Annotated in this window: 48 protein-coding genes, 6 tRNA genes, 1 pseudogene and 1 riboswitch (2 of these 56 running past the window's edge); of the genes and pseudogenes, 23 read left to right on the top strand and 32 right to left on the bottom strand. The window is 71.1% G+C overall.

From position 1 onward, the window contains the following. Together OO67_RS03065 and OO67_RS03060 are read right to left on the bottom strand one after the other, a co-directional pair. A protein-coding gene (locus OO67_RS03065) for an ATP-binding protein (RefSeq protein ID WP_033296970.1) crosses the window boundary here: on the bottom strand, positions 1–1427 show its 5' portion. Its footprint begins 1846 nt before the window's first position; only the first 1427 of its 3273 coding nucleotides appear in the window; its start codon is at positions 1425–1427; its stop codon lies beyond the left edge, outside the window. Between the two features lie 152 nt (positions 1428–1579). Continuing rightward, on the bottom strand, positions 1580–3691 hold the full coding sequence (locus tag OO67_RS03060) for an asparagine synthase-related protein (RefSeq protein ID WP_106972691.1): 2112 nt from the start codon (positions 3689–3691) through the stop codon (positions 1580–1582). A 941-nt stretch (positions 3692–4632) separates the two neighbouring features. Between OO67_RS03060 and OO67_RS03055 the strand changes: the two genes are divergently transcribed. From OO67_RS03055 to OO67_RS03040, 4 genes are all read left to right on the top strand, one after another. Next, positions 4633–6129: an NsdA family TPR-like regulatory protein gene (locus tag OO67_RS03055; RefSeq protein WP_033296968.1), complete on the top strand. Its 1497-nt coding sequence runs from the start codon at positions 4633–4635 to the stop codon at positions 6127–6129. Between the two features lie 123 nt (positions 6130–6252). Then, positions 6253–7509 carry an L-2-hydroxyglutarate oxidase gene (gene lhgO, locus OO67_RS03050; RefSeq protein WP_033296967.1) on the top strand — a complete coding sequence of 419 codons (1257 nt, stop codon included), beginning with the start codon at positions 6253–6255 and terminating at the stop codon, positions 7507–7509. After that, complete coding sequence (gene trmB / locus OO67_RS03045) at positions 7502–8416, top strand: tRNA (guanosine(46)-N7)-methyltransferase TrmB (protein WP_033296966.1); 915 nt, start codon at positions 7502–7504, stop codon at positions 8414–8416. The genes lhgO and trmB overlap by 8 nt, the downstream gene beginning before the upstream one ends. A gap of 70 nt (positions 8417–8486) precedes the next feature. After that, positions 8487–9935, top strand: a complete 1449-nt coding sequence (locus OO67_RS03040) for a PrsW family intramembrane metalloprotease (protein WP_033296965.1) — start codon at positions 8487–8489, stop codon at positions 9933–9935. A gap of 5 nt (positions 9936–9940) precedes the next feature. On the opposite strand, the gene OO67_RS03035 is transcribed toward OO67_RS03040, so the two are convergent. The 4 genes from OO67_RS03035 to OO67_RS03020 form a co-directional block, all read right to left on the bottom strand. After that, the gene (locus OO67_RS03035) at positions 9941–10885 is read right to left on the bottom strand and encodes an aldo/keto reductase (RefSeq protein WP_033296964.1); all 945 of its coding nucleotides are present in this window, start codon (positions 10883–10885) and stop codon (positions 9941–9943) included. 249 nt (positions 10886–11134) lie between these two features. Further along, positions 11135–12175 (bottom strand): M23 family metallopeptidase, encoded by a 1041-nt coding sequence (locus OO67_RS03030; RefSeq protein WP_033296963.1) that lies wholly within the window; start codon positions 12173–12175, stop codon positions 11135–11137. A gap of 11 nt (positions 12176–12186) precedes the next feature. Continuing rightward, positions 12187–12339: riboswitch (cyclic di-AMP (ydaO/yuaA leader) on the bottom strand. Between the two features lie 233 nt (positions 12340–12572). Beyond that, on the bottom strand, positions 12573–13730 hold the full coding sequence (locus OO67_RS03025) for a PP2C family protein-serine/threonine phosphatase (RefSeq protein WP_033296962.1): 1158 nt from the start codon (positions 13728–13730) through the stop codon (positions 12573–12575). Between the two features lie 370 nt (positions 13731–14100). Next, positions 14101–14174, bottom strand: a tRNA-Met gene (locus tag OO67_RS03020). A 167-nt stretch (positions 14175–14341) separates the two neighbouring features. Between OO67_RS03020 and OO67_RS03015 the strand changes: the two genes are divergently transcribed. From OO67_RS03015 to OO67_RS03005, 4 genes are all read left to right on the top strand, one after another. Further along, a complete protein-coding gene (locus tag OO67_RS03015) occupies positions 14342–14584 on the top strand; it encodes a hypothetical protein (protein ID WP_244300011.1) in 243 nt (80 codons plus the stop codon). A 323-nt stretch (positions 14585–14907) separates the two neighbouring features. Beyond that, entirely contained in the window at positions 14908–16293 is a 1386-nt protein-coding gene (locus tag OO67_RS03010) for an FAD-binding oxidoreductase (protein ID WP_033296961.1), read from the top strand. A 205-nt stretch (positions 16294–16498) separates the two neighbouring features. Further along, on the top strand, positions 16499–16657 hold the full coding sequence (locus tag OO67_RS38890) for a hypothetical protein (protein WP_167748628.1): 159 nt from the start codon (positions 16499–16501) through the stop codon (positions 16655–16657). A 61-nt stretch (positions 16658–16718) separates the two neighbouring features. Then, on the top strand, positions 16719–16940 hold the full coding sequence (locus OO67_RS03005; RefSeq protein WP_033296960.1) for a hypothetical protein: 222 nt from the start codon (positions 16719–16721) through the stop codon (positions 16938–16940). Positions 16941–17165: 225 nt separating this feature from the next. Here the strand turns inward: OO67_RS03005 and OO67_RS03000 are convergent, their stop codons facing one another. After that, positions 17166–18506 (bottom strand): ABC transporter substrate-binding protein, encoded by a 1341-nt coding sequence (locus tag OO67_RS03000; RefSeq protein WP_033296959.1) that lies wholly within the window; start codon positions 18504–18506, stop codon positions 17166–17168. A 363-nt stretch (positions 18507–18869) separates the two neighbouring features. Continuing rightward, positions 18870–20324, bottom strand: a complete 1455-nt coding sequence (locus OO67_RS02995) for an MFS transporter (RefSeq protein ID WP_033296958.1) — start codon at positions 20322–20324, stop codon at positions 18870–18872. Between the two features lie 172 nt (positions 20325–20496). Here OO67_RS02995 and OO67_RS02990 point away from each other — a divergent pair, with 172 nt between their 5' ends. After that, on the top strand, positions 20497–20952 hold the full coding sequence (locus OO67_RS02990) for a MarR family winged helix-turn-helix transcriptional regulator (protein WP_033296957.1): 456 nt from the start codon (positions 20497–20499) through the stop codon (positions 20950–20952). 125 nt (positions 20953–21077) lie between these two features. Beyond that, positions 21078–21893 (top strand): SDR family oxidoreductase, encoded by an 816-nt coding sequence (locus OO67_RS02985; RefSeq protein WP_033296956.1) that lies wholly within the window; start codon positions 21078–21080, stop codon positions 21891–21893. Between the two features lie 233 nt (positions 21894–22126). On the opposite strand, the gene OO67_RS02980 is transcribed toward OO67_RS02985, so the two are convergent. The 3 genes from OO67_RS02980 to OO67_RS02970 form a co-directional block, all read right to left on the bottom strand. After that, entirely contained in the window at positions 22127–22669 is a 543-nt protein-coding gene (locus OO67_RS02980; RefSeq protein WP_157841649.1) for an Rv1352/Rv1906c domain-containing protein, read from the bottom strand. A 226-nt stretch (positions 22670–22895) separates the two neighbouring features. After that, positions 22896–23474 carry an HD domain-containing protein gene (locus OO67_RS02975; RefSeq protein ID WP_033296954.1) on the bottom strand — a complete coding sequence of 193 codons (579 nt, stop codon included), beginning with the start codon at positions 23472–23474 and terminating at the stop codon, positions 22896–22898. A 12-nt stretch (positions 23475–23486) separates the two neighbouring features. Continuing rightward, positions 23487–24605 (bottom strand): helix-turn-helix domain-containing protein, encoded by a 1119-nt coding sequence (locus tag OO67_RS02970; protein WP_033296953.1) that lies wholly within the window; start codon positions 24603–24605, stop codon positions 23487–23489. Between the two features lie 131 nt (positions 24606–24736). Here OO67_RS02970 and OO67_RS38885 point away from each other — a divergent pair, with 131 nt between their 5' ends. Further along, a complete protein-coding gene (locus tag OO67_RS38885; protein WP_167748627.1) occupies positions 24737–24886 on the top strand; it encodes a hypothetical protein in 150 nt (49 codons plus the stop codon). A gap of 280 nt (positions 24887–25166) precedes the next feature. Next, positions 25167–25655 (top strand): glycine-rich domain-containing protein, encoded by a 489-nt coding sequence (locus tag OO67_RS02965; RefSeq protein WP_033296952.1) that lies wholly within the window; start codon positions 25167–25169, stop codon positions 25653–25655. A 316-nt stretch (positions 25656–25971) separates the two neighbouring features. Here OO67_RS02965 and OO67_RS02960 read toward each other — a convergent pair. The 7 genes and pseudogenes from OO67_RS02960 to OO67_RS02930 all read right to left on the bottom strand — a co-directional run bounded on the left by OO67_RS02960 (position 25972) and on the right by OO67_RS02930 (position 32218). Further along, a tRNA-Lys gene (locus OO67_RS02960) sits at positions 25972–26048 on the bottom strand. A gap of 91 nt (positions 26049–26139) precedes the next feature. Next, positions 26140–27695 (bottom strand): annotated as a pseudogene (locus OO67_RS02955) (amino acid permease). Positions 27696–27798: 103 nt separating this feature from the next. After that, positions 27799–30108, bottom strand: coding sequence for a DEAD/DEAH box helicase (locus tag OO67_RS02950; RefSeq protein ID WP_244300010.1), 2310 nt, complete (start codon positions 30106–30108; stop codon positions 27799–27801). 209 nt (positions 30109–30317) lie between these two features. After that, complete coding sequence (locus OO67_RS02945) at positions 30318–30875, bottom strand: hypothetical protein (protein WP_033296950.1); 558 nt, start codon at positions 30873–30875, stop codon at positions 30318–30320. 115 nt (positions 30876–30990) lie between these two features. Beyond that, a complete protein-coding gene (locus OO67_RS02940) occupies positions 30991–31374 on the bottom strand; it encodes a fluoride efflux transporter FluC (RefSeq protein ID WP_033296949.1) in 384 nt (127 codons plus the stop codon). Further along, entirely contained in the window at positions 31371–31868 is a 498-nt protein-coding gene (locus OO67_RS02935; RefSeq protein WP_033296948.1) for a FluC/FEX family fluoride channel, read from the bottom strand. The genes OO67_RS02940 and OO67_RS02935 overlap by 4 nt, the downstream gene beginning before the upstream one ends. Next, positions 31865–32218: a metallopeptidase family protein gene (locus OO67_RS02930; protein ID WP_015578045.1), complete on the bottom strand. Its 354-nt coding sequence runs from the start codon at positions 32216–32218 to the stop codon at positions 31865–31867. The genes OO67_RS02935 and OO67_RS02930 overlap by 4 nt, the downstream gene beginning before the upstream one ends. A gap of 123 nt (positions 32219–32341) precedes the next feature. Here OO67_RS02930 and OO67_RS02925 point away from each other — a divergent pair, with 123 nt between their 5' ends. From OO67_RS02925 to OO67_RS02910, 4 genes are all read left to right on the top strand, one after another. Further along, positions 32342–33880 (top strand): metallophosphoesterase family protein, encoded by a 1539-nt coding sequence (locus tag OO67_RS02925; RefSeq protein WP_033296947.1) that lies wholly within the window; start codon positions 32342–32344, stop codon positions 33878–33880. Positions 33881–33960: 80 nt separating this feature from the next. Further along, positions 33961–34033: transfer RNA gene (locus OO67_RS02920), tRNA-Glu, on the top strand. Positions 34034–34072: 39 nt separating this feature from the next. Next, positions 34073–34147: transfer RNA gene (locus OO67_RS02915), tRNA-Asp, on the top strand. A gap of 22 nt (positions 34148–34169) precedes the next feature. After that, a tRNA-Phe gene (locus tag OO67_RS02910) sits at positions 34170–34243 on the top strand. Between the two features lie 53 nt (positions 34244–34296). Here the strand turns inward: OO67_RS02910 and OO67_RS02905 are convergent. Continuing rightward, on the bottom strand, positions 34297–35124 hold the full coding sequence (locus OO67_RS02905; protein ID WP_033296946.1) for a cytochrome c biogenesis CcdA family protein: 828 nt from the start codon (positions 35122–35124) through the stop codon (positions 34297–34299). Next, positions 35121–35909: a DsbA family protein gene (locus tag OO67_RS02900; protein WP_033296945.1), complete on the bottom strand. Its 789-nt coding sequence runs from the start codon at positions 35907–35909 to the stop codon at positions 35121–35123. Before OO67_RS02900 ends, OO67_RS02905 begins: the two co-directional genes overlap by 4 nt. 295 nt (positions 35910–36204) lie before the next feature. Here OO67_RS02900 and hrpA point away from each other — a divergent pair, with 295 nt between their 5' ends. From hrpA to OO67_RS39510, 3 genes are all read left to right on the top strand, one after another. Further along, the gene (hrpA, locus tag OO67_RS02895) at positions 36205–40137 is read left to right on the top strand and encodes an ATP-dependent RNA helicase HrpA (RefSeq protein ID WP_033296944.1); all 3933 of its coding nucleotides are present in this window, start codon (positions 36205–36207) and stop codon (positions 40135–40137) included. A 116-nt stretch (positions 40138–40253) separates the two neighbouring features. Beyond that, positions 40254–40328 (top strand) — tRNA-Asp (locus tag OO67_RS02890). Between the two features lie 140 nt (positions 40329–40468). Further along, a complete protein-coding gene (locus tag OO67_RS39510) occupies positions 40469–40780 on the top strand; it encodes a DUF6274 family protein (RefSeq protein ID WP_078597582.1) in 312 nt (103 codons plus the stop codon). A 593-nt stretch (positions 40781–41373) separates the two neighbouring features. Here the strand turns inward: OO67_RS39510 and bldC are convergent. Then, complete coding sequence (gene bldC / locus OO67_RS02885) at positions 41374–41580, bottom strand: developmental transcriptional regulator BldC (RefSeq protein WP_003949541.1); 207 nt, start codon at positions 41578–41580, stop codon at positions 41374–41376. A 660-nt stretch (positions 41581–42240) separates the two neighbouring features. After that, the gene (locus OO67_RS02880) at positions 42241–43083 is read right to left on the bottom strand and encodes a DUF8083 family protein (protein ID WP_033296943.1); all 843 of its coding nucleotides are present in this window, start codon (positions 43081–43083) and stop codon (positions 42241–42243) included. 175 nt (positions 43084–43258) lie between these two features. Between OO67_RS02880 and OO67_RS02875 the strand changes: the two genes are divergently transcribed. Next, entirely contained in the window at positions 43259–44341 is a 1083-nt protein-coding gene (locus tag OO67_RS02875; RefSeq protein ID WP_078597578.1) for a Leu/Phe/Val dehydrogenase, read from the top strand. Positions 44342–44687: 346 nt separating this feature from the next. Then, a complete protein-coding gene (locus OO67_RS02870; RefSeq protein WP_033296941.1) occupies positions 44688–44945 on the top strand; it encodes a DUF3073 domain-containing protein in 258 nt (85 codons plus the stop codon). A gap of 158 nt (positions 44946–45103) precedes the next feature. On the opposite strand, the gene purM is transcribed toward OO67_RS02870, so the two are convergent. Then, positions 45104–46177, bottom strand: a complete 1074-nt coding sequence (gene purM / locus OO67_RS02865) for a phosphoribosylformylglycinamidine cyclo-ligase (RefSeq protein ID WP_033296940.1) — start codon at positions 46175–46177, stop codon at positions 45104–45106. Positions 46178–46237: 60 nt separating this feature from the next. Beyond that, on the bottom strand, positions 46238–47764 hold the full coding sequence (purF, locus tag OO67_RS02860) for an amidophosphoribosyltransferase (RefSeq protein WP_033296939.1): 1527 nt from the start codon (positions 47762–47764) through the stop codon (positions 46238–46240). Between the two features lie 494 nt (positions 47765–48258). Here purF and OO67_RS40755 point away from each other — a divergent pair, with 494 nt between their 5' ends. Both OO67_RS40755 and OO67_RS02855 read left to right on the top strand, forming a co-directional pair. Then, positions 48259–48351: a putative leader peptide gene (locus OO67_RS40755; protein WP_359415444.1), complete on the top strand. Its 93-nt coding sequence runs from the start codon at positions 48259–48261 to the stop codon at positions 48349–48351. A gap of 199 nt (positions 48352–48550) precedes the next feature. Continuing rightward, on the top strand, positions 48551–50014 hold the full coding sequence (locus OO67_RS02855; RefSeq protein WP_033296938.1) for a sulfatase family protein: 1464 nt from the start codon (positions 48551–48553) through the stop codon (positions 50012–50014). Positions 50015–50049: 35 nt separating this feature from the next. Here OO67_RS02855 and OO67_RS02850 read toward each other — a convergent pair whose 3' ends face one another. The 8 genes from OO67_RS02850 to purS all read right to left on the bottom strand — a co-directional run. Beyond that, positions 50050–50895, bottom strand: coding sequence for an META domain-containing protein (locus tag OO67_RS02850; RefSeq protein WP_033296937.1), 846 nt, complete (start codon positions 50893–50895; stop codon positions 50050–50052). 37 nt (positions 50896–50932) lie between these two features. Beyond that, positions 50933–51733 (bottom strand): maleylpyruvate isomerase family mycothiol-dependent enzyme, encoded by an 801-nt coding sequence (locus tag OO67_RS02845; protein ID WP_033296936.1) that lies wholly within the window; start codon positions 51731–51733, stop codon positions 50933–50935. A gap of 48 nt (positions 51734–51781) precedes the next feature. Continuing rightward, on the bottom strand, positions 51782–52987 hold the full coding sequence (locus tag OO67_RS39505; protein WP_244300008.1) for a hypothetical protein: 1206 nt from the start codon (positions 52985–52987) through the stop codon (positions 51782–51784). 105 nt (positions 52988–53092) lie between these two features. Next, positions 53093–53920: a M23 family metallopeptidase gene (locus tag OO67_RS02835; protein WP_033296935.1), complete on the bottom strand. Its 828-nt coding sequence runs from the start codon at positions 53918–53920 to the stop codon at positions 53093–53095. A 38-nt stretch (positions 53921–53958) separates the two neighbouring features. Next, complete coding sequence (locus OO67_RS02830) at positions 53959–54483, bottom strand: ArsR/SmtB family transcription factor (RefSeq protein ID WP_033296934.1); 525 nt, start codon at positions 54481–54483, stop codon at positions 53959–53961. Between the two features lie 104 nt (positions 54484–54587). Continuing rightward, positions 54588–56837, bottom strand: coding sequence for a phosphoribosylformylglycinamidine synthase subunit PurL (gene purL / locus OO67_RS02825; RefSeq protein ID WP_033296933.1), 2250 nt, complete (start codon positions 56835–56837; stop codon positions 54588–54590). Further along, a complete protein-coding gene (gene purQ, locus OO67_RS02820; RefSeq protein ID WP_033296932.1) occupies positions 56834–57514 on the bottom strand; it encodes a phosphoribosylformylglycinamidine synthase subunit PurQ in 681 nt (226 codons plus the stop codon). The genes purL and purQ overlap by 4 nt, the downstream gene beginning before the upstream one ends. Continuing rightward, on the bottom strand, positions 57511–57671 hold the 3' portion of the coding sequence (gene purS, locus OO67_RS02815) for a phosphoribosylformylglycinamidine synthase subunit PurS (RefSeq protein WP_033296931.1). 91 nt of this gene lie beyond the right edge of the window; 161 of the gene's 252 nt are visible here — the last part of the coding sequence; the start codon falls outside the window, past its right edge; its stop codon occupies positions 57511–57513. Before purS ends, purQ begins: the two co-directional genes overlap by 4 nt.

Below are 57671 nucleotides of genomic sequence, written 5' to 3'. Positions count from 1 at the left end.
GGAAGCCCGTCGAGTCTGCTGCAGATCTCGGCGACGGCCCGCGAGACGTCGGCCGGTTCCGCCTGCGCCTCCGGTTCCGCCTGCGCCTCGAAGTCCGGCCGCACGGCGCGGGCGCGCTCGGCGAACAGACGGTGGGCGGGGTCCGGCGGCAGGGGACCGAGGGGGCGGACGGCCTCACCCGGTACGCCGAGGGGCTCCCGGCTGGTGGCGAGGATCCGCAGCCGCGGGCATCGCGTGAGGAGGTTCTCCGCGAGGGCCGCCGCCGCGTCGATGACGTGCTCGCAGTTGTCGAGCACCAGGAGGAACGGGGCGTGGCGTGCCCGGTGGGCGAGGTGCTCGACCAGCAGGTCGGTGGGGTCCGCCGGTGGGGACTGCCCGTCGCGCCCGCCCTGCAGGAGGGCTGTCGCACGCAGGCCGAGGGCGGAGAGCACGGCTCCGGGTACGGCGGACGGGTCGTCGAGCGGGGCGAGTTCGGCGATCCACGCCCCCTGGCCCGCTGCGGACTCCTCGGCCAGCCTGGTCTTTCCGGAGCCTCCGGGGCCCGTGAGGGTGACGAGGCGGGAGCGGGACAGGTCGGAGCGGATGAGGCGGAGTTCGGGTTCGCGGCCTACGAAGGAGGTCAGCCGGGGGCGGATGTTGCCGTCGGCCGGACGGGGGCGGATGTTGCCGTCGTCCGGACGGGGGCCGCCGGAGAGCGGTGCGGGGTGCTCACCGGTGTCCAGGAGCTCCCGGTGGAGCGCGGTGAGCTCCGGGCCCGGATCCGTGCCCAGACCGCCGGCGAGGGCCCGGCGAACGTCTTCGTACGCGACGAGCGCGTCGGCCTGCCGGCCCTCGGCCCGCAGCCCACGGATCAGTTGGGCGTGCAGCGGCTCGTGGTACGGGTGGGCGGCGGTGAGTTCTCTGAGTTCGGGTACGAGCCCGGCCGTGGCCCCGCGCCGGAGGTCTGCCTCGATGCGCTGCCGGTGCGCGGTGAGCCGGTGGGCCTCGGCCTGGAGCGCGCTTCCCTCCCCCGGGAGATCCGCGAGCGCGGGGCCGCGCCACAGCGCGAGGGCCGTGCGAAGGGTGCGGGCGGCGGCCTCGGGACCGCCGGAGTCGAGCTCGGCGGCACCTCGCCGGGCGAGCCGCTCGAAGACGTACAGGTCGACGTCGTCGGGGCCCGCGTCGAGCCGGTAACCGCCCGGGGTTCCGATGACCGCTTCCCGGCCCAGCGCCCGTCGCAGCCGGCCGACGAGGGCCTGGAGGGCGGCGGGGGCGTCCTGCGGGGGGTCGTCGCCCCATACGTCGCCGATGAGCGCGGCGACGGTGCCGGGGCGGCCCGCGCGCAGGGCGAGGGCGGCGAGCAGGGTGCGCAGCCGCGCGCCGCCGACGTGCAGCACGCCGCCGTGCTCGTCTCGCGCCTCGGTGACGCCCAGGATCAGGTACCGCACGGGGCCATTGTGTCCCGGCGCCCGTCCGCCCCTTCAAGCGTGCGGTCGGCCCCGCACCCGCCGGCGCGGCCGGCCCCGCCCCTGCGGTGTGCGGCGGGCCGCCACGCCTGCGGTGTGCAGCGGGCCGCCACGCCTGCGGTGTGCAGCGGCCGCTACGCCTGCAGGGTCCGGCGGGCCGGGACGACGCCCCCCGCGACCGCCCGTTGCCGTGGGGCCGCCGTGCCGGTCCAGCAGGTGCCCCGGCGGGTGACCAGACGCCGGAGCCAGAGTTCCGTGGACGCCAGCTCGGCCAGCCCGTCCAGGGGGAGGGGTTCGCCCTCGGAGGCCGCGCGCAGCGCCTTGCGTACGACGCGTGCCTCGATCAGACCCGCGTCGGCGAGCAGCGGGGCGTCGAAGAGGGCGATCAGGTCCGGAAGCGCGGCCCGCAGGCCGATGCGTCCGGCCGCGGTCGACGTGGCCTGTGACGGGGCGCCCCAGCCGGGCGGCAGGTCGTGGATGCCGGCGCCCGCGAGGACCCGGCGCAGGATCGCGGCCCGGGCGCCCGGCTGGACCCGCAGCGACTCCGGGAGGGCACGGGCGGCCCGTACGACCTGGTTGTCGAGGTAGGGGGCGTGCAGCCGCTGGCTGCGGATCTCCGCGGCCTGCTCCAGGATCCGCTGGTCGGCCGCGTGCCTGGCCAGTGCTGCCCGTGCCCTGGCCTCCCCCGGGCGCTGGACCGACGCGGGTCGGATCGCCGCCTCCTGGAGGCGAACCGATACTTCCGCGAGCGCCTCCCCGGTGAGCCAGCGGGCGGCCGGCCCGGGCCGGGACCAGGTGAGGGAGGCGAGGGAGGCGTCGGCGGGGGTGTCGAGGCCGGGGGCGTCCCGGTTCGCCTCGGGCAGCAGGGACGCCGCGGTCTCGAGCCCGGTGCGGTACGACGTACGGGCCAGCCTGCGGGCGGCCCGGTAGACGGCGAGGGGGACGAAGAGGGAGTGCGTGGAGGGCCCTTCGGCCCTGGCGAGCGCGGCGACGGGCCGCAGGAGGTGGCGTCTGCGCCGGTCCATGAGGAGGTCGGCCAGCCGTGCGGGGTGGGCGTCGAGGACCTGCCGGGCGCCGTGGCCGACGAAGTGGTCGGCGCTGCCCGCGGCCAGTCGGCGGCGGTGCCGTTCGCCGACGACGAGCGAGGGGGACGGCTCGTCGGTGAGCGGGCCGCTCTCCAGCGACGCGTACGGCAGGGCCTCCTCGCCCGCCGCCACGACCACATGGTGCAGGCGGGGGTTGGCCGCGATGACCCGGGCGCGCTCCAGCTCGTCCTCGTTGCCCTGGGCGGAGAGGTCGTTGAAGGTGACGGCGAGGAGCCGTTCGCCCGCCCCCGTGCCGTGGCCCAGCACTGTGCCCGGCAGCCCGGGCAGTCCTGCGGCCAGCAGGGCGAGCGTGGCGGAGGCGCTGCCTCCGGAGAGGTCGGCGCCGATGCCGGGGACGGGCGCCCCGCGGGCCGCGCGGCGCTCGGCGGGTCCCATGCCGGGAACGGGGCCGGGGTCGGCCGGGAGCGTCTCCGGGGCGTGCCGGGGGGCCGTGAGCCGTGCGCGTACGGCTTCGACGAGCGCGTCCCGTACTCCTTCGACGGCGCTCACCGGATCGGTCTGGGCGGCCGCCACCGCGAGTGAGGCCACCGCCTCGTACCCGGTGATCTCGCGTGAGCCCTCCCGGAGGATCAGCGCGTGGCCGGGCGGGATCCGCTTCACCCCCGCGTACGGTGTGCCGTCGCCCAGAGCCTCCGGGGTCTCGGGGCAGGCCAGCAGCGCGGCCAGGTGGCCGATGTCCAGCTGTGCCTCGATGAGGTCGGCGAGCGGGAGGGCGGCGGTGGCGTACGCGGTGCCGTTGGCCCAGGGGGTGTGGAAGACGGGGCGGGCTCCGGCGAGGTCTCCGGCGACGGTGATGCGGCGGCCGATCTGCACGACGGCCGTGTAACTGCCGGACCAGGCGGTGAGATGGCGCAGCGCCCCGCCGCGGGCTGCCAGCAGACCGACGCGGAGCTGCTCGTCGGTGGCCCCGCAGCAGCCGAGGACGGCGAGGCGGGTGGTGGGCGCCCCCTCGGGGGTAGCGACCGTGATGATGCGGATCTCGTCAGGGCGCCAGTCGCCCACGGCCCAGAGCGGGTCCGGGTCCCCCCACAGGAGTTGGGAACCCACCGGCTGGACGGTGTGCCCGTCCCCGTGGTGGCCGACAGCGCCCACGGTGCCGAAGCTCGCGGCGATACTGCTCCACCCCACCAACCAACGCATCGCCGCCTCCACAGGCTGTGGACGAACCGGCGCACCAGGACACGGGAACGCCGTCGCGGGACATGCTGCCACGACAACGGCGCCCTGGAGGGGGTACGGGCGGCGCACACCGGATGCGCATGCGCCCCTGGCAAAGGCCTGGCCACCGCACCACGGATTCCCCGGCAACGGAAGCGGCCCTTCCGGGAGTTGCGACGGCCGGCACCTAACGAGGCCAGGCCTCGGCCCGGCTGCCGAACAGGCGTAATCCAGCCATAGTCGGGCGGCTTCGCAACGCTCGGTCCGACCGGCGCTATTCGGCCATTTTCCGATCGCGACGGAACCGCGCGTTTCGCTCCCGCCGGCCCGCCGAGGGTGCGGAACACACGGCCTCGCCGGGTCACGGACAGCACTCGCGCGGGCCCGCGACAGCACCCCGGGACGGCCCGTGGAGGCGCGGTGACGTGTGGGCCCGGCGCATCCCCCCGGTGCGCCGGCCCACACGTCGGCCTTTCGGCACCCCGCCCGTGCGGCGCACAGTCCGGGAGGTGTTCGTCACCTCCCGGACCGGTTCGCCGCCCGCGGGGATTGGGGCGGCGGTCTCCCCCAGCCCGCCGAGTCCAGTTCGGCGGGCCGACCCACGCAGGACTCATCGAAGCGCTTGCGCACCGGCCGGGCCAGAGCGCACGGCCGGGCGCACGGCCACACGTCAGGAGCACGGCACCCACGCCCCGCACCGCACGGACAACATTCCCGCCATACGGAGGTCTGCCCCTTAACGGTGGGGATGCGGCGAACTACGCTGGGTTTACCGATGTTCTCAGCAGGGCGGCATATTCCACGGGGCTCGGCCAAATGCGTGTGCGGCCGGAGTGCCCGGGACCGTACCTGGGGAGAACACGGTACGAATGCCGCGCGCCTGACGGTGACGCGGCGGCCGTCTGTGTGTCGAGGGGTGGCGCATGTCCAGGGAGCAACGCGGGCCGAACGAGAAGCTCGGCACGGTTCTCGCCCTCGCGGGAATCAGCAACGCCGGGCTCGCCCGGCGGGTCAACGACCTCGGAGCGCAGCGCGGTCTGACACTTCGTTACGACAAGACGTCGGTGGCCCGGTGGGTCGCCAAGGGCATGGTGCCGCAGGGCGCGGCGCCCCATCTCATCGCGGCGGCGATAGGGGCCAAACTCGGCCGTCCTGTCCCGCTGCACGAGATCGGGCTCGCCGACGCCGATCCGGCCCCCGAGGTCGGTCTGGCCTTCCCCCGCGACGTGGGCGAGGCGGTGCGGTCGGCGACGGATCTGTACCGGCTGGATCTGGCGGGCCGCCGGGGCGGCGGTGGGATCTGGCAGTCCCTGGCCGGTTCCTTCGCGGTGAGCGCCTATGCGACCCCCGCGTCCCGCTGGCTCATAACCCCCGCCGATCCGTCGGTGGCGCGGGACCCGACCGCCGCCCAGGCCGCGATCCTCGGCCCGGAGGGCGCACCCGGGGCGCGGGGCGGGGTGCCGGTCCAGCCGGGCCCGGACACCGCACCCGACGTGTCGCTGCTGCGCGTCGGCCACAGTGACGTCACCAAGCTGCGCGAGGCCGCCCAGGACGCGCGCCGGTGGGACTCCAAGTACGGCGGAGGCGACTGGCGCTCCTCCATGGTCCCGGAGTGCTTACGGGTCGACGCGGCACCGCTTCTGCTGGGCTCGTACAGCGACGAGGTGGGCAGGGCGCTCTTCGGGGCCTCCGCCGAGCTGACCCGGCTGGCCGGGTGGATGGCCTTCGACACCGGCCAGCAGGAAGCGGCCCAGCGCTACTACATCCAGGCGCTGCGCCTGGCCCGCGCCGCCGCCGACGTGCCGCTGGGCGGTTACGTGCTGGCGTCGATGTCCCTGCAGGCGACCTACCGGGGCTTCGCCGACGAGGGCGTGGACCTCGCGCAGGCGGCGGTCGAACGCAATCGCGGCCTCGCCACCGCGCGGACCATGAGCTTCTTCCGGCTCGTGGAGGCGCGGGCCCATGCCAAGGCCGGCGACGCACCGGCCGCGGGGGCCGCACTCCGTGCCGCCGAGAGCTGGCTGGAGCGCTCCCGGGCCGGCGACTCCGACCCGGCGTGGCTCGGGTTCTACTCGTACGACCGGTTCGCCGCGGACGCCGCGGAGTGCTACCGCGATCTGAAGGCTCCCCGCCAGGTGCGGCGCTTCACGGAGCAGGCGCTGTCGAAACCGACCGACGAGTTCGTCCGCTCCCACGGGCTGCGGCTCGTCGTCTCCGCGGTCGCCGAGCTGGAATCGGGCAATCTCGACGCGGCCTGCGCGGCGGGGACGCGGGCGGTGGAGGTGGCGGGACGCATCTCCTCGGCGCGCACCACCGAGTACGTGCGCGACCTGCTGCACCGCCTGGAGCCGTACGGGGACGAGCCCCGCGTGGCCGAGCTACGGGAACGGGCCCGTCCGCTTCTCGTGGCCCCGGCGTAGGGACCACCGGTACGCCCTGGTTGCTCCGCATTCGGGAGCGGACCTTCCCGCCACGCACACGCCGTCCCTGGTTTGAGCCCGTTGTCAGTGGGTCAGTGCACTATCGGGGTGGGAGGTGGCGTGATGATGACGCACGCGGCGTACGACTGCGATGTGCTGGTGATCGGTGGCGGAATCGTCGGTCTGTCGACCGCGTACGCGATCACGCGCACCGCACCGGGCACCCGGGTCACGGTGCTGGAGAAGGAGTGGGGCCCGGCCCGGCACCAGACGGGGCGCAACAGCGGGGTGATCCACAGCGGCATCTACTACCCGCCGGGCTCGCTCAAGGCGCGCTACGCGGTGCGCGGCGCCGCCGAGCTGGTGGACTTCTGCGCGGAACACGGCATCGCCCACGCGGTGACGGGCAAGCTGATCGTCGCGACCAGCAGGGGCGAGCTGCCCCGGCTGCACGCCCTGGTCCAGCGCGGCCGTGCGCACGGCCTGCCGGTGCGGGAGTTCGGCCCCGCCCAGATCGCGGAGTACGAACCAGAGGTGCGCGGGGTCGCGGCGATCCGGGTCGGGACGACGGGGGTGTGCGACTTCACCGCGGTGGCCGTCAGGTTCGCCGCCGAGGTCAGCGCCTCGGGCGGGCAGATCCGCTACGGCGCGGAGGTCGTCGCCGTCGACCGGCGCCCGTGGGGCGTCGCGGTGCGCACGTCGGACGGCCAGGTGGTCAGGGCCCGGGTGCTCGTCAACTGCGCCGGACTGCACAGCGACCGGGTGGCACGGCTCGCCGGTGACGACCCGGGGGCACGCATCGTGCCGTTCCGCGGGGAGTACTACGAGCTGGCCAGGCCGGAGCTGGTGCGCGGGCTCGTCTATCCGGTGCCGGACCCGGCCTTCCCCTTCCTCGGGGTGCATCTGACCCGGGGTGTCGACGGCACGGTCCACGTCGGGCCCAACGCCGTACCGGCACTGGCCCGCGAGGGATACGGCCCGACGGTCGTCCACCCTCGTGAGCTGGCCGCCACCCTGGCCTGGCCAGGCTCCTGGCGGATCGCCCGGCGGCACTGGCGGTACGGGGCGGGCGAGGTGCACCGGTCGCTGTCGAAGAGCGCGTTCACCCGGGCCGTCCAGCGGCTGCTTCCGGAGGTGACGGAGGCCGATCTGCGGCCCTCCCCCGCGGGGGTCAGGGCCCAGGCGGTCCTGCGGGACGGCACACTCGTGGACGACTTCCTGATCCGGGACGCCCCGCACACCGTGCACGTGCTGAACGCCCCCTCTCCCGCGGCCACCGCGTCCCTGCCCATCGGGAGGGAGGTGGCGCGACGGGCCCTGCAGCGAGCTCGCGCGACGGGGTGGACGCCTCCCGCCGTAGAATCGGGTCATTGTGTCTGAGCCTGTGAACCCCACCCCAGAGACGCCCGGCCCCGCCCCGGAAGAGCCCGGCCACGCCCCGGAGGCCGCGCCCGCGACCGCGCCGGAAGCAGCGCCCGCGACCGCCCCCCGCGCGGAGACGGACGCCGACGCCGACGCGGCAGCACGACGCGCCGCCTCCTTCGAGCGCCAGCGCAGGCTCCGTCAGGAACCCCGCTTCCCCGGCGGACCTGCGGCCGACCCGGCGGGCTCGCACCACGAGCGCCGGATCCGCAGCTTCCAGCCCCGCCGCAGCCGGGTGACCGCCGGCCAGGAGGACGCCCTTCAGCGGCTGTGGCCCAAGTGGGGCCTGGACATCGACGGCCGCGGCGTGATCGATCTCCCCACCCTGTTCGACGGCCTCCCGGTTGTCCTGGAGATCGGCTTCGGTATGGGCGAGGCCACGGCCCAGATGGCGGCCGACGACCCGGACACCGGGATTCTGGCCGTCGATGTGCACACCCCCGGCCAGGGCAATCTGCTGGGCCTCGCGGACCGGGCGGGGCTGTCCAACGTCCGCGTCGCCAACGGCGACGCGATCATCCTGCTCCGCGAGATGCTGGCGCCGGCCGCTCTGGACGGGCTCCGGGTGTACTTCCCCGACCCGTGGCCCAAGAAGCGCCACCACAAGCGGCGTCTGATCCAGACGGAGTTCCTCGACCTGGTGGCGCAGCGGCTGAAGCCGGGCGCGGTCGTCCACTGCGCGACGGACTGGGAGCCGTACGCGGAGCAGATGCTGGAAGTCCTGACGGCGCACCCCCTGTTCGAGAACACCCAGGCGGACGGCGGCTACGCGCCCCGGCCCGCCTTCCGTCCTCTGACGCGCTTCGAGGGCCAGGGGCTGGACAAGGGCCACTGCGTGCACGACGTGCTGTTCACCCGTCGCTGATCGGCCAACGCCCGGCGCCCCGCACCCCGCGGCGTGGCCAGGTGTCGGTCCCCCTCGTTAGGGTCGTCGGGTGTCCCAGGGGTCCGTGCAGCACCAGCAGCCGGCCGTCCCGGTTCTCGAGGAGCAGCAGCTCGACGAGTACCTGGGCGCCGTCCCGGAGCGAGGCCAGTGGCGTTACCGGCCCCGCCGCGTCGGCATGGTCTGGCGCAGCAAGGCGTTCCGCGCCGGTGCGCTGATCACGGTGCTCGCGCTGTGCGGTCTGGTGATCCTGGCCCTCGTGCGCGAACAGACCGGCACCGAGGGCTTCCTGGTGGGCCTGGGGCTGGCCGTGCTTCCGGTGCCCCTGCTGATGGCGGCGTTCCGCTGGCTCGACCGGGTCGAGCCGGGCCCGTGGCGGAATCTGCTGTTCGCCTTCTCCTGGGGTGCGTGTGCCGCCGCACTCGTGGCGATCATCGCCAACACCTTCGCCACCCGGTGGATAGCGACGGCCACCGCGGATCCGTCGAGCGCCGACACCCTCGGGGCCACGGTCGTCGCCCCGGTCGTCGAGGAGATCGCGAAGGCCGTCGCGGTCCTGCTGATCTTCCTCTTCCGCAGACGGCAGTTCGGCGGGATCGTCGACGGCATCGTGGTCGCGGGCTTCACGGCGACCGGCTTCGCCTTCACCGAGAACATCCTCTACCTGGGCAACGCCTTCGGGGAGGACCAGCAGCTCGGGACCACGGGCTTCGCCTCGGTGACCGCGGGGACGTTCTTCGTACGCGTGGTGATGTCGCCGTTCGCGCACCCCCTGTTCACGGTGCTGTCCGGCATCGGCTTCGGCCTCGCGGCACTCGGCGGGGCGCGCCACCGGGTGCGCCGGATCGTCCTGCCACTGCTCGGACTCGTCCTCGCCATGGGCATGCACGCCCTGTGGAACGGCTCGTCGTCCTTCGGGCCGTACGGCTTCTACCTCGTGTACGGCGTGTTCATGGTGCCGTCCTTCGGCCTGGTGACCTGGCTGGCCATCTGGTCGCGCCAGAGGGAGCTGCGCACGCTATCCACCGAGCTGCCGGTGTACGCGGCGGCCGGCTGGCTGACCCCCGCCGAGCCGCTCGCGCTGGCCTCGATGCGGGCGCGGGGGATGGCGCGGGACATGGCCAGGCACTGGAACAGCCACCCCGACCGCGCACGCGGAAGGGCCGCGGCCCGCGCCGTCGCGGAGTACGAGTCCTTCGCGACCTCCCTGGCCATGCTCCGCCGGAGGGCCCGGCACGACGGCGCCGGCCCCGACTTCGCCCTCCGCGAGCAGGAGTTGCTGCACCACCTCTGGCACCGCCGGGACATCGCGGGCCCGGCCCTCACCTACGCGGCACACGCGACGGGCCGGCTCCGCGCCCACCGGCCTGCGCCGCCCCCGTTCCCGCGCCAGTTCCCCCACGGCGGCCCGCCTCCGCAGCAGCTCCCCGCACCGCACCGGCATTACGGCGGTCACAACCCGTACATGGACGACGGCGGGCGCCGCACACCGCCCGCCTAGACGCTTCAGGCAGAGGCTTCGGTGAGCTCCGCCAGGTCCTGCCCGGTCAGCCGCAGGCCGGCCACAGCCACGAGTGCGGGCAGCTGCTCGACCGTACGCGCGGAGGCGATCGGCGCGGCCACGGTCGGCCGGGACGCGAGCCACGCGAGTGCGACCGTGGCGATCTCGGCGTCGTGCTCCTGGGCGATCCTGTCGAGCGCCGCGAGCACCTTGCGTCCGCGCTCGGTCTCCAGGTGCTTGCCCGCGCCCTCGGCCCGCGCGCTCTCGACCGAGGCACCCGCACGGTACTTACCCGTGAGGAAGCCCGAGGCGAGGGCGAAGTACGGGACGGCGGCGAGCCCCGCACGGGCGGCCGTGTCCTGGAGCGCACCCTCATAGGTGTCGCGCGAGACGAGGTTGTAGTGCGGCTGCAGTGCGACGTAGCGGGCCAGGCCCTCACGCTCGGAGAAGTCGAGGGAGGCCTGGAGCCGCTCGGGGCTGATGTTTGAGGCGGCGATCTCCCGCACCGTGCCGGCCTTCACCAGCTGGTCGAGAGCGGTGATGATCTCCTCGACGGGGACGCTCTCGTCGTCGAAGTGCGTGTAGTAGAGGTCGATGTGGTCGGTGCCGAGCCGGCGGAGCGACGCCTCGGCCGCCTCCTTGACGGTGGTGGGCGAGAGTCCCTTGTACGCGGGGTGGGCGCCGACCTTGGTGGCGATGACGACATCGTCGCGGCGGGAGCGGGACGCCAGCCACTTGCCGATGAGGGTCTCCGACTCACCGCCCTCGTTGCCCGGGGCCCAGGCGGAGTACGAGTCGGCGGTGTCGATGAAGTTGCCGCCGGCCGCCACGTAGCCGTCGAGGACGGCGAAGGTCCGGTCCTCGTCGGCCGTCCAGCCGAAGACGTTGCCGCCGAGAGCGAGGGGAAAGACCTGAAGGCTCGAGGAACCGAGCGGGCGCAGAGATGTCATACCTGGGGACAACCGGTCGGCTGAGGCAACTATTCCGGTCCACGGAGCCGACCGCCCTCAGGAGCGCGCCGGGACGGACCGGCGGCCCTGACGTCGGGGGGTCGTGCGTCAGGGCCGCCGGGGTACTGGTGCGCCGGATGCCGGCACCGGCCGATTCCGCGAAGGTCCGCCCGGCCATCCGGGCGTACGGCGGGACCTCGCGGAAAGGGCTGGGGTCCTCCGCGCCGATCGCACGGAAGCCCCGGGGGCTCAGATCGTGAGGCCCTTGCCGCGCAGCCAGCTCATCGGGTCGATGCCCGTGCCGTCCGGGGTGTGGATCTCCAGGTGCAGGTGAGCGCCCGTCACGTTGCCGGTCGCGCCGACGCGGCCGATGGTCTGGCCGGTGGTGACCCTCTGACCGGCGGTCACGTCCATCGAGGACTGGTGGCAGTACCAGACCTCGGTGCCGTCATCGAGCTCCAGGACCGTGCGGTAGCCGTACGAACCGGAGTAGCCGGCCGACTTCACCGTGCCGCTGTGCACGGCCTTGACCGGAGTGCCGGTCGGGGCCGCGAAGTCCAGCCCGGTGTGGTGACCGGAGGACCACATCGAACCGGCCTGGCCGAAGGCCGAACTGATGTAGTACGACGAGGTCGGGACCGCGTAGCTGGCGGCGAGCTTGGCGAGGCGCTCGGCTTCCGCCTTCTTCTTCGCCGCCTCTTCCGCTGCCTTCTTCTCGGCGGCGGCCTCGGCCTCTGCCTTGCTCTGCTGCTTCGCCGCCTGAGCCGCGGCGGCCTCGACCGCTGCCTGCTCCTGCGCCGCCTTGGCCTCGGCCTCGGCTCCGGCCTGCTGCTGCTCGGCCTGCTGGAGGATGCGGGCGCGCAGCGCCTCGCCGGCGTCGGTGCTGCCCTGCTCGGCCTCGGCTGCGGTGATGCCCGCGGTGGTGAGCGGGGAGGAGGCGGCGACCGTCTCGTGGTCCGAATCCGCGTCGCCGGACATGAACGCGCCCACGCCGGGAAGGGACTTGGCATCGGGAAGACTGTCCGCGATGGAGTCGGGAAGGGAGATGGAGACCGGCGGCTTGCTCTGCGCGGTGGCCATGCCACCCGCACCGACGGCCGCGATGACGCCGACGCCGAGGACGGTGGAGCTACGGGCGAGACCGCGCTGCTTGGCTACGCGGTGCCGGCCGCGTACGGGGCGGATGGACTCCTCGGTGGGGTTCCATTCCTCCCACGTCCTGTCCTCATCACCGAAGCTGCCGGTCCTGAAGGATGACGGTGCCTCGGGGGCAGGCTGATTGGACGCCACGTGGGCGCACTCCTTTCCTTCCTTCTCGCCTACCGGGTTAGCTGACGGGTTCGGAGCAGGAAGGTCTCCTACGGACCCCTTCGTCTCGCGCGAGACACAGGTGTCCGATTCACCCCATGTAGGTGGTTCCCCGGTTCCCTTGCGGAATTCGGCGCTGCGCACGGTGCCGCCTCTTGCGACGACAGGTACAACCGCGCTGCGTTATCGAACGTTAATAGACGACCGGGTCCGATTCCAAGCTGTTCCCACAGATCGTTCATCACTCTGGCCTGGACTTTCAGGGTTCAAACGGGCGCAAACGGGCGAGTTGAGCACCCCTCATTCAGCCAGCAGTTTCTGACGTTGTGTCAAATGTTATGCGGAGCGGGGTCCTTCGACTACCTACCGTCGCGACCGGTCATTCACTGTCCCGCCGCACGATCTTCACCGTCGTCCGCCGCTCCTGCTGCCCTCGCGCCGGCCGTCCGACCGCGAGCAGCGCCAGGTCGTCCGTCGACCGGCCGCCGGTGTGCAGCCGTACGTCATCGGTGAGCGCGGACAGCAGTTCGTCGGGCCCCGGGAAGAGCCGGCCGCGCAGCCGGGCCGCCGGGTCGTAGAAGACACCCTTCGCGTCCCGTGCCTCGGACAGGCCGTCGGTGAACGCCAGGAACATCGCCCCGGCCGGCAGCGTCCACTCGTCGGACCGGTCCGGCCACGCGCCCAGCCCCATCCCGAGCGGCAGGGCAGGCGCGGTCGGCGCCAGCACGTCCAGAGCGCCGTCCGCGTGCAGCACGAGCGGCTCGGGGTGACCGCGGTTGACGACCCGCAGCGTGTCCGAGCCGGCCGGGATCTCCGCGAGGACGGCGGTCACGAACCCCTCCATGGAATCGAGCCCGCCCCGCCGCGAGCCCTCACGGGCCAGGGCCCGCTCCAGCCGCTGGACCACGCCCTCCAGGGACAGCTCCTGCTCGGCGGCCTCCCGGAAGGCCCCGATCACGACGGCCACGGCCGCCACCGCGTCCAGACCCTTGCCCCGTACGTCCCCGACGACCAGACGCACCCCGTACGGCGTGTCCGCGACGGCGAACAGGTCGCCGCCGACGAACTCGTCCGCCTGGGCCGCCTCGTACCGCGCCGCGACCAGCAGCCCGCCGATCCGGTCATCGGGCGTCGGGAGCACCGCGCGCATCGCGGTCTCCGCGATGACCCTGGCCGAGGCCAGCTGCTCGTTCCCGCGGCGTACGACGCGGTTGATGACCAGGGACAGCGCGGCGACGGTGACCAGGGTGAGCAGGTCGGTGACGGGGACGACCTTCGCGAGTGTGCCGTCCGAGACCCGGATGGCGAGCACGACGAGGATCGCGGCCACCCCGACCCGGACGGTACTGGCCAGCGAGAAGAACGGGGCGGCGATCAGCGGAGCGGCGGCGAAGAGCGGAACGGCGGTGACCTCGGGCGGCGTCACCAGGTCGAAGACCACACCCGCACCGATCATCAGAGCGGGCAGCGCACGCACGAACCGCCGGGAACGGACGTTCCCCGCAACGCCCCGTCGCCGTCCGTCCCGCTTCCCCACCTGTGCACTCCTGCCCGGTCCACCCACGGCTGCGGACGGTACCGCGCCCCACCCGGACCGGCCGGAGCCGCGCCGAGTGGCGACTCGCCATCGGCCGAAGGGAGGAGCGCGCCGGAGCGCCGTCCTCCGGAGGTCAGCCGGAGTGCCGGTGCTGCGTGTGAATCGTCGGTGCATCCCGTGAGAAGACGGCGATTCCGTCTCCGTACCGATCGTAGTTCCTCCTGGGGCGGAGACCGGCTACGTGCGCCTCCTGGGCCGGTCACCCGGCACGCGCCTTCACCCCGCACCGAGATCGGACGGCACGGACGGCCTGGGCAACGCATACGACAGAGGCCCGGATCCTCGAAAGGATCCGGGCCTCTGTCTTCAGTAGCGGGGACAGGATTTGAACCTGCGACCTCTGGGTTATGAGCCCAGCGAGCTACCGAGCTGCTCCACCCCGCGCCGTTGTGATTGCAACTCTACGCCATCCGGGACGGTGCTCCGACCACTCACCGCCGCCGCTCCCCCGCCCTCGGACCGCCGCGCAGCCCCTCGGCACCGGCCTGAATGGTCAACACTGGGTGCGCGCAGCGCAGTTGACAGGCACAGCCGCGCCGTCTCCCCTGCGCGTGTCACTCGTCAGCGGCGTTCTCGGCGCCGCGTTCGGCTCGGTGATCAGCGCCGCCGTCAACTACCTGGTCATCGGTATGCCCGAGAGTGCCTCCGTCAACGCGCTCAACCACGGGATATCGGGTCTGATCAGCGGATTCGCCGCGGGATGCATCGGGCTCATGGTGCATCTGCGCAAGGGGGCGGCTCAGCGCCTTCCCGTGCCGCCGCAGGAGGACCCGGCCGCCACGCGGCAGGGATGAACCCACACCGTGCCCCGCACGGGACCTGCCCGCCAGACCGGACCTGCCCCTGCCCCTGCCCCTGCCCCTGCCGCACCGGACCTGCCCCCGCCGCACCGGACCTGTCACCCTTGCCGGACCGGACGGCGGACCGGAACGGACGCGACCGGGGCACGGCGTCCCGCGATTGCGGGGCTCCCGGAGCGGCGGGACGCTGGAGGAGCAAGCCTTTCGGTGTTCGGTCCCGTCTGCGCGGCATCTCCAGGTGTCGGCGCCGGCCCAGCAGCCTCACCCGATCCGATGGTGCCAGGGGAGGCCGGGCGCACACGCGCTAGGAGACGACCATGGACGGCACGCTGCTCGACACGATGAGAACCGCTCTGCGCGGGCCCGTCATCGGACCGGACGACCAGGAGTACGGGCAGGCCCGTGCCGTCTACAACGCCATGATCGACAAGAGGCCGGCGGCGGTCGTCAAGTGTCGCGACGCGGCGGACGTCATGGCGGCCCTCGCCTTCGTCCGCGAGCACGGCCTGGATGTGGCCGTCCGGGGCGGCGGGCACAGCGGGCCCGGCCTCGGCCTCTCGGACGACGCGGTCACCCTCGACCTCTCCCCCATGCGCGGCGTGCGGGTCGACCCGGCGACCCAGACCGCCCAGGCCGACGGCGGCGCGACGCTGGGTGACTTCGACCACGCCACCCACGCGTTCGGCCTCGCCACCCCGGCAGGGATCATGTCCACGACCGGGATCGGCGGTCTCACCCTCGGCGGCGGTCACGGTTACCTCACGCGCAAGTACGGCCTGTCGGCGGACAACCTGGTCTCCGCGGACGTGGTCCTCGCCGACGGCAGCTTCGTCACCGCGAACCCGAGCGAGCACGCCGACCTGTTCTGGGCGCTGCGGGGCGGCGGCGGCAACTTCGGCGTGGTCACGTCGTTCGATTTCGAGCTGCACCCGGTGGACACCGTGGGAGTCGCCATCACGCTGTGGCCCCTGGAGCTCTTCCACGAGGTCATCCGCTGGTACCGCGACTTCCTGCCGCAGGCGCCGGACGACCTGTACGGCTTCTTCGCCTCCCTGACCGTCCCGCCCGGCCCGCCCTTCCCCGAGGAGATCCACGGGCAGAAGATGTGCGGAGTCGTCTGGTCCTCGACGGCGGAGCCGGACTCCCTGGCGGAGACCCTCGCCGTGGTGAACGAACCGGGTCCGCCCGCCTTCCACTTCACGACGCCGATGCCCTACCCGGCCCTTCAGTCCATGTTCGACGCACTGATGCCGGCCGGTCTCCAGTGGTACTGGCGCGGCGACTTCTTCGACCAGGTCACGGACGACGCCGTCGACGTGCACGCCTCCTTCGCGGAGAAGCTCCCCACCGGCCTGTCGACCATGCACCTGTACCCGGTCGACGGGGCCGCCGGCCGGGTCGGTCCCGACGACACGGCCTGGGCCTACCGCGACGCCCTCTGGTCCGGCGTCATCGCCGGCATCGACCCCGACCCGGCCAACGCGGCAGCGCTGCGGGAGTGGGCGGTCGGCTACTGGGAGGCGCTGCACCCGCACTCCATGGGCGGCGGCTACGTGAACTTCCTCGGCACCGGCGAGTCGCGGGACCGCGTCAGGGCCACCTACCGCGGCCACTACGACCGGCTCTCCGAGGTCAAGGGGGTCTACGACCCGCACAACCTCTTCCACGCAAACCAGAACATCGAGCCCGCACCGCCGCACTGACCGTCACGCCAGGGGCGCAATACCGAGGGAAAGCCGTGCTGGGAGGGTTACAGTCTGCATGCACCGCATGATGATCCGGCCGCCCCCGGAGCGGCGCGGCACCGGTAGCGGCACCTCGTCGCCGTACCGGTCGGGACCAGTCCGGCATCAACCGCAGCGGCTCGGTCATGGGGCTCCCACCGCACACCTACGTACAGGACACCTGATGACCGACATGCCTGCCCGCACGACCCAGCGGCGCCCCGACGGCGCGTCCGCGGCCACGAACGCCGAGACGGGCAACCCGGCCCCGCTGCCGACACCGCAGTACGCCGGCCTGTTCATCGAGCCCGACCTGCCGCCGGTCACCGACGAACCCGAATGACGAGGGGCCCCGGGTGACCGGCCCCGGGTGACCGGCCCGGCCGCACGGTCGTTGGGTGACCATGCGCATCCGTATCGGCGTGGTCGTCTTCGCAGTGGTCCTGCTGATCGCCGCGTTCATCTCGAACATCCCGTCCGAGGCCGAGACCGAGTCGGCCTGTCGGCGGGCCCTCGACAACACGTCGACGTGGACCGTCCGGCCGGACATCTGCCAGGACGTGTCCGCGGAGACCTACCGGACGTTCCTCCTGATGTACGACCTCCGGGAGGAGGGCCTGGACTGACCCACCGTGGCCCCGGCACGCGTGTGCGTGCGTTCCGCGAGGGGGCCGGCCAGGCCGGAGCGGGCGCGTCGGCCCGGTCCGGGGAGGGGCTCCTGCCCGGACCATGGGCCGGGCGGCCGCCACGCCCCCCGGGCCGGGCTCCCGGAGCCCGGCGCGGCCGGGCCGGAAGGGCACAGCCGGCTCCGGCGGGCGTGCACGGCGGCGGGGAGAGGCCTCCCCGCCCCGTCAGCCCTGCTGTTCCTTCCACTCCGCCTGAGCCTCGTCGAGGCTCGCGGCGAGCGTGTCCAGGAAGTCCTTGGCACTCATCTTGCCGAGCAGCACCTTCTGGAAGCCCGATTCGCTGTCGGCCTTGGACAGGGTGTTCCAGTCCGGGAGGTAGTAGGGGAGCTGCACGATCTTGGTGTCGCCGGAGAACAGCGCCTCGGCACCGAGCTTGGTCGTCTCGGCCTTGTCGAGCCACGGGTCCTCGGCGGCTTCCTTGTTGGCCGGGATCAGGCCCGCGGACTCGCTGAACTTGGAGTTCGAGGCGTGGGAGGCGGCGAACTCGATGAACTTCCACCCCGCCGCCTTGTTCTCGGACGACTTGACCAGACCGAGGCCGGAGACCGGGTTGGAGACCATCACCCGGGTGCCGTCCGCCAGTTCGGGCTGCGGAATACCGCGGAACTTGTCGACGCCGAGCGAGCCCACATGGTCCTGGTACGAGCCCAGGTTGTGGTTGAGCATGGCGATGCCGCCGGAGTCGAACTGGGCGACCATCTTCGTGAAGTCGTTGTTGAGGTCGGCCTCGGGGGTGGCCTTCTTGTACAGACCGACGTACTTCTCCAGGGCCGCGACGTTCTTCGGATCGTTGACGGTGGTCTTCGTCCCGGACTCGTCCCAGAAGGATTCGATGCCCGACTGCCCGTACATCGAGTCCAGCGCCTGGGCGATCGAGCCCGGGCCACCTCGGATGGTGTAGCCGAACTGGTTCTTCCGCTTGTCCGTCAGCTTCGCCGCGGCCTCGTAGAACTCGTCCCAGGTGTCCGGCTCGCCCAGCCCGGCCTTCTTGAACAGGTCCGTGCGGTAGTAGAGGACGCCGTTGGTGGCGGAGATCGGCACGGTGTACGTCTCGTCCCGGCCGGCCGCGCTCCGCACGTTCTCGATCATCGCCTCGTTGAGCTTGCCCTTGAGGGAGCTCCCCTCGATACGGTCGTCCAGCGGCTCCAACGCGTCCTGAGCGGTGATACCCGCGACCATCGCGGCGCCCACACCGCCGACGTCCGGCAGGCCGCCCCCCTGGATGGCGGTGTCGTACTTGGACTGCGCCTCGGTGGAGGCGATGCCCACGTACTGCACGTCGATGTCGGGGTTCGCCTTCTCGAAGTCGGCGATGATCTCCTTCCAGATCGCCGTCCGGACGCCGCCGTTCTCGTCCCAGAACACGATCTTCCCGGTGCCCGGACCTTCGGCGCCCTTCGCACCGGTGCTGCCGCTGCCGTCGTCACCGCAGGCGGTGGCGGTGAGGGCCAGGGCGGAAACCAGGGATATCGCGGCGGCGAGGCGGCTGTTGCGTGGGTTGATCATGGTCGGCTCTCTTCTCTGAGTGCTCACCGGCGGGGCGCTGGACAGCAGGGCGCCACAGCGTGGAGGCGTGCGGGGGTGGAGGTGTTCCGAGGAAGAGCTGCAGCCCGGCAGTCCTGAGGAGCCGGAGGGAACCGTCAGCGTCTCCCGCGGCGCCGAGGGCGGCTGGGGAGGGGGCTCGGGGCTGACTGCATACGGCGCTCGGCTCTCATATCGCGTCTCATATATGACATACGAAGGGCAACGCGACGAACGTAAGTCGGCCCACTCCCACGGTCAATGCCCGTGCAGGAAAAAGTTCCTGCGCCCCGGAACGCGGAAGCGCCCCGGCCGGTCGAACCGGACGGGGCGCTTCCGCGTGTGGGGTCAGGCTTCGACCGAGACCTTGTCCGCCGCGGCGGGGCCCGTACTGCCGCCCTCGGCGGCGGGCCGGACGAGGCCCGGGATGAACGCGGCGACCGCTGCGGCGACGAGCGCCACTCCACAGCCGATCATCAGGCCGACCCGGAACCCGTCCTCGGAGGCGAGCGAGAAACCGCCGAGGTCGATGGTCATCTGCGCCAGCACCACACCGATGACCGCCGATCCGATGGTGGTGCCCAGCGAGCGCATCAGGGTGTTGAAGCCGTTGGCAGCGGCGGTCTCGGAGAGCGGGACCGAACTCATGATCAGGGCGGGCATCGCACCGTAGGCGAGGCCGACGCCGCTGTTGATGACGATTCCGACGATCATCAGGCCCCAGGCGGAGCCCATGAGGAACAGGGAGATCCCGTAGCCCAGGGAGATCACGAGCGCCCCGAGGACGAGAGCGATCTTCGGCCCCCGCGCGTTGATCAGCTTCCCGCCGAGCGGGGAGACGAGCATCATCATCACTCCACCGGGGGCCATCCAGAGGCCCGCGGCCAGCATCGACTGCCCCAGGCCGTAGCCCGTGGCCTCCGGGAACTGCAGCAGCTGAGGAGCGATCAGCATGAAGGAGTACATGCCGACGCCGACCAGGATCGACGAGAGGTTGGTCAGCAGCACGCGCGGGCGGGCGGTGGTGCGGAGGTCGACCAGCGGGTCACGGGTGCGCAGCTCGTAGTACCCCCAGGCTCCGAGGGCCACGACCGCCACGGCGAACAGGCCGAGCGTGGTGCCCGAACCCCAGCCCCAGTCCGCGCCCTTGGAGATCGCCAGCAGGAGGGAGACCAGGCCGATGGCGAGCCCGATCGCCCCGGGCGCGTCGAAGCGCTGCCCCTTGGCGCCGGCCGGGACGTCCGGGACGAAGAGCCAGATGAGTACGGCGATCATCACCGCGAGCACCGCGGAGCCCCAGAACAGCACGCGCCAGCTGGTGTATTCGGCGACTGCCGCGGAGATCGGCAGACCGAGGGCGCCACCGATTCCCATGGAGGCGCTCACGAGGGCGATGGAGCCACTGAGCTTCTCGGCGGGCACCACGTCGCGGAGCAGCGCGATGCCCAGCGGCACCATGCCCATCCCCATGCCCTGGAGGCCGCGTCCGACGATCATCGGAACCACGGAGGAGGACAGGGCGCACACCACCGAACCGGCGACCAGCGGGACCGCGCAGGCCAGCAGCATCCGGCGCTTGCCGAGGAGGTCGCCGAGCCGGCCGGTGACCGGGACGCACACACCGGCGACCAGCAGGGTGACGGTGACCACCCAGGCCGCGTTCGAGGAAGAGGTGTCCAGAATCCGCGGCAGCTCGGCGATGAGCGGGGTCACCAGTGTCTGCATCACCGCCGCGACGGTGCCGGCGAGCGCCAGCGTCGTGATCACGCCGCCTGCGCGGGCAGTGGGCTGGGGGGCGTCCATATCGCGGGTCCTCGGCTATCTGTCGGTGGAAGACTTGGCATCGTACACTTCTATTGCATTATGCACATCATGTGGCCTATGCACGTCACCGTGAACATACGATGAAGTCAGCACGCACGACGGCACGACGACACACCGGCCTCGCCCGGCAGGAAGCAGGAGGTGCCCGCGCATGAGCAGGGCCACGCAAGAGGTCGAGTACGAGCAGATGCTGCTCAGCCGTCACGGCCTGCTGAACCAGAGGAAGGGACGCCGTAAGGACGGCCTCCTGGAACGGAGCGCGTACGTCCTGCTCAGCCGCATCCGGGTCCAGGGCCCGATGTCCGTCGGCGAGCTCAGCGAAGCCTTCGACCTCGACGTCTCCACCCTCAACCGGCAGACCGCCGCCGTGATGCGCGCCGGATTCGTGGAGCGCATCCCCGATCCGGACGGCGGCATGGCCCGCAAGTTCCGCATCACCGAGGAGGGCACGAGGACCCTCGACGCCGAACGGGAGGGCATGGTCAGCGCCCTGGAGCGCGTCATGGCCGACTGGGCCGACGAGGACATCTCCGCCTTCGCGACCTACCTGCGACGCTTCAACTCCGACATCGAACGCATCGGCGGCCGCCCCTGGCCGCGCCCCTGAGCCGCGCCGCGGTCGCGCGCCCTTCCCTCCGGACGAACGCCCATGCGGACAGTATCTGTCCGCATCGGGTGTCATCGTGCGTGTGCGGCCGGGAGACCGGCGACGGACGACGTGGGGAGACGGGCATGACGTTTCTGGTGGCGGGTGCGACCGGCACGGTCGGGCGGCAGGTGGTGGCGGCACTGCGGGAGGCCGGCGCGCCGGTGCGGGCGCTCACCCGGAGGCCCGGGGCCGTGACGTTCGGCCCAGGGGTCGAGGTTGTCGGCGGCGACCTCACCGACGCGTCGGCGCTGGCGCCGGCGCTGCACGGCGTGGCCGCCGTGCACCTGATCAACTTCGGTGGCGACGACTACGCCCCGCTGGGGAACGGCACCGAGCTGGTGGCGGAGATCGAGGAGGCGGGAGTCCGCCGGGTGACCATGCTGGCCGGCTGGTCGGAGTCGACGCTGGAGCCGGCCGTGCGGGCGTCGGGCCTCTCGTGGACCACGGTGGCGCCGACCGAGATCATGGCCAACGCCCTGGAGTGGGCGGACGAGGTACGCGAGGGACGGGTCGAGCGGCCGTACGGGGACTCGCGCACCGCGATGGTGCACGAGGGGGACATCGGCGCGGTAGCCGCCACCGCGCTGCTCGAGGACGGACACGCGGGCACGGAATACCTGCTGACCGGCCCGGAGCGGATCTCGCTGCGGGAGAAGATCGCCGTACTGGGCTCGGCGGCCGGCCGGGAGGTCGAGTTCGTGGAGCTGACGCCGGACCAGGCGCGGGCGAGGATGCGGGCGCAGGGCGTGCCGGCACACATGATCGACTTCCAGCTGGAGGTGTTCGCCGCCCCACCGGTCGAGTACAACACCCCGAACGGCGTGGTCGAGAAGGTGACGGGCCGTCCGGCACGCGGCTTCGCCCAGTGGGCCCAGGAGAACGCGGCAGCGTTCCGCTGAGCCCGCTCTCCGCGAGACTTCGGATCCAACCGTCCCGCGGACGAGTACGCCGAGGACGGGCCAGGACCGGGACCGACGACCACGCGCCCACTGCCGACTCATCCGCTCACGAGTGAACACGTTCACGCCATCGCGGAGGTGATGGCGCATCTTTGCCGCCGGGCACGGACCGGTGGACAGGGCGCGCGACTGCGGGCCCCGACCTGGTGGCCGAGCGCCGCAAAGTTGTCTGACTACTTGCGGGGCTTGAGCGGTTCGCAGCCGCTGATGCTGACGACGCCGTCCGCTTCGGTGAGCGTGATGATGATGCGCTCGTCGACCCCGGCAGACTTGATCTTCGGCATGGTCGTCTCGCCGGTGGGCTCCGTGGTGATGGAGCAGAACTCGAAGATACCCGCCTCTGCCCCGCTACTGGTATAGGTCCCGACGGGGATGTCCTCGCTGACGACGTAATCACCCGAGGGGTATTCGGCTTCCTTCGGCTGAGGCTTCTTGGCGGCCTGCTGCGGCTCCTCGGATGTTTTCTCCGTCGGCTTGGCGGGCGCGGCCGTCGCGGATTTCGTGACCACGGGCGCGGTCACTTCGAGGTTCGGAGACTTGTCGGCCTGGATGGCGTCGTCACCGACAACCAGCAGGATGAGGAGAAGGACAAGGACCCCACCGAAGACGCTGCCGGTGACAATGGCGATGATCGCCCCGACGCTCATCGGCTTTCGGGGCGGCGGGTAACCGGGGCCGCCGACAAAGGGCGGATGCTGCGGGTACTGGTTGCTCATGGTCCCCCCAAGGATCGTGCGTGAAATCGGGATCGTATCGGCGATTTGGTACAGGTGTGCCTGAAGTCCACAAAGGGCTCAGAGGCTCGTCGTCGACCGCCCGAAGCCGCTGCTGTGGTTGTGGATCTCGGTGCGGTTGGTCGTCGTGACGCCGCCACGCCCGTGCAGCGATCACGCCCCTGTCCTGGTCCTACGGCCGGGACAGGGGCGCTTCGTGCGTTCCGGGTCAGGGCTTCTCACCGAGAGCGGTGCGCAGCCAGTCGAGGGATCCCTGCTCGAGGAGCTCGTCGGCGAGGCGCTTGCCGGTCTCTGTGACGAGGCGACCCTTGCTGTTGTCGATCCAGCGCTGCGCGTTCTCGTAGCCATGTGCCTTGTACTCGATGCCCTGCAGCATGCACTCCAACTTGTCGGCATCCCTCGCGCAGATCGCTTCGGCTGACTCCTTGGCCTCGTACTCCGCGACCAGGTCCCGGATGGCGGAGGCCAGGACCTCGGGCATGCCCTCCGTCTGGTCTGCAGTGACCTCCTGCGGGTCACCAGCAGGGGCGTACTTCTTCCCGAGGTGGTTCACGTCCCCGGTGCGGGTCTCCTGGGTGTCGTGCCACACCGCGAGGAACGCCGCCTGCGCGGGGTCGGCGCCTTCCAGCTTGGCAATGATCGAGGCGATCAGCGAGGTACGCCACGAGTGCTCGGCAACGCTCTCCGGGTTATGCACCCCGGCCATCCACCAGCCCGTCCTGCGCGTGTTCTTGAGCGTGCCGGCCTCGTACAAGAAGCGGCTCACTGCCGACAGGTCGTCAGCCACGCCCGTCTCCTCTCACGCCTCAGCAAGGCGGATCGCGTACCGGATGCCCTCCAGCTCCCGGCGCGCGTGCGCCGACAACTCCCGGTTATCCAACATCACGGGAAGGGCTGCGCGTAGCTCGTCACCGATCACCGTTCCGGGGCGGAGCAGGTTCGGCCGGGCGGCGAGGAGCGCCCACAGGGTGTGGACGTTCAGGTCGAAAAAGCCGTGCTTCGGGGTCATGCCTCGCACGAGGTGGCGCAACAGCCTGTCACCAGGCCACGGTCCTGGGCTCGGGTCGGCGATGAAGTCGTCGGAGAGCTGCAGGTGCGGTGCCTCACCGATCCAGTAGGCCCAGTAGTTGAGGTTGGCGGCCTCACCCGCGTCGTCGTCGGCAAGCGTCGTCCGGATGAAGTGCCCCATACGGTCTCGGTCGCCCTGCCTGGCGGCGACAGCCGCGACGGAGCGGGAGTTGAGCCAGCTTGTCAGCCAGCCGTCCGGGCGCTCAGTTCGCTGCTGCTGGGCCAGCCATGCGGAGGTGTCAGGCGCGTCATCGTATCCGGCGAGGTAGAGGGCTTGGCGGCGTAGGAGGAAGCGCTCCTCACCTCGCGTCTGCTCGGCGGTCTGGCGCATGCGGGAGAAGAAGCGTCGTCTGTCGTCGGCGGGGAGCTCCGGTCCACGCGCCACGGGTCCGCGGCGCGGCCGCGGCGGGTCGGGCAGTGCTCGCAGCGATGTCGGGGTGACGCCGTTGAGTGGCCAGGAGAGGACCTCGACCAGGTGTCGTTGCATGACCCATGCGCCGAGAGGGCTGTCGTCGGCAGGGATGTCCTCGTCGAGGGCGCCGGCCAGGAGTACGTCCGCTTCCATGGCTCGTTGCAGGGCCAAGAGCAGCGCGGGCGCGCTGCCGAGCTGCAGCAGCTGGTGGCGGTACATGAGCATCTGCCCGACCGGGACAGCGGTCAGGGGGCGGCGCCCCGACTCCCACCCGGCAACGGTGTCGGCGGAGACCCGGAACCATTCCGCGAGGGTGTCCTGGGTGTGGCCGAGCTGCTCGCGGATCAGGCGGAAGACGTAGCCGGCAACTATGCCGCCACGACCGCGCGGCCGCGTTCCCTGACCGCTGGTCAGGGTGGTGCGTGAGCCGGTGTCCATGGCGTCCCCCTTGCCTGTCGACCACGGCCGGACACCCGTACCAGCGGTCAGTTCAAGCGGCGGCCCCTGCTCCCTACCGTCGTAGGTGCAGTGATGACCAGGCAACACAGAGTAGTGGAAGGGACGTCATCGTGCCGATGCGGATGAAGGTGTACGAGGTGGACCGCGACGGCGGCATCCGAGTGGTCCACGAGGAGTCCGAGGTCGTCCCGCTCAAGAGGCCCGAGGAGAGACACGCGTACCCGGCCTGCGAGTGCGATCTGTGCAAGAAGCCGTCATGACCGACTGCACCCGGCGGCTCCCCGTACTGGAGACGCTCACGTGGGACCAGTCCGCCGGCCGGGCCTGCGTCTGGTGCAAGAGGCCTCTCGTGACCGGCGCCGTGTCCGCCGGCACGATCCACGACCGCGACGGCGCTCACGTCCTCGACACCGAGGTGTGGGCCTGCCCGCCCTGCGACGCCGGAGAGCGTCCAGCTGAACGACTTCCGCCTCGACCGCCCGCTCCCTGGGGGACAGCGGCCGAGTCGGCGACCCCCCAACCAGCAGAAGGAGATCTACGGTGAGCGTAGACCTGCCCGTCATCGCGCGGGCGCTCATCCCCGACAGCCAGTTCACCAGTTGCCGCTCCACCGTCATGGACGCCAATCCGCACATGAGCGAGGAGATGGCCGGCCGGATCGTCGAGGAGGGCTTGAAGTTCGTGGCTGCCTCCGCGACGCACCCCACCACCGGCCTGGCTCCGTCCAGGATCGTGGACGAGGGGTGGCATGCCCTGATCCTGCACACCGCCATGTACGCCGAGCTGTGCGGGCGCCTCGGATCCTTCGTGCACCACTTCCCGGGGTACGACCCCACGAACTTCGACCCGCCGATCATCGACCGGACTCGCGAGACGATCGCAGCTCTCGGCTATCCCTTGGACGACGAGCTCTGGGGGCCGCCGTCGGACGAGACCCTCGCCTCCGTGGCCGCGAAGTGCCAGCACGCCCCGGACTGCACCATCGTGATCACGCCGAAGCCCAAGCCGGGCAACAGCTGCGCTCGGTAGCCTGGCAGGAGGAGGTGCCCCTATGGCGCAGGAATGGACCGACCCACGGTACGCCGAAGTGGTCGCAGCATGGGAAGCCGGGCAGGCGCCCGACTCCCGTGACCCGCAGGAGCCCCGAGGCCTGAGGGGTTTCCTCGTCCCGGCGGAACCTGAGACACCGAAGCACTGAGCAGCAGGAGCCCCGGCCGCGCATGCGGTCGGGGCTTCTTCGTGTGATCGTTTGCACTTCGATGGAGCTTGGGTGGAACATCCGCCCGAAATAAGCCCGAACAAGCAAAAGGCCCCAGGTCAGAAAACACTCTGACCTGGGGTCCAGTGGTAGGCCGTGTGGGACTCGAACCCACAACCAACGGATTAAAAGTCCGCTGCTCTGACCAATTGAGCTAACGGCCCGTGATGGATCACCCCCGAGCATAGCTCCCCCGGGCCCGGCAGCCGATCGGGTATCGGGTGCCGGGCCCTGTCGTGCCCGGAGCGGGGCGGGTCAGTCCGTGGTTCCGCCCGTGGTCGTGCGCTTGTGAACCGGGGCGGCCGGCTTCAGGAACCAGTGCCGCGCGGAGACCAGCCACCAGACGGCGGCGAAGCCGAGCACCACCAGGACGGCCAGCGGCGCGTAGTTGAAGCTCTCCCAGGTGACCGGGGACACCTGGGGCAATATGAAGAGCACCGTGATCACCCCTACCCAGGTCACCGCGACGATCCCGATGGGCCGCGACCACCGGCCCAGGTGCCAGGGGCCCCGGACGAAGTCGTCGCCCCTCAGCAGCCTGAGCAGCGTGGGAATGACGTAGGCGATGTAGAGGCCGATGACCGCGATGGAGGTCACAGCGGCGTACGCGGTGACGTTGATCAGGTATGGGAGACCGAGGGCCAGGGCGCCGAGCGCGGCCAGCCAGACGGCCGCCACAGGCGTGCGGGTGCGGGGACTGACCGTGTGCCAGACGCGGGAGAAGGGCAGCGCCCCGTCCCGCGAGAAGGCGTAGATCATGCGGCTGTTGGCGGTCACCGACGCCATCCCGCAGAACAGCTGGGCCCCGATCACGACGAGCAGCAGGAGCTTGCCCGTGGTGGCGCCGAGCGCGTCCAGCAGGATCTGGGCGGGCGGGGCGCCGGTCGGGGAGTTCAGGGCACCCTCGTACGACTGGATGGCGAAGGTGAAACCCAGCAGGAGGACGAAACCGGCGATCCAGGACGTCCAGATGGACTGCACGATGCCGCGCGGTCCCGCCACGGCCGCGTCGTGGGTCTCCTCCGTCATGTGGGCCGAGGCGTCGTACCCGGTGAAGGTGTACTGCGCCATCAGCAGACCGATCATCACGACGTAGAAGCCGCTGCCCCAGCCGGTGTTGTTGACGAACTCGGTGAAGACGTACGACGCCGACTGATGCGAGTCCGGCACGAAGGTGAGCGCGCCGACGATGACGGCGACCCCGACCACGTGCCACCACACGCTCACGTTGTTGAGGACGGCGACGATGCCGACGCCGAAGGTGTTCAGCAGGCCGTGCAGGATCAGGATCGCGGCGAAGAGCAGGATCGTGCGCCCGGGGGTGACCTCGAAGCCGAACTGGAGGTTCAGGTACGCCCCGAGGAAGGACGCCGCCCCGAAGTCGATACCGGCGGTGACGGCGACCTGGCCGAGCACGTTGAACCAGCCGGCGAACCAGGCCCACGCCGCGGCCGAGCGCGGCGGGGCGGGGCGTGCGCCCAGAAGTACAGGCCCGCTGACGTCGGGTACGCCGAACAGATCTCGGCCATCGCCAGACCGACGAACAGCGTCATCAGTCCGACGCCCACCCACCCCCAGGTGATGACGGCGGGACCGCCGGTGTTCATCCCGAACAGATACAGCGTCAGGCAGCCGGAGAGCACCGAGATGATCGTGAACGAGACGGCGTAGTTGGAGAAGGCGGACATCCGGCGGGCGAGTACCTGGGTGTAGCCGAGTTCGGCCAGCCGTTCCTCGTCGGAGAGGTGTGCGGGTGGGCCCTGGAGGGCATCGGGTGGTGGCTCTGCCGCCACGGCTTCGTCGTTTGTCATGCCCCCAGCGATGCCCTGGCACGAACGCCGGAAACGCCGCAGGGCCCGCACAGCACCGAAGTGCTGTACGGGCCCTGCGGACCGCTCCGTGAGTCAGCCGGACTCAGCCGTTGCGCTTCCAGCGCGGCTTGTCGTCGCGGCGGCCGAAGGTACCGGTGCCGGTACCCGTGCCGGTGCCACCGCGGTGGTCGTCACGGCGGCCGGTCGGGCGGTCGCCGCCACCGGAGCGGAAGCCGCCCGAGGGACGGTCGTCACGACGGTCACGGTTGAACGGACGGTCGCTGCCACCGGAGCGGAAGCCACCGGAGGGGCGCTCGTCACGACGGTCGCGGTTGAACGACGGGCGGTCGTTGTCACGACGCTCGAAGGGACGGCCACCCCGGTCGTCACGACGGTCGCCACCACCGGTGCCGCCACCGGAGCGGAAGCCACCGGACGGACGGTCGTCACGACGGTCGCGGTTGAACGACGGGCGGTCGTTGTCACGACGCTCGAACGGACGGCCACCCCGGTCGTCACGACGGTCGCCACCACCGGTGCCGCCACCGGAGCGGAAGCCACCGGACGGACGGTCGCTGCTGCCGCGGAAGGACGGGCGGTCGTTGCTGCCCCGGTAGCCGGCTCCGCCGGAGGGACGGCCACTGCGCTCGCCGACACGGTCGTTGCCACCGCGGAAACCACCACGGTCGCCACGGTCGTTGCCGCCTCGGTAGCCGCCGCGGTCGTTGCCGCCACGGTCGTCACGCCGGCCGTAGTTGCCCCGCTCGTCGCGGCGGTCGTCACGCGCGGCCGGCTGCTCCGGGACGGACACGGCTGCGACGAGTGCGGCCTCGGCCTCGGCGGCCACCTCGGCCACCGCCGCCTCCGGGTCGTCGCCCCGCTCGCGGGCGGCACGGGCGACCAGACGGTCGGCCTCCTCGCGCAGCTCCACGGCACGGCGCTGGACGCGCTCCAGCTGCTTGGTGAGGTCGGCGGCCTCGCGCTCGGCCTGCTTGGCCGCGTTGTTCGCGGAGTCGGCCTGGACCTCGGTCAGCGAGCGGGCACCGGTGATCTCGGCGACCTCGGGCTCGAAGACGCCGGCACCCTGCACGATGTGGCGCGAGGCGTCGACGCCCGCGTCCTCCATGAGGCGGAAGATCTGGCGACGCTGGTGCGGCAGCGCCAGCGAGACGACGACACCGGACTTGCCGGCGCGGGCGGTGCGGCCCGAGCGGTGCAGGTAGTCCTTGTGGTCGCCGGCCGGGTCCACGTTCAGGACGAGGTCGATGCCGTCGACGTGGATGCCGCGGGCGGCTACGTCGGTGGCCACGAGGGCGTTGACGTAGCCCTTCTTGAAGTCCTCGAGGACGCGGGTGCGGGCACCCTGCGTCATGCCGCCGTGCAGCGCGTCGGCCTTCACGCCGGACTCGATGAGCTGCTCGGCGATGCGGTCGGCACCCAGCTGGGTACGGACGAAAATGATCGTGCGGCCCTTGCGGGCGGCGATCGCGGCCGTGACGGGCGCCTTGTCCTTCGGCTTCACGACGAGGACGTGGTGCGACATGGTCGTGACGTTGCCCTGGGCGCTGTCGACCTCGTGCGTGACCGGGTTGGTCAGGTAGCGCTTGACCAGCGTGCCGATCTCGTTCTCCATGGTGGCGGAGAAGAGCATGCGCTGGCCGCCGCCGGGGATCTGGTCGAGCAGCTCGGTGACCTCGGGCAGGAAGCCGAGGTCGGACATCTGGTCGGCCTCGTCGAGGACGGCGACCTGGACGTTCGCGAGCGAGCAGGCGCCGCGGTTGATGATGTCGCGCAGACGGCCGGGCGTGGCGACGAGGACGTCGACACCGCGCTCCAGCGCGTAGATCTGGTTGCCCATCGACGTACCGCCGCAGACGACCTTCATCTTCAGGCCGAGCACGTCGCCGTAGGGCTGGAGGGCGTCCGCGACCTGCATCGCGAGCTCACGCGTGGGGGTGAGGATGATGCCGCGCGGCTTCTTCTTCTCGGTCGTGCCGCCGGACAGGGTGGCCAGCAGCGGCAGACCGAAGGACAGCGTCTTTCCGGAGCCGGTACGGCCACGGCCCAGGATGTCCTTGCCGGCCAGGGCGTCCGGGATGGTCGCGGCCTGGATCGGGAAGGGGGCGGTCACACCGTTCTGCGCGAGCTTGCGGACGATGCCGTCGGGCAGTCCGAGCGAGGCGAAGGTGATGCTCGGCTCGGCGTCCTCGGCGGCCTCTTCGGAGGTGACCTCTTCGGAGTCGTCCGCGGCGGGAGCGGCTGCGGGAGCTTCGGCGGCGGGGGTCTCCGCGGCCGGGGTCTCGTCGGCTGCCTGGGGGGCCTGGGCCACTACGGCCTCGGCGGCCTCCACGACCTCGATGTTCTCGACGTCGTTCTCGGGCATGACGGTGTGGTCAGAACTGGAAATTGACATGCGAAATGCGAAACCTTCCGGAGTCTCGGCACGCGCCCGTAACTCCGTGTTTTCGCAATTTCGACCGCCTCAATGCGGTCCAGCCACGGCAAGGGAGAGTACGCGCCACACGGCGCTCTTCTGTGTCGGCGCCGGGCATAGGATCAAACGATCTACTACCATACGCACTCTCCCCCCATTCGCGCAAACCGGGTCGCCGCCGACCCGCTTCACACCGGCGCGACCTGCGGTGATACCCGCGGAGTGGGCCACACCTCCACCCGCCCCGGCGCCCCCATCGCGTCCGTGCGGAACTGGGCGGCCGGCGAGGCCGAAGGCGGCTCCGGCGGCGGCGAGGGTTCCGGCTCGGGCGAGGGCGGGGGCTCCTCAGGGGTGACCGGCGGAGGGGGCGGCTCGCCCGGGCCCGGCACGCTGGGCTCCGGGGTGGGCAGGGGCCCGCCCTGGGTCGGCTCCGGGGTTCCGGGACCGCCGGGCACCGGCCGGGCCTCCGCGGGGCCGGCCGCCGGGGCACGGCCCGAGGCCTTGGCGTCCGGTGTGCGGGAGACACCGCGGTCGGACTGCGCCTCGGCACGGCCGTCACCGGAGCCGGACCGGCCGGAGCCGGACACGGTGCCGCCGGCGGGCCGGGCCGACGCGCCCTTCTGTTCGGCGGCACGCGAGGGAGCCGGCTTCCCGGCGTCGTCACCGACGCTCACACAGCCGGTGGACGCGGCGAGCGTCAGCGCGGTGACTGCTGCCCAGCGGACGCGGGCGGACAACTGGCGCACGGGGTGCACCTCCGGGGAGGAGAGAGCGGCGGAAGGGAGAGCGATGTGTTCAACTCCCCTGCCCCCGCCGGGGACACGCCCGGACCCCAGACCCGCCTGCGGCCGGCCGGCCGGGTCACGCCCCGGGGCCCCCGGAACCGCCCGCCAGTTCCACGCCCAGGAAGACCGCGCCGAGCCCCACCAGCAGGGACGCCAGCACATTGGCCCCGGCCAGGAAGCCACGGCCCTCCTCGGCCAGTCGCAGGGTCTCGTACGAGAACGTCGAGTACGTCGTCAGCGCCCCGCACAGACCGGTGCCCAGCAGCGCGTACACGGGCGTGGACACCGTGGCACCCGTGAGCACCCCGAGCAGCAGGCTGCCCGCCGCGTTGACCGTGAAGGTCCCCCACGGGAAGACGTACGGCAGCCCGGCGCCATGCCGGGCCTGCACCGCACGGTCCGTCAGATAGCGCAACGGCGCGCCGACGGCACCCCCGAGCGCGACCAGCAGCCAGCTCACGACGCCCGCCGCCGCCCGTCCAGCAGCGCCCGGGTGGACACGGCACCCGCCCACACCGCGCCGAGCGCCGCGACGGCCGTCGCGGTCGCGTACGCCATCGCCGTCGCCACCTCCTGACGCACCAGCAGCTTCGACACGTCTGCGGCGTAGGTCGAGAACGTGGTGAACCCGCCGAGCACCCCGACCCCCAGGAACGGCCGCACCAGCGGATGCGCCGCCCCGTCCCGCTCCGCGAGCAGCACCATCAGCACGCCGATCAGGGCGCAGCCCGTCACGTTGACCCCGAAGACGGTCCAGGGGAACGCCCCTTCGCCGACCGGCCAGGCCAGGGAGGCCGCGTACCGCGCCGTGGCCCCCAGGGCGCCACCCGCAGCGATCACGGCGAGGACCCGCCACCGGCCGGCCCCCGCGGTCTCGGCGCGCTGCGCCGGTACGGAGAGATCGACGTCCGGGTCGACGGACGGCCGGCCCGGCGGCGGCTCCCGGTAACTCACCCGTACCCCAGCTCGTGCAGCCGCTCGTCGTCGATGCCGAAGTGGTGGGCGATCTCGTGGACCACGGTGATCTCGGTCTCGGCGACCACGTCCTCGCGTGTCTCGCACATCCGCAGCGTCGGCCCCCGGTAGATGGTGATCCGGTCCGGCAGCACCCCCGCGTACCACTCGCCGCGCTCGGTGAGCGGTGTGCCCTCGTAGAGTCCGAGCAGCTCCCGGTCCTCCGGATCCTCCGGCTCCTCCTCTACGAACACCGCGACGTTGTCCATCAGCCGCATCAGCTCCGGCGGGACCCGGTCAAGAGCCAGGCTCACCAGCTCTTCGAACTCCTCGCGCGTCATCTCCAGCACACCGCCATTGTCACGTACGCCGGGCGGAACGGGCGGGCCGCACCCAGCCCCGGGGCCACCCACCCGGCCCACCGCCGCCCGCTCTCCCGCATGTCCGCCGCCCGATCGGGGCATACGCGCCCAATGGCACGCCCGTTCCACGCCGCAGCCGCCCGTGTCCGCCGCCTCCGCTCCCGCCCGCGCGCCACCGCCCCCGTGTCCGCCGGCGGACTCGTCCCCGCGGCGCACCCCTGGAAGCTCGCGCCCGGCCTGCTGGCCGTGGTCGTGCTGGGCGCCTGGCTGGGACTGCTGGTCGTCGGCAGTGTGCGTACGCCCGTGGGGCCCATGGACACCACCATGACCCTGCGGCCCTCGGTGAGCGGCGGCACCAAGATCAACGTGTCGCCGCTCGGCGCACTGGAGCTGGACTCCCACCACGCCCCGGTCCGCCTGGACGTGGACGTCGACCAGCTGGACCCGGAGCGCTCGCAGGCCCTGGTCAAGCACCCCGAGCGCCTCTCCGGTCTCCAGGACGAGGTCACCGACGACGTCGCCTCCGGCACCCGGGAGCTGGCCGTCCGCTCCTGCGTCGCCGTGGTCTCCGGAGCGACCGCCCTCGGCCTGGTCGTCTACCGGCGCCCGCGCCGCGCCCTGGCCGCCGGGGGTCTCGCGCTGGCGCTGCTCGCCGCCTCGGGCGTCAGCGCGTACGCCACCTGGAACCCGAAGTCCGTACTGGAGCCGAAATTCTCCGGGCTGCTCTCCAGCGCCCCGTCGGTCGTGGGCGACGCGCGCTCGATCGTCACCGAGTTCGACGTCTACCAGCAGGAGCTGGCACGGCTCGTCACCAACGTCACCAAGCTGTACGACGCCACGTCCACGCTCCCCGTGTACCAGCCGGACCCTGCGACCATCCGGGTCCTGCACGTCTCCGACATCCACCTCAACCCCGCCGCCTGGCACATCATCGGCTCGCTCGTCGAGCAGTACGACATCGACGTGATCATCGACTCCGGCGACACGATGGACCACGGCACCACCGCGGAGAACGGCTTCCTGGACCCCGTCCGCGACCTCGGCGCGCCCTACGTCTGGGTGAGGGGCAACCACGACTCCAAGGACACCCAGGCCTATCTGAGGAAGACCAGGAACGCGCACGTCCTGGACGAGGGCAGCGCCGTGGACGTGGCCGGGCTGCGGATCGCCGGCATCGGGGACCCGCAGTTCACCCCGGACCGCTCGCGCCCCACCGGCGGCAAGGCGTCCGAGCAGCAGGCGGGCAGGCGCCTCGCCTCGGAGCTGCGTGACCAGAAGCGGGCGGGGACCCCGGTGGACATCGCGGTGGCCCACGACCCGAACGCGGCACGGGAGACGGACGGGACGGTTCCGCTCGTCCTGGCCGGCCATGTGCACCACCGGGTGAACGAACTGCTGCCGATGGGTACGCGGCTCAAGGTCGAGGGCTCCACGGGCGGCGGCGGCCTGCGCGCCGTGCAGAACGAGAAGCCCGAGAAGGTGCGCGCCTCCGTGCTCTACCTGGACCGCCCCACCCGGCATCTGCAGGCCTGGGACGAGGTCACCCTCGGAGGTCTCGGCCTGACGACGGCCGAGGTCAGCCGCCACCTTCCGGAGGAGAACCTCAAGAGTCCGTCCCCCTCCGCACCCCCGTCCACGACCTCCCCCTAAACCGTTTTGGCGATACCTCCTGCCATCACATATGCTTCTCACGTCCCCGACGCGCTGGAAAGCGCGCAGGTGGGCCCTTAGCCCTCATCGTCTAGTGGCCCAGGACGCCGCCCTTTCAAGGCGGTAGCACGGGTTCGAATCCCGTTGGGGGCACGCTTAACCGTGTGCGAGACTTGTCTCGCACATTAGCTTGGTCCTGTGGAGCAGTTTGGAGTGCTCGCCACCCTGTCAAGGTGGAGGCCGCGGGTTCAAATCCCGTCAGGACCGCTGCAGCCCGTATGAGCTGCGTGGCTGGGTAGCTCAGTTGGTACGAGCGATCGCCTGAAAAGCGATAGGTCGCCGGTTCGATCCCGGCCCCAGCCACCTCATGAAGGCCCCGTCCGATGGACGGGGCCTTCGTCGTGCCCGGCCTCCCCTCAGCCGTCACGGCGCCGCCGCACCGCCTGAACGGTCAGCCCGAGCAGCACCACGCCGGCCAGGGCGGTCAGCGCGGCAACATCGGGGACCCGCTCGCCGAGGCGCCGGGCCCACTGCTCGACGGCGAACGAGTCGTCCACGTCCAGGAGTCCGGGCAGCGCGGTCGTTCCGTCGTAGACGAGGAAGAGCACCCCGAGCCCGATGAAGAAGAGGCCGGAGAGCAGCGAGGTGCTGTGGAGTTCGAAGCGGCCGGCGCGCAGCGGCCGGCCGCGCAGCCAGGCCCGGCGCCCCAGGTCGAAGCGCTCCCAGAGGAGGGCGAGCACGAACAGCGGGAGGGCCATGCCCAGCGCGTAGACGGCGAGCAGCAGTCCTCCGTAGGCGGGGCTGCCGCTGACGGCCGCCACCGTGAGGACACTGCCGAGGATCGGGCCCGCGCAGAAGCCCGCGAGGCCGTAGACCGCGCCCAGGGCGTAGACGGAGAAGACGGTCGTGGGCCGGATACGGCCGCTGAGGGCGGCGATCCGCCGGGAGGCGAAGCCCAGCCCGAGGATCTGGGCGAGCCCCAGCGTGATGATCAGCCAGCCCGCGCCGAGGACGAGAGCGTCGCGGTGCCCGTAGAAGAGCCGTCCGGCGTACGAGCCCGCGGCACCGAGCGGGACGAGGGTGGTGGCGAGACCGGCGTAGAAGATGCCCGTACGCGCCAGGAGCCGTGAGGCGGAGTCGACGGAGTACGCGAAGAAGGCCGGGAGCAGCAGGGCGCTGCACGGGCTGACGAGGGCCAGCAGACCGCCGAGCAGGGCGGCGAAGTAGCCGATGTCCGGGGTCACTTCGCGGGCTCTCCGGCGTTCCCGACGTTCGCTTCCTCCGCTGCTGCCGCCTCGATGGCCTGGGTGAAGACGGCCATGGGCTGGGCTCCGGCCACGGGGCGGCCGTTGATGAGGAAGGACGGGGTGGACGTGGCACCGATCCCGTAGGCCTGTTCCCGGTCGACGCGGACCGCCTCGACGGCCGCCGCGCTGTCCGTGTCACGCGTGAAGCGGTCGAGGTCCTTCACGCCCGCCTGCTGGGCGAGGGCCCTGAGGCGATCCCGTCCGAAGCCCTTCTCCTTGGCGTCCTCGGCGTAGGCGGCCCGGTGGAAGGCCCAGAAGCGGTCCTGCCGGCCGGCTGCCCAGGAGGCTCGCGCGGCCGCCTCCGACGCCTCGCCGAAGATCGGGAAGTTGCGCCACTCGATGCGCAGGGTGCCGTCGTCGACGTACCTCTTGATCAGTTCGGGTTCGGTGTCCCGGGCGAACTTCCCGCAGTAGCCGCACTGGAAGTCGGCGTACTCGATGAGGACGACCGGTGCGGCGGTGCGGCCCAGGGCCAGCTTGTCGTCGGCGTCGCGCCGGGCGAGCCCGGCCAGTTCCCGGTGGACGTCGGAGTCCGGTCCGGTGGACGTGACGGCGGCCGGGGTGCCGGGGCCGGGCCCGTCCGGGGCGGTGGCCCGGTAGGAGACGAATCCGAGCAGCCCGGCGGCGAGAACCACGACGAGGCCGAAGAGCACCGGCTTCTTCGCGGAGGACTTCTTCGTGGAGGACTTCGCGGAGGGCGAAGGGCGGGTGGGCGTGGGCATGCGGCGCTCCGTGCGAGTGATGCGGGGAAAGCGGGACCTGCGGAAAGGGGCGCGGCGGCGCGGGGCCCGCCTACGCTTCCGGCACCCGGCGTCGGGCGGGTGCGGGTATATCCCGGGACATGGGGCCGCCTTGCACGGGGGACGGGTGATCAGTTGCCCGAAATGGTACGTCCTGTGGCCGCGCCCTCCCGCTCGGTCACCGGTGCCGCGGCGGAGCCCTCCCGGTTCGGTGTGACGCGGCCCGGACGAAATACGTTCGCCACTCCTCGCGCGCGGGTGAGATCCTGGGGTCCGTATGTCTACTTCCTTCGCCGATCTCCAGACCCAGCTCGGGCAGCTCTCGCTCCGCGACGCGCACCGGCTCGGCCGCCGCCTCGAGGGTGCCCGTCGCATCCGCAAGCCGGAGGCCCGCCAGTCCGTGCTGGACGAGATCTCCGCCGAGGCCGGGAAGGCAGCCGAGCGGCTCGCAGGACGCGCCGCGCGGATGCCCGCCCTCTCGTACCCGGAGCAACTTCCGGTCAGCCAGAAGAAGGACGAGATCCTGGAGGCGATACGCGACCACCAGGTCGTGATCGTCGCGGGTGAGACCGGCTCGGGCAAGACCACCCAGATCCCCAAGATCTGCATGGAGCTGGGCCGTGGCGTCCGGGGCATGATCGGTCACACCCAGCCCCGCCGGATCGCCGCGCGCACGGTCGCCGAGCGCGTCGCCGACGAGCTGGACACCCCGCTCGGCGAGGCCGTCGGCTGGAAGGTGCGCTTCACCGACCAGGTGAATCCGGACGCGACCTTCGTGAAGCTGATGACGGACGGCATCCTGCTGGCCGAGATCCAGACGGACCGCGAGCTCCTCGCCTACGACACGATCATCATCGACGAGGCCCACGAGCGGTCGCTGAACATCGACTTCCTGCTCGGCTACCTGGCCCGGCTGCTGCCCAAGCGCCCCGATCTGAAGGTCGTCATCACGTCGGCGACCATCGACCCGGAACGCTTCGCCAAGCACTTCGGCGAGGCACCGATCGTGGAGGTCAGCGGACGTACTTATCCGGTGGAGGTGCGCTACCGGCCCCTCCTCGAGGAGGAGGGCGACGACTCCGACCGCGACCAGATCACAGCGATCTGCGACGCCGTCGACGAGCTGGACCACGAGGCCCCGGGCGATGTCCTGGTCTTCCTCTCCGGGGAGCGGGAGATCCGCGACACGGCTGACGCCCTGAACAAACGCAACCTCAGACACACCGAGGTGCTCCCCCTCTACGCGCGCCTCTCGCACGCCGAGCAGCACCGCGTGTTCCAGCGCCACACCGGACGCCGCATCGTCCTCGCCACGAACGTCGCCGAGACCTCGCTGACCGTCCCCGGCATCAAGTACGTGATCGACCCGGGCAACGCCCGCATCTCCCGCTACAGCCACCGCACCAAGGTCCAGCGGCTGCCGATCGAGCGGATCTCCCAGGCCAGCGCCAACCAGCGCAAGGGCCGCTGCGGCCGTACGTCGGACGGCATCTGCATCCGGCTGTACTCCGAGGACGACTTCGTCACCCGTCCCGAGTTCACCGACCCCGAGATCCTGAGGACCAACCTGGCCTCCGTCATCCTCCAGATGACCGCGGCCGGCCTCGGTGACATCGAGAAGTTCCCCTTCATCGACCCGCCGGACCACCGCAACATCCGCGACGGCGTCCAGCTGCTCCAGGAGCTGGGCGCGCTCGACCCGGCGGAGAAGGATCCGAAGAAGCGCCTCACGCCGCTGGGCCGCAAGCTCTCCCAGCTGCCCGTCGACCCGCGCCTGGCCCGCATGGTCATCGAAGCCGAGAAGAACGGCTGCGCACGCGAGGTCATGGTCATCGCGGCGGCCCTGTCCATCCAGGACCCTCGTGAGCGTCCCTCGGAGAAGCAGACCCAGGCCGATCAGAACCACGCCCGCTTCAAGGACGAGACGTCCGACTTCCTGGCGTTCCTGAACCTGTGGCGCTACATCCGGGAACAGCAGAAGGAGCGCGGCTCCTCCAGCTTCCGCCGGATGTGCAAGCAGGAGTACCTGAACTTCCTGCGGATCCGTGAGTGGCAGGACATCTACGCCCAGCTGCGAACGGTCGCCAAGCAGATGGGGATCGAGGTCAAGGAGTCCTCGACGGGTGCCGACGCGCCGGAACAGTCGGTGCACACCTCGCTGCTGGCCGGCCTGCTGTCGCACATCGGGCTGAAGGACACCGAGAAGAACGAGTACCTGGGCGCCCGCAGCGCCAAGTTCGCGATCTTCCCCGGTTCCGCGCTGTTCAAGAAGCAGCCGCGCTTCGTGATGTCGGCCGAGCTGGTCGAGACGTCCCGGCTGTGGGCGCGGGTCAACGCGAAGGTCGAGCCGGAGTGGATCGAGCCACTCGCCCAGCACCTGCTGAAGCGGACCTACAGCGAACCGCACTGGGAGAAGGACCAGGCCGCGGTGATGGCGTACGAGCGGGTCACGCTCTACGGGGTACCGATCGTCGCCCAGCGCAAGATCAATTTCGGCCGTATCGACCAGGAGGCGTCGCGCGATCTGTTCATCCGCAACGCCCTGGTCGAGGGGGACTGGCGCACACACCACCAGTTCTTCCATGACAACCGCAAACTGCTCGGTGAGGTCGAGGAGTTGGAGCACCGCGCGCGGCGCCGCGACATCCTCGTGGACGACGAGACGCTCTTCGACTTCTACGATCAGCGGATCCCCGAGCACATCGTCTCCGGCGCCCACTTCGACTCCTGGTGGAAGCACAAGCGCCGTGACGAGCCGGACGCGCTCGACTTCGAGCGCTCGATGCTCATCAACGAGAAGGCCGGAGCCGTCACCAAGGACGACTACCCGGACTCCTGGCGGCAGGGGAAGCTCAAGTTCCGGGTGACCTACCAGTTCGAGCCGGGCGCGGACGCCGACGGTGTGACCGTCCACATCCCGCTCCAGGTGCTCAACCAGGTCACCGCCGAGGGCTTCGACTGGCAGATCCCGGGCCTGCGCCCGGAGGTGGTCACCGAGCTGATCCGCTCACTGCCCAAGCCGATCCGGCGGCACTACGTCCCCGCACCGGACTACGCGGCGAAGTTCCTGGACCGTGCGGTCCCCCTGCAGGAGCCCCTGCCGCTGACGCTCGCCCGTGAGCTCCAGCGGATGGTGGGCGTCCCGGTCACGGCGGACGACTTCGACCTGTCCCGGGTCCCGGACCACCTGAAGATCACTTTCCGCATCACCGACGAACGGCGCCGCAAGGTCGCCGAGGACAAGGATCTGGAGGCGCTGAAGCTCCAGCTGCGCCCCAAGGCCCGCCAGGCCCTCTCCAAGGCCGCCGCGGCCACCGCGGGCCCCTCGGGAGAGTCCATCGAGCGTTCGGGCCTCACCGACTGGACCATCGGCACCCTGAACCGTGTCTTCGAGACCCGTCGCGCGGGCCAGCCGGTCAAGGCCTACCCGGCACTCGTCGACCAGGGCGAGAGCGTGGCCGTACGGCTCTTCGACACCGAGGCCGAGCAGCAGCAGGCGATGTGGCGGGGCACCCGGAAGCTGATCCTGCTGAACATCCCGGTGAACCCGGCCAAGTTCGCCTCGGACAAGCTCACCAACCAGCAGAAGCTGGCGCTGTCCCGCAATCCGCACGGCTCCATCCAGGCGCTGTTCGACGACTGCGCGACGGCGGCGGCCGACCGGCTCATCGCCGCGCACGGCGGCCCGGCCTGGGACGAGGCGTCGTTCCGGAAGCTGTACGACAAGGTGCGCGCCGACCTCGTGGACCTCACCGTCCGCACGATCGGCCAGGTGCAGCAGATCCTGGCCGCCTGGCAGGCCTGCGAGCGCCGGCTGAAGTCGACGAACAGCCTGGTCCTGATCAACAACGTCACGGACGTACGGGACCACCTGGCGCGCCTCGTGCCGCCCGGGTTCGTCACCGCGACCGGACTGCGGAGACTGCCCGACCTGATGCGCTACCTGGTCGCCGAGGACCGCAGGCTGCAGCAGATGCCGACGAACGTCCAGCGCGACACCACGCGTATGGAGAAGGTCCACGAGATGCAGGACGAGTACGCCTGGCTGCTCGAACAGCTGCCCCAGGGACGGCCGGTGCCCCAGGAGGTCCTGGACATCCGCTGGATGATCGAGGAGCTGCGGGTGAGCTACTTCGCGCACGCGCTGGGCACCGCGCAGCCCGTCTCGGACAAGCGGATCGTGAAGGCGATCGACGCGGCCGCTCCGTGAGCAGGCACCCCGCGGGGCCGTGACGACGTCCGCACGGTGAGTGAGTTCGACCTGGCCCTCGGACCTCCTGTACAGTCTGGATTCGCAGCAGGCCGCAAGGCAGGCAGCGAAAACCTGGTCCTGTGGAGCAGTTTGGAGTGCTCGCCACCCTGTCAAGGTGGAGGCCGCGGGTTCAAATCCCGTCAGGACCGCAGTAACGGAAGCCCGGATCCCCTGGATCCGGGCTTCCGTGCGTCTTGACGCCGACTTCCGCCACGGGTAACTCCGTAGGACGGAGTCCACCCTTGTTCCCTCGACGCCGGGTGGCCGGTCCCACCGGGAGGCCGCACGCATGTCTGCGCCCACGGAAAGGCACGAGACCCGCGCGCTGCTGCGCGCCCACCTGGCGGCCGCTTCCGGCTACCGCCACCTCACCCGGCACTGTCCGATCTGCCATCGCCTGCTGCGGCTCGCCATGGAGCCCCTGACGGCCCCACAGGCGCCGCGCGCACCCCGGAAGCCCGGCGATGCCGCCGAGCCACCGCCGGCCCCGGAGAGCCGCCCCCGAGCCCCCGGGAGCGACTCCGCGGCAGTTCCTCCGCCTCCGCCCCCGGCAGACGGCGGCGGAGGCGGCGACGGCGGGGGCCGGGAGCGGGGCAGGTAGCGGCACGGGGGACGAAAGTCCTCGCGCGACATGACCATCTGCCGCAGCCAAGCACCCCCGCGCGGTGGCAGGCTCGTAGTGAGCGGGACGACGCCGGTGTGACGGGAGTCACCGAATCAGTTTTGCGCGGGGGGTACTTTACGCACTTCCTACAACTGGCGAATTTAATATGTGCAATTGCACTGCCGCCGAAGCACATCCCGGACCGTTCCGCCCGAGCCGCCCCACGACGTCCGGGACCCGGGCGAACAGCCCCGAACAGGCCCGCTCACGGTCGCACGCGGCCTCCCCGCAAACCGACCCGTCGGCAGGTTCGGGCAGAGGACCGGACCGTTCGGGCACTCGCCGGGCCCCTTCCCGGCATGCCAAAAGCCTCCCCGCGCCGCCTTCTCGCGGACGCCCTCCGCACCTGCCGGGCACAAAAAAGATCGCGCTGGACCCGGCGGAGTCCAGCGCGATCGAACGACGTACCCGCATGTCACAGGCATGGCACCCGTTGGGGCAGGCGCCCGTCGTATGGAGCTATGAGTGGGAAAACCGGGGGTTGGGGGACCCACCGGCGCCCTGTTGTGGCTGCGGCGACAGGGGGTGTGTCAGGCCTCGCTGCGCTGCTGCGGAATACCCGCAAGCAGTGCGCGGACCTCTGCCTCGCGGTACCGGCGATGCCCACCGAGCGTGCGGATGGACGTGAGCTTGCCAGCCTTTGCCCAACGGGTGACCGTCTTCGGGTCCACGCGGAACATCGTGGCGACCTCAGCCGGGGTCAGCAGCGGCTCGGCATCAGGGGTGCGAGCGGTCATGAGCGGCCTCCTCGGGAGAACCGAACCATCTCGGTTCTTTCCTCTAAATTCTGCACCTTGACCCGCGTTGCCCGAAATGGCGGACGCGGGCCGAGTCGGTTATAGGACGAACGGCTTGTCTTCGGCACTACAACTACACCATCCGTCCAGCCACGTCGGCCAAACCGATGGAATTGCCCTCCCAGGTGTTCATCAGCGACGGAAGCCGATGGACCATGCCATAGCGGACAGTCACGCCCCAGTAACGATCAGTCACAGGACAATCAGGAGTCGTCAGAAGTCGTCAGACCCCCCATAGCGCGCAATGCTGTGCATTCCGCCCATAGTTGGGCGGACAGAGCCCTCCCCGGACTCCTTGTCCTATTTTGGCATGAGGAGTAGGGAAGGGCGCAAGGGCCCCGTTAGTGCTATCCGTCACGCTTGAGGCAAAGGCCCGGTTCAGGACGTAGGTCCCGGGCCCTCCTGGACGGCTTCCCGCCCCACCTGTCGCACGCGTCACACCCGACGCCGGTTCACGGGCCGTCAGTTCCCCTCAGGACATCTCCGTTCACCTCCGCCGGGCTCCCTCGGCGCCCACGATGCCGGGCACCTCCCGGGATGTCTCTTCCCTGCGGATAGCGGCTCTATGCGACGATGCGTTCCAATTAACACCGCTTCGGGCTAGTTGGAGGATTGTAGGTCACGCACCGCTCGCCAACGGTCGGCCAGACGCGCGTACGCGACACCTGCCGCGTCGCCGTCCCCCGAGCGCAGCGCCGCGATGCCCTCGGCCACATCCGCCGCCGACCGGTCCGCGGCGAGCTGCTCGCCGCTCAGCGCGTGGACGAGGCCGCCGTAGTCCAGCTCGACCATGGCGCGTGGATGGAACTCCTCCAGCCATCGCCCGACCTCCACGAGCCCTTCGGTCAGCGGGCCCTCGTCGACGGTCTCCCGCAGCGTCCGCAGCGCTCTCGCCAGCCGGCGCCTGGCCTGCACCATGGGGGTCCGGTACCGCAGCAGCCCGCCGCCGTCCGCGCCGGCGGCGACGTACTCCCGCTCCTCGTCGTCGAACAGGACGAACCAGCGCACCGGCACATGCCACACCGTGGTCCGGATCCAGGGGCGGGCGTCCGGGTTCCGCTCGGCCCACCGCTCGTAGTCCGCGGCCGCCTGTCCTCGCACCACCGGGGGCAGCACCGCGTCCAGCACAGTGGCCGGAAACAGACCCCCCAGTTCACTCATGGCCAGCCAGCCCCGCATCCGGGTCCGCCACGGGCAGACGCAGATCACGCCGTCGACCGACGCGACGAACGCGTCCCCGCTCTCGTGCACCGGCACCGCCACCGGCGGGGTGGGAACCAGGTCTGCGAGCGAGCGGCGCAGTTCGTCCTGTGCCGTGGGGAGGTCGGAGCGCCGGGCGTAACGCGTCCAGTGGCCCCGTTCGGGTTCGCGGAAGGCGGCGAGCGGCTCGTACACCCGCAGGTAGGACGCGTAAGGGACGAGCACCGAAGACACCACCGACATGCGGTGAATCGTGTCACGCCGGTACTCCACAGGGGGGTGATCCCGGTCAGGGGAACAGATCTACGCGTCACGAGGACTTACGCTCTTGCCCATCGGACCGGCCGGTGGCGGCCGGCCCGGACCCTCCCCACCTTCAGGAGGGTCTTCCGCCGCTTCGTACTTGGGAGTCACCACAGTGACCGATGTGACCGACGGCATCCTGCGCACCCTGTTCCACTCGGATCAGGGGGGCCACGAGCAAGTCGTGATCTGCCAGGACCGTGCCAGCGGCCTCAAGGCCGTCATCGCCCTCCACTCCACCGCCCTGGGCCCGGCCCTCGGCGGGACCCGCTTCTATCCGTACGCCTCCGAGGAGGAGGCCGTCGCGGACGCGCTGAACCTGGCGCGCGGTATGTCGTACAAGAACGCCATGGCCGGTCTCGACCACGGCGGCGGCAAGGCCGTCATCATCGGCGATCCTGGCCGGATCAAGTCCGAGAAACTGCTCCTGGCCTACGGACGCTTCGTGGCCTCGCTCGGCGGGCGGTATGTGACCGCCTGTGATGTGGGCACGTACGTCGCGGACATGGACGTCGTCGCCCGGGAGTGCCGCTGGACCACCGGCCGCTCCCCCGAGAACGGCGGCGCGGGTGACTCCTCCGTCCTCACCGCCTTCGGCGTCTTCCAGGGCATGCGGGCCTCCGCCCAGCACCTGTGGGGCGACCCCACGCTCCGTGGCCGCAAGGTCGGTGTCGCGGGCGTCGGCAAGGTCGGCCACCACCTGGTCGAGCACCTGTTGAGCGACGGCGCCGAGGTCGTCGTGACGGATGTGCGCGAGGAAGCCGTACGCCGGGTCACCGACCTGCATCCCGAGGTCTCGGTGGCCCTGGACACGGACGCTCTCATCCGGACCGAGGGGCTCGACATCTACGCCCCTTGCGCGCTCGGCGGCGCGCTGAACGACGAGAGCGTCCCCGTGCTCACCGCCAAGGTGGTGTGCGGCGCGGCCAACAACCAGCTCGCGCATCCCGGCGTCGAGAAGGATCTGGCCGACCGATCGGTTCTGTACGCACCGGACTACGTGGTGAACGCAGGTGGCGTGATCCAGGTCGCCGATGAGCTCCATGGTTTCGACTTCGACCGCTGCAAGGCGAAAGCCGCGAAGATCTTCGACACCACGCTGGCCATATTCGCACGTGCGAAGGCTGATGGAATCCCGCCGGCCGCGGCGGCCGACCGGATCGCCGAACAGCGGATGGCGGACGCCCGCCGTCGCTGACGCGTAACCGCCACGTCGCCCCTCCGTCACCGGTCTGTGGGGAATGCCCGGTGACGGAGGCCACGCCGGGGGCGGCGGACGGCCGGCGGGCCGCGAGGGAGACAAGACTCACTCCGGTCGGCGGGTCGGCCGTCCACAAGAGGTTAAAATCGGGTTTGACCAGCGAGGACGGGCTCCTCTGCGGTCCTGCACCGAGGCGCGTGATGCGGGCGGCGTACCGTATGGCCGAGGAAGCAGGTACCGTTAAAGCCACGGGCGCGGTCTCTCTGCCGAGAGTCCGTCCTGAAACATGAACGCGTGTCAAGACTCTGGGGCCGTCGAGCCCCGTCACCGAGGGGGTCGAGCCATGGGGCGCGGCCGGGCAAAGGCCAAGCAGACCAAGGTCGCCCGTCAGCTGAAGTACAGCAGCGGCGGGACTGATCTGTCGCGTCTGGCCAATGAGCTGGGCGCATCACCTTCGAGTCAACCACCGAACGCCGAGCCGTTCGAGGACGACGACGAGGAAGATGACCCGTACGCACAGTACGCGGATCAGTACAACGACGACGAGGACGCGGACGAGGACGACCAGTCCGGTCCGTCGTCACAGCGCCGCGGCGCTTGACCTCGCGCTGACACATCAACCCGGTCCGGGCCTGCCCGGACCGGGTTCTGTGTTGTCCCGGTACGGACGGACGGTGGGCGCTCCCACGACGAGCGGACCAGCTGCCGGCGCCGCCCCCCGCCGGTCCGGTGGTGTGCCGGACCGACGGTCATGGCGTTCTACCGTGCGTAGCTTCCGGTCAGCTCGGCACCCGTGGCGTGGTCGCCGCGCTCGGTGATCTCACCGGCGACCCAGGAGTCGACACCCCGGTCGGCCAGCGTCGTCAGAGCCGCGTCCACCGAGTCGGCCGGGACGACCGCGATCATGCCGACGCCCATGTTGAGCGTCTTCTCCAGCTCCAGCTGCTCGACCTTGCCGGCCTTGCCCACCAGGTCGAAGACGGCACCGGGCGTCCAGGTGGCACGGTCCACCGTGGCGTGCAGCCCGTCCGGGATCACCCGGGCCAGGTTGTTGGCCAGGCCACCGCCGGTCACGTGGCTGAAGCCGTGCACCTCGGTCGTCCGGGTCAGCGCCAGACAGTCGAGGGAGTAGATCCTCGTGGGCACGAGGAGCTCCTCGCCGAGCGTCCTGCCGAACTCCTCGACCTCGCGGTCCAGGGTCCAGCCGGCCCGGTCGAAGACCACGTGGCGCACGAGCGAGTACCCGTTCGAGTGAAGACCGGACGATGCCATGGCGATCACGGCGTCACCCTTACGGATACGGTCCGGACCCAGCAGCCGGTCGGCCTCGACCACGCCCGTGCCGGCGCCCGCGACATCGAAGTCGTCCGGGCCCAGCAGGCCGGGGTGCTCGGCCGTCTCGCCGCCGACCAGGGCGCAGCCCGCGAGGACGCAGCCCTCGGCGATGCCCTTCACGATGGCCGCGACACGCTCGGGATGCACCTTGCCGACACAGATGTAGTCGGTCATGAAGAGCGGCTCCGCGCCGCAGACGACCAGGTCGTCGACGACCATGCCGACGAGGTCGTGCCCGATGGTGTCGTACACGCCCATCTGGCGGGCCAGATCGACCTTCGTGCCGACGCCGTCGGTGGCGGAGGCGAGCAGGGGGCGCTCGTAACGCTTGAGCGCCGAGGCGTCGAAGAGGCCGGCGAACCCGCCGAGGCCGCCGAGGCCCGCGACCTCGGGGCGCTGCGTCTTCTTCACCCACTCCTTCATCAGCTCGACGGCGCGGTCACCGGCTTCGATGTCGACGCCCGCCGCAGCGTAGGAAGCACCTGTTGTCTCAGACATTGCCCGGGATCTTTCGTGTGGGAATACGGGGCTGGTGGGGAAGCAGCCGGTCGGTCCGGGTCACGGACGACGCAGTGCGTCGGCCGCCGCGGTCGCGGCGGGGCCGGCCGCCAGCTCGGTCTCCAGCAGCTGCTTGCCGAGCAGCTCCGGGTCCGGAAGCTCCATCGGGTATTCGCCGTCGAAGCAGGCGCGGCACAGGTTCGGCTTGGCGATCGTCGTCGCCTCGACCATCGCGTCGAGCGAGATGTACGCGAGGGAGTCGGCACCCATGGAGGTGGCGATCTCGTCCACGGACATGCCGTTGGCGATCAGCTCGGCGCGCGTCGCGAAGTCGATGCCGAAGAAGCAGGGCCACTTGACGGGCGGGGAGGAGATCCGGATGTGGATCTCTGCGGCGCCCGCCTCGCGGAGCATCCTCACCAGGGCGCGCTGGGTGTTGCCGCGGACGATCGAGTCGTCGACGACCACCAGGCGCTTGCCCTTGATGACTTCCTTCAGCGGATTCAGCTTCAGCCGGATACCCAGCTGGCGGATGGTCTGCGAAGGCTGGATGAAGGTACGGCCCACATAGGCGTTCTTGACCAGACCGGCTCCGAACGGAATTCCGCTCGCTTCGGCGTAACCGATCGCGGCGGGCGTTCCGGATTCCGGCGTCGCTATGACCAGATCGGCTTCGACGGGAGCCTCGGCCGCCAGCTTCCTGCCCATCTCCACCCGGGAGAGGTAGACGTTCCGCCCGGCGATGTCGGTGTCGGGACGGGCCAGGTAGACGTATTCGAAGACGCAGCCCTTGGGCTTCGCTTCTGCGAAGCGGGAGGTGCGCAGGCCGTTCTCGTCGATGGCGACGAGCTCGCCCGGCTCGATCTCGCGGACGTAGCTGGCACCGCAGATGTCGAGGGCGGCGGACTCGGAGGCCACCACCCAGCCACGCTCGAGCCGGCCGAGGACCAGCGGGCGGATGCCCTGCGGGTCACGGGCGGCGTAGAGGGTGTGCTCATCCATGAAGACGAGCGAGAAGGCGCCCTTGACCTCGGGGAGCACCTTCGCGGCGGCTTCCTCGATGGTGAGCGGCTTGTCGTCGTCGTCTCTCTGGCCGGCGAGCAGCGCGGTCACCAGGTCGGTGTCGTTGGTCGCCGCGACCTGGGTGGCACGGCCGTCCTTGCGAGGAAGGTCGGCGACCATCTCGGCGAGCTGGGCCGTATTGACCAGGTTGCCGTTGTGCCCCAGGGCGATCGAGCCGTGCGCGGTGGCACGGAACGTCGGCTGCGCGTTCTCCCACACCGAGGCACCGGTGGTGGAGTAGCGGGCATGACCGACCGCGATATGGCCCTGGAGCGATCCCAGAGACGTTTCGTCGAAGACCTGCGAGACCAGTCCCATGTCCTTGAAGACCAGGATCTGGGACCCGTTGCTCACTGCGATGCCCGCGGACTCCTGTCCACGGTGCTGCAGGGCATACAGTCCGAAATAGGTGAGCTTGGCGACCTCTTCACCCGGAGCCCAGACACCGAAGACGCCACAAGCGTCCTGGGGGCCTTTCTCTCCGGGGAGCAGGTCGTGGTTGAGTCGTCCATCACCACGAGGCACGCCACCGAGTGTAGGCGAGATCGACCACCGGTCCGAATTGGGTGAGCGCCCGGCACCGGCTCCGGACGGGGCGGCGTGACGGTTTCCGGGCCGGCGGCCACCGACGTCATCCGGTCACCCCGCGTGATCGAGGAGGTGTTCCCGCCCTTGCCCCGAGTGGGCTCGAGGCGGCCGACGGCCGGGACAGACGGCGGTTACCGACGGGTCGGGCACGTAGGGCGCCGCGCGCCGGGAGCACGCCCGTCGTGGCGCTCGGTGAGCCGGGACGCCGGGCGGAGCCGCCGGTGGCCGAACGCTCGTTTCGTGGTGAGCCTCACACCGCGAGTCCTCGGCCGGGGGCCTGGAAGCCCGTCCGGAGCTGCCTGCGGCCCGGTCCGGCCCGGCTGCCACCGAGGGTCCACAGGCCCCGGGCGGCCCCAGGGCCCGCGGGACAGCCGTCCGCAGTACGAGACCACCGTTGACAGGCCCATGGCCCGTTGGCAGGCTCCTTCCTCATGCAGCCCCTCGGTGATCTTTCGGTCACGCTCGTGGAGCGCCGCCACGTCGATCTGGGCCGTGTCGCGAGCGCGATCTGTCGCCGCGCCTGAGCCTGCCGCGCCCCGAGAGCCTTCCGTAGGGCTTACGCCTCGGACTCCGGCACGCGTGCACGCCATTCCGCTCCCCTTCTTCTACGCCCCCTCGTGACCAGGTGCGCCCGCTCGTGCGCCCTTCCCGACGGGGCGGTCGCACCCATCCCCCTCGCGCCCTGTCCGTCGACCGGCGCCCGAGGCCCTCCCTGGAGACCTCATGACCTCTCGCGATTCGAATACGAGTTCGGATAAGCGATCCGGCTCGTCGCTGAGCCGACGCGCCTTCACCACAGCCGTGGGCGCGACCGCCGCCACCGCCGCGGGGATACAGGCCGCCGTCCCAGCAGCCGCCGCCACCGGGACGGCCTCCGACGCGGTGACGCGGGAACGTCCCTTCCGTGCCGCCCGCGGCAGGCACTCACGACGCCCCAACATCCTGTTCATCCTCGGCGACGACCTCGGCTGGGCCGATCTCTCCTCGTACGGGGCTCCGCACATCCGCACTCCCAACCTGGACCGGATCGGGCGCCAGGGCGTGCGCTTCACCGACTCCTACTCGGGGTCGGCAACCTGCTCCCCCACCCGGTTCAGCCTCTACACGGGGCGCTATCCGGGGCGCACGAAGGGCGGGCTCGCGGAGCCCATAGCCAACAGGTCGGTGGGGCTGGAGCCCACCCACCCGACGCTGGCCTCCCTGCTCCGCGGCGCCGGCTACTCGACCGCACTGATCGGCAAGTGGCACTGCGGCTACCTGCCCGACTACAGCCCGACCAAGTCGGGCTACGACGAGTTCTTCGGCAACTTCGGCGGAGCCCTGGAGTACTACTCCAAGCTCGGTCTGAGCGGCGAGTACGACCTGTACGAGGGCGATGCCGAATACAAGGACCTGCGCTACTACACCCGGATCCTGACGGAGCGCGCGAGCGAATACGTGCGGCGTGACCACGACAAGCCGTGGCTGCTCAACCTGAACTTCACCACACCGCACTGGCCGTGGATCGCCGACGGCGACACGGAGGCCAGTGCCGAGGTCGTCCGCCGGATCAAGGCGGGCGACCGGGGCGCCCTGCGGCACGCCGACGGCGGCTCGATCGAGAAGTACACGGAGATGGTCGAGGACCTCGACCGCTCGGTCGGCGAGGTGCTGAAGGCGCTGAAGCGGTCGGGCCAGGAGGAGGACACCCTCGTCTTCTTCGCCAGCGACAACGGCGGCGAGCGCTTCTCCTACAACTGGCCGCTCTCCGGCAACAAGAGCTCGCTCCAGGAGGGCGGCATCCGTATCCCCTCGGTGCTGCGCTGGCCCGCGCGCATCGACGGTCACCAGGTCAGCGATCTCCCGGTGTTCTCCCCCGACTGGACGGCGACCCTGCTGGAGCTCGGTGGGGCGCGACCGGACCCTGCCCACCCGCTGGACGGCATCAGCCTCGCGGGATATCTGCTGCGCGACGAGGCACCGAAGGAACGCGACCTGTTCTGGCGGGTGCGCGGGGAGCGGGCACTGCGGCGCGGCGACTGGAAGTACTACCGCGGGAGGAACGGGACCGACCAGCTGTTCAACCTGGCCGACGACCAGCGCGAACAGGCCGACCGCGCGGCGGCCGAACCTGAGCTGCTGGCCGAGCTGCGGGCGTCGTGGGAGAGGACGGACTCCGGGCTGCTCCCGTATCCGACGGGTTCCTGAGCACCTCGGCGTCCCCGCGGACGAGCCCCGGCCGGTCAGCCCCTGGCCGCCGGGGCGGACGCGTGGAGGCCCTTGCCGCTCTCGGCCTCGATCGACAGAGAGCGGTGCTCGATCTCGTACGTCGTCCTCCCCTCCAGTACGCCCCGCAGCGCGCGTTCCAGGTCCATCTCGGGACCCGGGCACATCTTCCGGGTGGAGGCGAGCGGGCCGAAGGTGAGCGTGGAGCCGGAGACCGTGGCCTTGCCGTGGAAGGAGTTGCAGCCGAGGTTCCCCTCCACCGAGCCGTCCTTGCCGAAGGTGAGGTGCGCCTTGTTCTCCGTACCGGCGGGCAGGGAGGCGGCGACGCTGCCGGACACGAGCCCGGTGACCTTCCAGGCGGTCCCGGCCAGCGGGGCGGGAGGCTCGGAGGTGAGTGCGATGGAGTCGCCTGCTCCGGTGGTCAGGGTCAGGGTCTTCGCGTCGCCCCGGCCCGCGACAGCGGCCCGGAGCTCGCCGCTGAAAGCACGGCCCATCGCCTTCTCGAAGGCCTGGACGTCCTCGTCGCACGCCATTTCGGTGGTCGTGCCGGGCCCGACGGTGACCTTGTCGCCGTCGACGGCGGCCTCGGCGGTGAAGCGGTTGCAGCCCAGACTGCCCGTGGCCTTCCCGTCGGAGCCGATCTCGACGTGGGCGCCGGCGGGGGCAGCGGTCTTCTTCCCGTCGACGGTCAGGGAGGACACGGTCCAGTGGACCCCGGTCACGGGTGGCCCGGTCCGCACGGTGCCGCTGCCGTCTCCGGACTCACCGGATCCCGCTCCGGTGCCCGGATCCGTACCGCACGCGGCGAGGGTGAGGGTGGCCAGGACGGCAAGGACGCTGACAGCCATACGTTGTGTGCGCATGGCCCTGGGACGGATCGAGTGGGCGATCCGGTTCCCCTCAGCCCATCAGCGGGAGCAACGGGGTGAGGTCGGCCCGCTCCCCGCTGGCGCTGACCCGCGCCGCTTCGAGCTCCTCCGCCCACTTCGTACGTCCGGTGGCCAGCCGCACCCAGGTGAGCGGGTCCGTCTCCACGACGTTCGGCGGCGTGCCCCGGGTGTGCTTGGGCCCGCCGATGCACTGGACGACGGCGAAGGGCGGGACGCGCACCTCGACGGAGCCACCGGGCGCCTTGTCCGCGAGGGCGTCGGCGAGCAGCCGGGTGCAGGCGGCGAGCGCCTGGCGGTCGTACGGGATGTCGAGGCCGGTCGCGCGGTGGAGATCGTCGGTGTGGACGACGAGCTCGACGGTGCGGGTGACCAGGAAGTCGCCCAGCCGCATCGTGCCTGCCCGGGTCGTCACCAGCCGGTCACCGGCGTCGGCGGGCACCAGCTCCGCGAACCGGGCCGCCGTCTCCTCGTACAGCGCGTCGAGGCCGGGCCTGGCCGCGGCCAGGGTCCTGGCGTCGTCCGCGATCCCCTCGGCCCGTGCCGCCGTGGAGAAGGGCCACTCGACCAGGGTGAGCTGCGGCCTGGCACCGGGCGGCTCCGGCAGCTCCAGTTCACGGCTGACCCGCTCCAGAGCCGTCGTCACGTGCGCCGCGAGGTCCCGTACGGTCCACTCCCCCAGCCCGGACGCACCGGCCAGCTGGTCCTCCGTCAGCGCGGCCACCGCCTCCCGGACGCGGTCGAACTGGGCCAGGACCGCGCTGCGGGTCCGGCTGAGGTCGTAGGCGCGCGGGCGCTTCTTGGCCGGGGGCATACGGGCGAGACTAACCGGCGCCTGTGACATCGTGCTCCCTCCGGATGCTCAACTCCTGGCGAAGTCCGAGGCCTCGGGAAAGGTGAGGCCGGTACAGCCCCGGCGCGCGGTGGCGTCGTCGACGTACGCCCGGAAGACGGGCTCCAGCCGGTCGCGGAGGATGTGGTCGTACGGGTAGGCCACCTGCATCACGTGCAGGGCGGGCCGGCCGTCGCAGACGGAGGAGGCCCACCAGGCGAACTCGTCCGTACCCGCGCTGCCGGGGCGGATCGCGGTCCGGCCCAGCACGCCGGTCCGCACTCCTCTGGTGCCGTCGCCGACGAGGGTCTCGGTCTTCATCCACAGGGGAGAGCCCGAGAGCACGATCTCGAGGTCCCGCGGGCGCTCCGTGCTCTTCTCGTACGCGGGCCAGACCCTCCGGGTCTCGTCCTCGCCGAGCGCGAGCAGGCAGGCGTCGTGGGAGCTCGCCTTCCCGGCCGGCGCGGCGAGTGCGCGGTCGGGAAGCGAGCCACGTCCCTCGGCGGCTATGAGACGGCCGTACCAGGCGCACGTCCCGCCGGCCTCGGCCGCCGGGCGGAGGGCGAACGCCGGCTCGGGGAACTCGGCGGGCAGTGCGGGGAGTTCGGTGGAGCACCCCTGTTCCTCGGCAGCCCTCTCCACGGCCTGCCGCGCCAGAACCGCGAGCGTGCGGCGGTCCTCGGGCGTGGCGACGTCCGCGTACTTGGCGACGGCCGAGGCCTCGACGGAGGAGATATCGCCTCCGTCCCCGCACAGGGCCCTGGCCGTCACCAGGTGGCTCTCGTACTCACCGAGTCCGCCGTCGCCCAGGGGGTGCGGCACGGCCTCGTCCGCCGCGGCCGCGATGTCGTCCCCGCCTCCGCGCCGGAGGTCGAAGGGCTTGTCGTCGAGCGCGACATGGCGTTCGTCGGCGTTCGGGTCCGCCGGGTACATGGTGAGTGTCAGGGCGAAGTGCCCGTACGTCGTCCCCGGATCGCCCACGCGGTAGACGACGCAGTTGCTGACCCGCCGGGCGGTGTCGACCTGGTAACGGTCCGCGAGTTCCACGCGGTCGGTGCCGACGTGCAGTCCGAGCACCGGGTCGGGATCGACGAGGCCACCGCACCCCTCCTCGATGAGCTCCCGGCTCTCGGCCCGGGCCCGGAGGTCGGACACCTGCGTGACGATCGCCCAGATGCTCAAGCCGATCCCCGCCACCGCGACCATGCAGAACAGCGCGTTCAGGGCCTTCCGCACGCGCCCGCGTCCGGCCGGCTCCCCCACGGGCCCGGGCTCCCCGGGAGCGTGCTTACCGTCCATGGCCCCTGCCCCCGTACGACGACAACGCGTGACGCCCGCAAGCTACCAGTCGCTGCTGACGGCCTCACCGGCGACGAAGACCTCGCCGTCGGCGGGTACTCCGATGCCCCGCCAGGTGAAGGGGATCCCGCGCGCCCTGTCGAGGTCCGGGTGGTCCATGAGCTGGAAGTGCACATGCGGCTCGGTGGAGTTGCCGGAGTTCCCGCAGCGGGCGATCCGCTGTCCGGCCCGGACGGTGTCCCCGGCCCGCACCTCGAGCGAGCCGCGCTGGACGTGGGCGTACGCGGCGTACGTCCCGTCACCGAGGTCGAGCACGACGCGGTTGCCGTAGATCCCGCCCGGGCCGGCCAGGTCGCGGATGAACGCCTCGATCACCATCAGGTAGGCGAGCGCCGGGCCCGAGTTCCGGCTGAGGTGGTCACGCTGCCCGTCGCTCGCGTGGACGACGGTGCCGTCCGCCACCGCGAGCAGCGGGGAGCCGAAGGCCGGGAAGTCACGGTTGGGGCGGACGACCGGCCACACCCACCGGAAGGGGGGACGGTCCCGGCCCTCGGGTTCGGCGACGACATCGATCGCGTACGTCTGCCCGTAGGCGTGCGTGCCGTGGCTGGGGACCTTGTCGGCCGGACTGTTGAGCGCGCTCCAACGGCCCGTCACCGGAGGCCCGACCTCCACGGCGGGGCGGGGATGCGCCGTGTCCGCACCGCCGGAGCGGTTCACCACGATCCCGATGACAAGAGCCACCACTGCCGGCAGGAACACCAGGACGTACGGGTCGAGCGAGCCCGTGAAGGCCGTGACCACCACCAGTGCGACGAAGACGGCCCAGCAGCAGCGGTGCAGGATCATCGCGGCTTTGCGTACGGACATGACGTTCCCCCTCGTTCGTGTCGTTCGGCGCCCGCCCCTCAGGGCCGGGCGGCCGTGAGAACCACCAGGAGCGGCACCACCCGGGCGCCCGGCACCTCGTAGCGCCCGCGCCCTGTCGTGTGCAGCCAGCCCGCGACGGTCAGCTGGCGCAGGTGGTGGTAGATCTGACCGGTCGTTCCGGTCTCGTCGAGCCCGGCCAGCTCGGCGACCGTGCGCCTGCCCGCGAGGATCTCGCGGAGCAGCCGCAGCCTTACCGGGTGGCCGAGCGCGGCCAGGGGCTCGGCGGCTTCCGCCCAGTCGGGACGGTCCTCGTCCGTGCCCAGGAGCCCCGCGGTGAGCGCGCCGTACTGCCACTCGTACCGCTCACCGGCCGGCAGCCTCACCGCGCCCGTGAACAGCACCCCGCCGTCGGCCGCGGTCTCCCCGACCTGCTCGAGCTGGTCCTTCAGCCCGTCCAGCGCCCAGAAGTCCCCGACGCCCAGCTCCGGCCTCGCGCTCCCGGCGGCCGACTCCAGCACCGCGAGGCGGCGCTCCAGTTCGGCGACGCGCTCCTCGAGCTTCATGACATCCACCTTACGTAATTACGTAATTTCAATCAACAGGTAGGGGTGAAACGCCGAAGCCCCCGTCCGGTCGACCCGGGCGGGGGCTTGGGTACAGGCAGAACCTAGGCGAACAGACCCTCCAGGGTCCCCTCGTGCGCCGTGCGCAGCTCGCTCAGCGGAATGCTGAACTCGCCCTGGATCTCGATCTCCTCGCCGTCCACGACACCGATCCGGGCCACGGGCAGTCCCCGCGCCCCGCACATGTCGTTGAAGCGGAGCTCCTCGCTGCGCGGAACCGAGACGACCGCGCGGCCCGCCGACTCCGAGAACAGGAAGGTGAAGGCGTCCAGCCCCTCCGGGACGACCAGCCGGGCACCCTTCCCACCGCGCAGGCAGGACTCGGTGACCGCCTGGATCAGGCCCCCGTCCGAGAGGTCGTGCGCCGCGTCGATCATGCCGTCGCGGGAGGCCGAGATCAGGATCTCGCCGAGGAGCTTCTCGCGGCCCAGGTCCACCTTCGGCGGCATGCCGCCGAGGTGCTGGTGGATGACCTCGGACCAGGCCGAACCGCCGAACTCCTCGCGGGTGTCGCCCAGGAGGTACAGCAGCTGCCCCTCTTCGGCGAAGGCGACCGGCGTACGCCGGGTGACGTCGTCGATCACGCCGAGGACGGCCACGACCGGGGTCGGGTGGATCGCCGTCTCGCCGGTCTGGTTGTACAGCGACACGTTGCCGCCGGTGACCGGGGTGCCCAGCTCCAGGCAGCCGTCCGCGAGACCACGGGTGGCCTCGGCGAACTGCCACATGACGTCCGGGTCCTCCGGCGAACCGAAGTTCAGGCAGTCGGAGATGGCGAGCGGCTTGGCACCGGACGCCGCGACGTTGCGGTAGGACTCGGCCAGCGCGAGCTGCGCGCCCGTGTACGGGTCGAGCTTGGCGTAGCGGCCGTTGCCGTCGGTCGCCATGGCCACGCCGAGATTCGACTTCTCGTCGATCCGGACCATGCCGGCGTCCTCCGGCATCGCCAGGACGGTGTTGCCCTGCACGAAGCGGTCGTACTGGTCGGTGATCCAGGACTTGGAGGCCTGGTTCGGGGAGCCGACCAGCTCGAGGACCTGCTCGCGCAGCTCCGCGCCGTTCGCCGGACGGGCCAGCTTGCCGGCGTCGTCGGCCTGCAGCGCGTCCTGCCACGAGGGGCGGGCGTAGGGCCGGTGGTACGTCGGGCCCTCGTGGGCCACGGACCGCGGCGGTACGTCCACGATCTGCTCGCCGTGCCAGAAGATCTCCAGCTGCGACCCCTCGGTCACCTCACCGATGACGGTGGCGATGACGTCCCACTTCTCGCAGATCTCCATGAAGCGGTCCACGTGCTGCGGCTCGACGATCGCGCACATGCGCTCCTGCGACTCGCTCATGAGGATCTCCTCGGGCGAGAGGGAGGAGTCACGCAGCGGCACGGTGTCCAGCTCGACGCGCATACCGCCGGAGCCCGCGGAGGCCAGCTCGCTCGTGGCGCAGGAGAGCCCGGCGCCGCCGAGGTCCTGGATGCCCGCGACGAGCTTCTCCTTGAAGATCTCCAGGGTGCACTCGATGAGGAGCTTCTCCTGGAACGGGTCGCCGACCTGCACGGCGGGGCGCTTGGTGGGCTTGGTGTCGTCGAAGGTCTCCGAGGCCAGCACGGAGACGCCGCCGATGCCGTCGCCGCCGGTGCGGGCACCGTAGAGGATCACCTTGTTGCCGGGGCCGGAGGCCTGGGCCAGGTGGATGTCCTCGTGCTTCATCACGCCGATGCAGCCGGCGTTGACGAGCGGGTTGCCCTGGTAGCAGGCGTCGAAGACGACCTCGCCGCCGATGTTCGGCAGGCCGAGACAGTTCCCGTAGCCGCCGATGCCCGCGACGATGCCCGGCAGGACCCGCCGGGTGTCGGGGTGGTCGGCCGCGCCGAAGCGCAGCGGGTCGACGACCGCGACCGGGCGGGCGCCCATGGCGAGGATGTCGCGGACGATTCCGCCCACGCCGGTGGCCGCGCCCTGGTAGGGCTCGATGTACGAGGGGTGGTTGTGCGACTCGACCTTGAAGGTGACCGCGTAACCCTGGCCGACGTCGACCACACCCGCGTTCTCGCCGATGCCGACGAGCATCGCGTCGTTGGCGGGGACCTTCTCACCGAACTGCTTGAGGTGGACCTTGCTGCTCTTGTACGAGCAGTGCTCGGACCACATCACGGAGTACATGGCGAGCTCGGCACCGGTGGGACGGCGGCCCAGGATCTCGCGGATCCGGGCGTACTCGTCCTCCTTGAGGCCGAGCTCCTTCCAGGGCTGCCCGGCGTCCGGGGTTTCGGCCGCGTGCTTGACCGTGTCCAGGCTCATGCGTTGACCAGCTTCTTGATGATCGAGGTGAAGAAACCCAGACCGTCGGTGCGACCGGTACCGATCAGCGGCTCGACGGCGTGCTCCGGGTGCGGCATCAGACCGACGACGTTGCCCGCGGCGTTGGTGATGCCGGCGATGTCGCGCAGCGAGCCGTTCGGGTTGACGTCGGCGTAACGGAAGGCGACGCGGCCCTCGGCCTCCAGCGCGTCGAGCGTGCGCTCGTCGGCGGTGTACCGGCCGTCCACGTTCTTCAGCGGTACGGAGATCTCCTGACCCGCCGTGTAGTCCGAGGTCCAGGCGGTCTCCGCGTTCTCCACCCGCAGCTTCTGGTCGCGGCAGATGAAGTGGAGGTCGTTGTTGCGCAGCATCGCGCCGGGCAGCAGGTGTGCCTCGGTCAGGATCTGGAAGCCGTTGCAGATACCGAGGACCGGCAGGCCGGCCTTCGCCTGCTCGATGACGCTCTCCATCACCGGCGAGAAACGCGAGATGGCGCCGGCGCGCAGATAGTCGCCGTAACTGAATCCGCCCGCGAGGATCACCGCGTCGACCTGGTGCAGGTCCTTGTCACGGTGCCAGAGGGATACGGGTTCTCCACCCGCGATCCGCACGGCCCGCAGGCTGTCCTGGTCGTCGAGCGTGCCGGGAAAAGTGACGACGCCGATACGGGTGGTCACTTCTCCTCCTCCACCTTGACGGTGAAGTCCTCGATGACGGTGTTGGCGAGGAAGGTCTCGGCCATCTCGTTAATACGGGCGAGGGCGGCATCGTCGACCGGCCCCTCGACCTCGAGCTCGAAACGCTTTCCCTGACGAACGTCCGCGATTCCGTCGA

This window comes from Streptomyces atroolivaceus, from assembly GCF_000717025.1.
Lineage (GTDB): Bacteria > Actinomycetota > Actinomycetes > Streptomycetales > Streptomycetaceae > Streptomyces > Streptomyces atroolivaceus.
Note: the sequence above shows the minus strand (reverse complement) of the source record. Positions and strands in the feature narration are given on the sequence as shown.

Excerpts from the sequence above, each read along its gene's own strand:
- OO67_RS03060 (WP_106972691.1), bottom strand. The coding sequence starts at position 3,691 with ATGCGTTGGTTGGTGGGGTGGAGCAGTATCGCCGCGAGCTTCGGCACC.
- OO67_RS03055 (WP_033296968.1), top strand. The coding sequence starts at position 4,633 with ATGTCCAGGGAGCAACGCGGGCCGAACGAGAAGCTCGGCACGGTTCTC.
- lhgO (WP_033296967.1), top strand. The coding sequence starts at position 6,253 with ATGATGACGCACGCGGCGTACGACTGCGATGTGCTGGTGATCGGTGGC.
- OO67_RS03035 (WP_033296964.1), bottom strand. The coding sequence starts at position 10,885 with ATGACATCTCTGCGCCCGCTCGGTTCCTCGAGCCTTCAGGTCTTTCCC.
- OO67_RS03010 (WP_033296961.1), top strand. The coding sequence starts at position 14,908 with ATGGACGGCACGCTGCTCGACACGATGAGAACCGCTCTGCGCGGGCCC.
- OO67_RS38890 (WP_167748628.1), top strand. The coding sequence starts at position 16,499 with ATGACCGACATGCCTGCCCGCACGACCCAGCGGCGCCCCGACGGCGCG.
- OO67_RS03005 (WP_033296960.1), top strand. The coding sequence starts at position 16,719 with ATGCGCATCCGTATCGGCGTGGTCGTCTTCGCAGTGGTCCTGCTGATC.
- OO67_RS03000 (WP_033296959.1), bottom strand. The coding sequence starts at position 18,506 with ATGATCAACCCACGCAACAGCCGCCTCGCCGCCGCGATATCCCTGGTT.
- OO67_RS02995 (WP_033296958.1), bottom strand. The coding sequence starts at position 20,324 with ATGGACGCCCCCCAGCCCACTGCCCGCGCAGGCGGCGTGATCACGACG.
- OO67_RS02990 (WP_033296957.1), top strand. The coding sequence starts at position 20,497 with ATGAGCAGGGCCACGCAAGAGGTCGAGTACGAGCAGATGCTGCTCAGC.
- OO67_RS02985 (WP_033296956.1), top strand. The coding sequence starts at position 21,078 with ATGACGTTTCTGGTGGCGGGTGCGACCGGCACGGTCGGGCGGCAGGTG.
- OO67_RS02980 (WP_157841649.1), bottom strand. The coding sequence starts at position 22,669 with ATGAGCAACCAGTACCCGCAGCATCCGCCCTTTGTCGGCGGCCCCGGT.
- OO67_RS02970 (WP_033296953.1), bottom strand. The coding sequence starts at position 24,605 with ATGGACACCGGCTCACGCACCACCCTGACCAGCGGTCAGGGAACGCGG.
- OO67_RS02950 (WP_244300010.1), bottom strand. The coding sequence starts at position 30,108 with ATGTCAATTTCCAGTTCTGACCACACCGTCATGCCCGAGAACGACGTC.
- OO67_RS02925 (WP_033296947.1), top strand. The coding sequence starts at position 32,342 with ATGGCACGCCCGTTCCACGCCGCAGCCGCCCGTGTCCGCCGCCTCCGC.
- OO67_RS02900 (WP_033296945.1), bottom strand. The coding sequence starts at position 35,909 with ATGCCCACGCCCACCCGCCCTTCGCCCTCCGCGAAGTCCTCCACGAAG.
- hrpA (WP_033296944.1), top strand. The coding sequence starts at position 36,205 with ATGTCTACTTCCTTCGCCGATCTCCAGACCCAGCTCGGGCAGCTCTCG.
- OO67_RS39510 (WP_078597582.1), top strand. The coding sequence starts at position 40,469 with ATGTCTGCGCCCACGGAAAGGCACGAGACCCGCGCGCTGCTGCGCGCC.
- bldC (WP_003949541.1), bottom strand. The coding sequence starts at position 41,580 with ATGACCGCTCGCACCCCTGATGCCGAGCCGCTGCTGACCCCGGCTGAG.
- OO67_RS02880 (WP_033296943.1), bottom strand. The coding sequence starts at position 43,083 with ATGTCGGTGGTGTCTTCGGTGCTCGTCCCTTACGCGTCCTACCTGCGG.
- OO67_RS02870 (WP_033296941.1), top strand. The coding sequence starts at position 44,688 with ATGGGGCGCGGCCGGGCAAAGGCCAAGCAGACCAAGGTCGCCCGTCAG.
- purM (WP_033296940.1), bottom strand. The coding sequence starts at position 46,177 with ATGTCTGAGACAACAGGTGCTTCCTACGCTGCGGCGGGCGTCGACATC.
- OO67_RS40755 (WP_359415444.1), top strand. The coding sequence starts at position 48,259 with ATGCAGCCCCTCGGTGATCTTTCGGTCACGCTCGTGGAGCGCCGCCAC.
- OO67_RS02855 (WP_033296938.1), top strand. The coding sequence starts at position 48,551 with ATGACCTCTCGCGATTCGAATACGAGTTCGGATAAGCGATCCGGCTCG.
- OO67_RS02850 (WP_033296937.1), bottom strand. The coding sequence starts at position 50,895 with ATGCGCACACAACGTATGGCTGTCAGCGTCCTTGCCGTCCTGGCCACC.
- OO67_RS02845 (WP_033296936.1), bottom strand. The coding sequence starts at position 51,733 with ATGCCCCCGGCCAAGAAGCGCCCGCGCGCCTACGACCTCAGCCGGACC.
- OO67_RS02835 (WP_033296935.1), bottom strand. The coding sequence starts at position 53,920 with ATGTCCGTACGCAAAGCCGCGATGATCCTGCACCGCTGCTGCTGGGCC.
- OO67_RS02830 (WP_033296934.1), bottom strand. The coding sequence starts at position 54,483 with ATGAAGCTCGAGGAGCGCGTCGCCGAACTGGAGCGCCGCCTCGCGGTG.
- purL (WP_033296933.1), bottom strand. The coding sequence starts at position 56,837 with ATGAGCCTGGACACGGTCAAGCACGCGGCCGAAACCCCGGACGCCGGG.